Raw genomic sequence first — 57,671 nt, forward strand, 5'->3', positions numbered from 1 at the left:
TGACCGCCCGCACCGTGCCGCGCAAGCCGCCATAGCGGGCAAAGGGCCAGGCATCGAGCTTGATATCGACGGGCTGGCCGACCTTGATGAAGCCCTGGTCCTGGGTGGAAATTTCAGTTTCCACTTCAAGCCGCGATGCCTTCGGCACCAGCACGAACATTTTCTGGGCCGTCTGCGCTACAGAACCGATCGAGATATCGCCGATCTGCAGCACGGTCGCATCTTCGGGCGCCTTCAGCTCGATCAGGTCAGAGCGCTTGTCGGCCTTATTCAGTTCCTCGATGGCGGAGTTCAGCGCCACCTGCTGCTTGACCAGCTGGCCCATGGCATCTGAGCGCCACTGCTGCGCCTGATCTTCCATCTGCGATTTTACCGACTGGATATCGTGAGCGCCGCTTTCCAGCTTGCCTTCCAGTTCGCGGATCGTGCCGGTCACCTCAAGCACCCAGTCCCGCGCCTTCAGGCCATCGGCCTTGGATGCATATTTCTTCTCGACCAGCGCATTCTTCATCGCCTCGCTCTCTTGGCTGAGCGAAAGGCGCTGGCGATTGACGGTCAGTTCCTGCTGCAACTGCGCCTGCGTCGTCTCAAGCGAAGAAATCTTCGCCTTGTAGGTCGCCATGGAGGCTTCGTATTGCGACCGGCGCGCCTCGAAGAAGCGCCGTTGCAATTTGCCGAAACTGTCGCCGTCGCGCGGCTGGAAGTCACGCCCGTCGATTTCGGCCTTCAACCGATCGACTTCGGCCAAAAGGCTCGCCATCTGGCGGCTGGCCGAGGTCTGGTCGGCCTTGGAAAAGGTCGGATCCAGCGTTGCAAGCACTTGCCCCGCCTTCACGTCCTGCCCCTCGCGCACCTTGATTTCGCGCACGATCGAGGTTTCCAGCGGCTGCACCACGGTATTGGGCGCTTCGGATGCGATTCGGCCACGGGCGCTCACCACTCGCTCGATCGGCATGACGATCGACAACAGGATGGCGCTCGAAATCAGCGCGGCCACGGTCGCAATCGTCAGCCGTGCCGAGCGCGGCGGGGTCCGATGCAGGATGCTGGCGCTTTCCGACAGAAATTCCGCCGTCGTGCGAACCGCATAGCGATGCTCGTCAGGCGACAGCGTTAAGGTTTTCGTCATTATCTCTTCCCGTCGTCAGGTGGCGGTTCTGCTGGTTCCAGAGGTGGCGATAGTCGCCGGAGCGGCGCAGCAGGTCGTGATGGGTGCCGCTGTCCTTCAGCTGGCCGCGATCGAGCACCAGGATCTGGTCGCAATCAACGAGCGAGGACAGGCGGTGCGAAATCATCAGCACGGTGCGGCCTGACGCGATGCGCTTCAGATTGCGCAGGATGATCGCTTCGCTTTCAGGATCGAGCGCGCTTGTGGCCTCGTCGAAGATCAGGATCGGCGGATTGACGATCAGCGCGCGGGCAATCGCCAACCGCTGTTTCTGGCCGCCAGACAGGTTGCTGGCATGTTCCTCCAGCATCGTGTCATAGCCGCGCGGCAGCCGCTCGATGAATTCATCGGCGCCGGCCAATTGCGCGGCCTCGATCATTTCCTCGGGCGAAGCATCCGGCTTGGCGATCAGGATATTGTCGCGGATCGTGCCACGAAACAGGAAGCTTTCCTGCAGCACGACACCGATATTGGTGCGCAGATGGTAGAGGTCGACTTCCTTGAGCTCGACGCCGTCGAGACGGATCAGCCCGGAATAATTCTGGTGCAGGCCCTGCAAAAGCCGCGTCACGGTCGTCTTGCCCGAACCGCTGCGGCCCATCAGCCCGACGATAGACCCCGGCTTCACATGGAAATTGATGGCGTTGAGCGCCGGAACCGAGGTGCCGGAATAGGCAAAGCGCACATCCTCGAAGCCGATCCGGCCGGAGAATTCCGGGCGCACCCCATGCTCGCGCCGCACTTCCGGCTCCGCGTTGATGACCGAAGCGACCTGACGCAGCGCACCGCGCGCCTCTTCCATCTGCTGCATCATGCCGGCCATCTGCACCAGCGGCTGGGTGGCGCGCATGGCGATCATGGTGAAGGCGACGAGCGTGCCGGTCATGACCGTATGCTCGTTGACGATGACGAGATAGGCGCCGATCAGCAACGAACCGGCATAGATCAGCTTTTCCAGCGGAGCGAGCAACGTCTGCGGCTGGTTGGCGAGAAACAGGAGATTGGTCTGGTTGTTGACGGCCTCGGCGACCTTCTGGTCCCATTCGCGCCGCTTGCGGCCCTCCAGTGCCAGCGACTTGACCGTGCGGATGCCGTTGATCATCTCGATCAGCATCGCGGTGCGCCGATGCTCGCTGCCCATGACCTGGGCATAGGCCCGCCGGATCGGCTTCATATAGACATAGAGGATCAGGCCCATGACGCCGGCCAGGCCAAGCACCCAGAAGGTCAGGCCGGGGCTGAGCATGAACATGACGGGCACGAGCACGAACAGCGTCATCATATCCAGCACCGAGCCGAAAAGCTGGCCGGTGACGAAGGCACGCAGCCGGCGCGCTTCGCCAAGCCGATGGACGATGCCGCCAGTGGCGTTCTGCTCGAAGAATTCGATGGGTAGACGCGACAGCCGGTCGAAGATCATCAGATTGAGCCGGACGTCTATCTTGGCGGTGACGATGGCCGTGACGGTGCGGCGCATATAGCCGAGCATCATGTCGAACAGCAGCACGACCAGGATCGCAGCCGCCATCAGCGTCAGCGTCGACAGCCGGTGATGCACCATGACCTTGTCGATGACGACCATATAGAACAGTGAAGGCACGAGCGCGAGGACGGCGAGCGAAATTGCGGCAACGAACACGTCGCGCACCATCCGCTTGTCCTGCATCACTTGGGCGAGTAGCCAATGGAAACCGAATTCCTCGCGGGCGGTCTCCTCGACGACATCCCGCTTCATCAGGAGAACATGGCCGTTCCAGTTTTCCGTGAGGCGCAATTCATCGACCACCAGCCGCGCCGCCTTGGGATCGCCAGGGTCGCGAAACACCATGCGTGGGGTCTGGGGATCGTCGACAAAGTTTTCAAAGACCAGCAGCGAGCCATCGTTGAGTTCGACGAGCGCACCGACCGCACCTTCCAGCTGGCTGAGCAGCTTCCAGGTCATCCGGATCGGCTTGGCTTTTATGCCATGGCCCCGCAGGATTTCTGCAAGCTGGGCCAAGGAAAACGCGTCCTCGTCACCATAGTCGCGGCACAACTGCTCGACTGATAGGGAAAGTCCCAGTTTTTGCGCGGCAAGAGCCAATGCAGCAAGAGCGGATCTGACTCGGCTATCATCCGCCAGATCTCTGTCTTCTACATTCATCGACACACCTCATATCCAACGCCGAAGCACACATGGCGGGTTTCGCAAGGATCCGGCCGCATCCCACACGCGGTTGACGAACCCATTCCAGCCGACCGTAGAAGCCGAAGCTTTCGCCATGCTGGATTTCCATCGACACAGGTCGAATTGCATGGCCGCAAAACAGGCAGCGCGATGCGGCGGTTGATAACCGGTCGTCGGCCGTTCCGACCCCGGAAAAAGCGGGCTAAGTTCGACTATCAAAAGACCGAATCGCCCCGATCAGCGCATAGCCCGAGAAGATCCGCCATGACCCAGACGCCCCGCCGGCCCGTGATCATCCATTGGGGGATTTCCAGCTTCTTCGGCTGGGGCATCTACGGCCTCAATCTGGCGCTCAACTGGTCGGCCGATCCGCTGCTCGAACCGGTCACGTCCTTTCCGCTGCAATCCGACCAGATCGTCGTCGATCCGCTGCGCCAGCGTGCGCTGTCGGGCTTTTTCCGTGCCAGCGCCGATCTTTCCGGGCGCATCGCAGCCCAGAGCGAAAAATCCGTGACGGTCAACACGCCGCTTCTGGCCGGGCTCGGCAATGATTTTTCGATGTCGCCGGGGCCGAATGGCGTGGCGCTCTCGGGCACGCCTACGCTCGGCGTCGTGTTCTTCGAGCTGCCGCAACTGTCGGATACAGCCAAGGCGCGGGCGAAATCCCTGCCGCTGGTGATTGCCGGATCGACCTGGAACGAAGAGATCATGCGCGCTCATGGTCTCAACAATGTCACGACGGTTATCCAGGGCATCGACCAGACTCTGTTTCATCCCGGCCCGCGCCAGGGCGTGCTTGCCGACCGTTTCATGGTGTTTTCAGGCGGCAAGCTGGAGCTGCGCAAGGGCCAGGATCTGGTCGTTGCCGCCTTTGCCCGCTTTGCCAAGCGCCATCCGGAGGCGTTGCTGGTTTCGGCCTGGCACAGTCCCTGGCCGCAATTTGCCCTGACACTCAACCGTTCCGGCAAGGCCGCTGACATCGGCACCAATGACAAGGGCGCCATCGACCAGGCCGCCTGGCGTGCCGCCAACGGCATCGCCGCTCACCAAAGCCTCGATCTAGGCGCAGTGCCGAATGCGCTGATGGCACCGATTCTGCGCGAAATGGACGTTGCCGTCTTCCCGAACCGCGCCGAGGGCGGCACCAATCTGGTAGCGATGGAATGCATGGCCTGCGGCGTGCCGACGATTCTGTCCGCCAACACCGGCCATCTCGACCTGATCGACGGCAGCAATTGCTACGCGCTCGAACAGCAGTCCCCAGTTGCCGGCGAAGGCGCCGGTGTTGGTTCCGTCGCAGGCTGGGGCGAAAGCAGTGTCGACGAGATCGAAGACGCGCTGGAGCGGGTCTGGCGCGACCGCAACGAGGCTCGCCGACGCGGCGAGCGTGGGGCAGCCAAGCTGGCGGGCTATACCTGGTCGCGCACCGCCGACCAGATGAAATCGATCATCAAGACTTATTTGTAATTGCCTCAGCGAGCGACACTGCCTCGGTGATCGGTCCCGAAAAATCGCCGGCTTCCCGCTGGCGGCAAAGCCGCATGGAGGGATACCAGGGCGAGGTGGCGCCTTGCAGGCCCCAGCGCCAGTCCGGCACTTTCTTCAGAAGGCCGATGGTGGGCACACCGAGCGCGCCTGCCAGATGTAGCGGCGCGGTGCAGACCGAGACGAAGGCAGAAAGCTGAACCAGTACCGCCGCCGTATCCAGAAAGGCATCGGCTCCGGCATCGAAATCCGGACCCGGATGTTCCAGCGTAAAATCCAGCCCGGCGACCTTGTAGCCGGAGGGCGTATCGGCCTTTTCGAGCACGCTTTCATCCAGCTTCTGCAGAGCGATCAGCCGTGTTTGCGCCAACGCGGCAAAGGGCGCCAATTGCTCCGGCCCCGACAGGCTGCGGCCCCTTTCCGCCGGCGACAGCGGATTGCCGCGCCAGACGAAGCCGATGGCTTTTTCACCGTCGCGAAGCGCGAGCCGCTCCCTCCAATGCGCCACCAGCTCCGGCCGTGCTACAAGATAGGAGGTCTTCCTGGGCACGCTGCCCGGAGTAAGCAGCAGCCTATGCGGCAGGCCGAGCAAGGGCACCTGAAAATCCATGGTCCCCGGCGCCGGATCAGCCGCCTGCACGGCATCGGCGCCCGGCACATGCTGAAGCAGAGCCACCAGCTTATCAGGCACCTGCAAGATCACCTCGCCACCGAACGATTTGGCAAGCGATTTGGCAAGCGGCAGCAGCTTGACGAACTGGATCGTGTCGCCCAGCCCCTGCTCCGCATGAACAAGCAGCCGCTTGCCCTCGAAAGGGCGTCCGTCCCAATCGGCAATATCCGTGTGGCGCGCCTCTCCGGGAAAGCCATCGGCCTGCCAGCGCCATTCATATTGCGCAAAACCATTGGCATAGTCGCCGCATCTCAGCAGGTTGATGCCGAGATTGTAATGCGCCTCGGCCGAGCCTGGGTAGAGCGCCAAAGCCTTCGAGAGCAAGGCAAGCGCCTCGTCCATCTCGCCGAGTTCACCAAGCGCATTGCCGAGATTGTGCAGCGCGATACGGTTGTCGGGATCGAGTGACAGTGTGTGGCGATAGGCCAATATCGCGGCGGGAATATTATCCAGATCAGCCTCGGTGACACCAATATTGGCGTGGCAGGCGGCATTATCAGGCGCCAGTTGCGCAGCGCGCTTATAGGCCTCCAGCGCATCCGGCTTGCGGCCAGCGGCCCCAAGCGCATTGCCGAGATTATACCAGATATCGCTTTCCTCAGGCGCCAGCCGCAGCGCCCGAGCGTAAAGCGTCAGCGCTTGCGCGAGGTCCCCGCGCGAACGCTCGGCGGATGCCAGGAGCCGAAGCGCATCGACCTGATCCGGGTCCTCATCGAGAATGGCGCGGTACAAAACGGCGGCCTCATCCAGCCGGCCCGCCTTGTGCAGTTGGAACGCGTCGAGCAGCCGCTCGTCTGGCGCAGATACGTCAGTCATGACTTACCTTCCATCTTCGCCCTCAGAGCAACCCGCGCGGCAAGATCGTCCGCCACGGCCTGCGCGACGCTATTCCAATCGCCCGGTTGCGGCTGGCGGATCAGTCTTAGGCCCGGATACCAGGGACTGTCGTCGCGCCCGCTCATCCAGCGCCAATCGGCAGCGAATTTCAGCATCGCGATCGAGGGCACACCAAGCGAGGCGGCCAGATGCAGGGTTGAGGTGCAGGAGGACACGACCAGATCCAGCGCCGCAATCGCCGCCGCCGTCTCGGCAAAATCACCGAGATCCGTGCCGGGTACAGCCATAGACGCAGCAAAATCGAGCCCAGCCATCTGCTCCAGCCCATCCTTGAACTGCAAGCTGACGAAATGCACGCCATCCACGGCAAACAGCGGTTCAAGCACCCGCAACGGCGGCGAGCGACCCTTGTCGGCCCGCGCCACCGGATTGCCCTGCCAGATCAGCCCGACACGCAGTTTATCCCTGTTAGCAAAGCGCGCTTCCCAATCCGCCACCCGGCGCGGGTCGGGGCGGAAATTCGCCGGTGCGGGAAGCGTGTCGAGCACCGTGCCGAAAATCAGCGGCAGACTCATGATCGGCGCTTCGACATCGGCATCGTCGATGGCATCCACGCCCTGACGGCGGAGCGTGATATTGGCCCGCGGCGTTACCAGCGTTGCGAAGAGGCCGATCAGCGGCTCGCGCAATTCGAGGATGACATGGCCCACCCGCTGCGCCGCCTGGCTCACAAAGCGGCCGAACTGGATCTGATCGCCAAGCCCCTGTTCGCCGTGGATCAGCAGTACCTTGTCGGGCAGAACCTCACCGGTCCAGCGCGGCATGGGAAATGTGCGCGGCACCATTTCCGACCCCTGCCAACGCGCCTCGTAATCGGCAAAACCCTCCGGCAGATGGCCCGCGGCCAGATGCGCATGTGCCCGGTCAATAAGGGTCTCGGCGTCGCCGGGCTGCAATTCCAGCGCCCTATCCAGGCTCGCGACCGCCTCATCCACCAAGCCGATTTCGCGCAGCGCATTGCCAAGCCCGCGATGGGCCTTGGACAGATCGGGGCGCAATTCGAGCGAGGCGCGGTAGGCTGCGAGCGCTTCATCATAGCGGTCGGTGTCGCGCAAGAGATTGCCGAGGGTCATATAGGCTTCGGCACTGGGGCTTTTGGCCAGGCTCTGCCTGAGGCAGGCTTCTGCCTCCTCCTGCTTACCGACATGGCGTAGAGCAATTGCATAATTGGTCTGGAACGTCGGCGTCGCCAAGCCAAGTGCCGCTGCGGCCCGCAGAAGCACATAGCCGCGATGATACTGCAGCCGCTCCACGGCGAGACCACCCAGCATATGCAAGGCCTCGGCCTTCAAATCCTCATGCAGCAGCGCGGCATAGACAGGTTCTGCATGAGCGACATCCCCGGCCATATGGGTGCGGATCGCTGCCGCAAGCCGCTGCTGCGGGCTGGGCAAAGCAGGAACCGGAACCTCAGGCTCCGCCGTCTCGAACAGCTGCGCCCGGTCGCCTCCAACCAGCTTGGTAAGCGCGTCTGTAACGCGGTCGGCCACGCCGGCGAAGGGCGCGGCTTCCACCTCGTCCGCCACCCGGCGAAATACCCGCGTCCGTGGATACCAGGGGCTGTCGCTGCGCCCACGCAGCCAGCGCCATTCCGCATGGGATTTGAGAATGACCCAGGCAGGCCGTCCAAGCGCGGCGGCCAGATGCGCCACCGCCGTATCCGAGGTGATGACGAGATCGAGATTCATGATCATAGCTGCGGTATCGGCAAAGGCATCCGACCCCTCGTCAAACCCTTCAGGCGGCCGCTCGACGGCAAAATCCACCGTCTCCAGCTGCTCTTCGCCTGCGCCCTTCTGCAGCGCGATCAGCCGCACGCCGTCAATTTTGGAGAGCGGCGCCAGCACCTGCAGCGGAAAACTGCGGCCCTTGTCCACCTGCGGATCGGGATTGCCCTGCCAGACGAGGCCGACCCGGAAGCCGGGTTTTTCGCCGAGCCAGCCTGCCCAGTGCCGCACCTTGTCCGGATCGGCAAAGAGATAGGCAGGTGCGGCCGGAATGGTCTCGACGGTGGTGCCGCAAAGCAACGGCAGGCTCATCATGAACACGTGGTAGTCGAGCGCCGGCACCGGATCGCTTTCGCGCACGATGCCGTCGACACCAGGCACGGTCTCCAGCAAAGCCGCGATCTTGCGGCGGCAGCCGACCATGACCTTGGCAGCACCCCTGGCCTTCAACAGCGCCGCATAGCGCACGAACTGAAAGGCATCGCCAAATCCCTGCTCGGCCAGAACAAGGATCGATTTGCCCGTGAGATCTTCGCCCTGCCAGACCGGCAGCCGCACCCTCGTGCGGTCAATGCCAAGCGTTTCGACCTGGAAGCGGCGCTCGTAGAGCGGTAGGCCTTGTGCGTAATCGCCCTCGTTCATCAGCAGCATGCCCAACGCCATTTCCGCATCGGCATAGCCAGGACGCGCCTCGATGGCCTTCAGGAAGGCAAGTTTTGCTTCATCCTCGCGTCCGGCATCCATCAGGCTGATGCCGAGATTACTCCAGGATTCGGCATGATCCGGCCGCGCCAGCGCGCCTTGCTTCTGCATCCAGCAGGCGAGATCGGCGTAGCCGTGATTACGCTCGGCGACACCGAGATTGCTCCAGGCATCGGCATTCCCAGGGTCGAGCACCAGCGCCCGTTCCCAGGCGCGGGCCGCAGCCTGCGGCTTCTTGGCCTTCAGCAGCACAGCACCGAGCTGCACCTGATGCGAGGACAGTTCCGGCTCCAACCTGCAGGCGCGCGTCAGCGCTTCTTCGGCCACATCAAAACGCTTCAGCGCCAAAGCCGCCGCTGCATAAACCGATAGGGCATGGCCCGAGCGCGGGTTTGCCTTGAGCACCTGCCCCGCCCGGGCCAGCGCTGCCTCTCCGTCGCCTGCCGCCGTCTCGCGCCGGGCCAGCGCTAGTTGCGACGGAATGTGACCGGGATTGTAAATCAGGCCGTGGCGCAGCGCCCGCAGAGCGTCTCCGGCATAACCAGCCGCATCGAGCGCGATGGCGAAATTGCTCCAGTGATCACCAATCGACGGGCGGAGCGCCACCGAGCGGGCGCAAAACGGCAGCGCCTGGCGACCAGCAGCCGCCGAGCGAGACCCCGCTTCCAGGCAAGCCATGCCAAGCAGGTTCAGCACCCGTTCCGGCTGGTAATCTTCTGTCAGCACATGCCGGTAAAGCTGCACGGCGCGGCCATAGTCGCGGGCCTGGTGGCAGCGGATCGCTTCACCCAGCGCAACCTCCGCCGGCTGCGGCGCATCCTCGCTCAAACGCCCAGCAAGCAGCAGCACTTTCAACTCATGGGCGATCTCGTCGATCACAGGATGCCAGGCTCCCGCCTCGCTTTGCCGAAACAGCCGCATCGACGGATACCAGCCCGTGAGTAGCCCTTCCATGCCCCAACGCCAGTCCGGCGCCTTCTTCAGCAGCAGCCAGACGGGACGGCCAAGCGCGCCCGCCAGATGCGCAATGGCGGTATCCGAGGTGATGACGAGGTCGAGCGAGGCCATCAAAGACGCCGTGTCGACAAAAGCGTCAGTGTCCTCGTCGAGACCGGGCACAACCCGCAACGGCAGGCCCTCCGGCACCGGTTGCGCATCCCCCTCGCCTTTTTGCAGCGAGATCAGGTCGATATCGTCGGCAAAGGCGGCTAGCGGCTGGAAGGCGGCAAGCGGCAGCGAGCGGCCCGGCTCCCCATAGGCCTTAGGATTGCCCTGCCAGGATAGGCCGACCCGAAGACGCTTACGCGTCTTTACATCCGGTTCGCCTTCGCCCGCTTCATCGGCGTGAAGCCCATTCAGCCAGTCGCGCCACTGCTCGAACCGGGGCTTTTCCAGAGACAGATAAGGCGTGCGGGCACCGGTCTTCTCTGGCGTCAGGCCAATCAGGCCGGGCAGCGACAGCAGCAGGGTCCAGGCGTCATACCGAGGCAGATCTTCAGTTTCGGCCTGCAGCGTGATCTTCTCGCCCTGAAAAATCTCCGAAAGCTGCAACAGCCGATAAAGCTGCGGCTGGCAGAGAAAGACGATGCGACCCACCCGCTCGGCAATGTGAGGTAGGAACCGGATGAACTGGATCGTATCGCCCAGCCCCTGCTCATGCATGACAAGCAAGGTCTTGCCTTCAAGAACCTCACCCTGCCAGCGCGCTTCCGGCGTCAACAATTCAGACCGGCCACTTGCCGCGACTTCGTCGCGCAATTCGTAGTCAGCCCAGGCATCGCGCCAATGACCCGCCAGCAATTGCAGGCAGGCGCGGTTAAAGCGATGCACCGGCGCAGCACTTTCATCGATCAACTGCCGCAGCAGCCGGTCGGCATGCCTGAGATCCCCGAGAATTCGCAGGCTTGCAGCAAAATTGTTGGCGGCACGGCGATGGGATGGATCAAGCGCCAGCGCCAGCTCATATTGCTCGCAGGCTTCGCGGTCACGCTCCAAACCATGCAGGAGAACGCCCAGATTATAAAAAGCTTCAGCATCGGGCCGCAGCGCCAGCGACTGACGCAAATAGGCTTCCGACGCAGCCTTATCACCGAGTTCGAGCAGGATGACGCCCATTTGGGCCATCAGCGCCGGCGCCTGGGGCTCGACCGAAAGCCCCTTTTCCGCCGCCGCATGCGCCTCGCTCCAGCGCCCGGCAGAGGTCAGTGCCAGTACGAGATTGGACCAAGCGCCGGCCGAGGCGTCGTCGAGCGCCACTGCACGCGCAGCTGTCACGATGGCACGCTCGTTATCGCCAAGCGCCACAAGCGGCAGCACCATATTCTGCAAGATGGCCGGCTGGTCCGGCTGAAGCTCCAGAGCACGCTCGAAGCCAGCAACGGCCTCTTCAGAACGGCCGGAAAGATGCAGCGCCAAAGCGTAATAGTGCTGGATATGACCATCATCGGGATGCTTTGCCGCCAAATCACTCAGCGCCTGCAAGGCCTCAGCCACTTGCCCCCGCGCCAAGAGCGAACGGCAATGCGAAACCTCTTGCGTCGTCATAACGCGCTCTTCCCTTCAACTCAGGCCATAGACATCGGCCAAAAACAGAGGCGGCAGGCACAAATACGCCTGCCGTGCCCATCCTTTATCAGCAGGCCCCCACCCCTTATCAGCAGGCCAATGACAAACAATCGCCCAACCGGAAAAATAGTCAGGCGACCGCACTTGCGGACAAATCAGGCAGCATAGGGCTTGTAGGATTTTTCTTCGATGATCGCCGAGCCGAGCTCGACATTGATCTGCCGCTTCAGCTCTGCGCGACGATCGTTGGTGACATAGACCGAACGGGCAAGGGAAACGAAGCGCGGACCGAAATCACCATCGCGCTCGCAATCGCGGATATCGTCCTCGATCTCCCACAAAGCAGTGTTGACGGCGCGAAGGTCACGGGTGATGGCGATGACACCCTGATGGTCAGCCACCGGCGCCAACCGTTCGTTGAGCAGGGAGAGTTCGCGCTCGACATTAGCGCGCTTGGTCTCGTCCGTAATCCGCTCTGCCTTGATCTGGAGGATGGTGATCTTGTCGATCAACTCGCCCCAGGACACCGGAACTTCAATCATTGCAGGTCTCCGATTCGTCGAAGCCTAACGATACAGCATGCAACCAAGGTCTGGGAATCGGTTTTGCAGTCAGAATTATAGCCGTACACAGGCCGTTTGACGGCCGCATCCAGAGATGCGGCCGTCCACTGATTGTCCTTAGCTCCAGCGGAAGTCGCTGGCCGACATATTGTCGGCGGTCTTGCCCGACAGCGTCATCTGCATGTCGACCGTTCCATCCCCATTGGCGTCGACATAGAGCGTCGACGTGTCGTTGACGAAATAGGCTTCCGAATTGCCATTCGCCGACAGGCTCGTCGAGGTGCCGAGATAGGAGAAGGTGCCACTCAGCAAGCCGCTGAACACCAGCTTGTCCTCACCATTGACAAAATCGGTGATCTTGTCCGGGCTCGACGTGCTCGATGCCGATGTCGAGGTGAAGGTGAAGAGGTCGGAGCCCGCACCGCCGGTGACCGTGTCGGAACCCGCTCCCATGATGATCGTATCGTTGCCGGAGCCGAGATTGACGGTTGTATTGGTACTGCCGGACAGGACGATGTAGTCCGCGCCGGAACTGCCGTTGATATTTTCGATATTCACGGCAGTCAGCGTCGAAGCCGAGCCGATCGTCAGCGTATCCTGCCCTGTGCCGAGATCGATCGCCACGCCGGTATACTGGCCGGAAATGGTGATATTGTCGTCATAGGCAGAACCAACAAGCGTTTCGACGCTGGAGACGGTTGCCGTCGCGGCCTTTTCGAAATTCAGATAGTCCATACCCGTGCCCAGGAAATACTGGCCGCCGGAGATTTCCGTATCCTTGACATAGACCACGTCGGAATTGTTACCGCCGGTAACCGATTCGACATTGTAGAGGCTGACGGTATTGGTGAAGTTTCCGAGCGCCACAGTATCATTGCCGTCGGCAAGGTCGATGGCGATGCCCGTGGCCTGGTCACCAAGCGTGACCTTGTCGTCACCGGAACCGCCCATCACCGTCTCGACACCAAGCAATGTCACCGTGCTAGAGGAAGCCGCGAGGTGGACTTCGTCGAAGCCGGCGCCCATAGCCAGATATCCGGCATAGGTATCGCTATTGATGGCGATGTAATCGTCAAAGGACTGACCGATGATGGTTTCGGCATTGGCGACGGTAACCGTGTTGGCGGCATTGGCAAGAATCAGCTTGTCGGAGCCGCCGCCCAGATCGATATAGCCGCTGACCCATTGCGTGCCGAGCGTAATGATGTCGGCCGCAGAGCCGCCGTTGATCGTCTCTACATTGGAAACCGTTGCCGTCAGCCCGGCGCTCCAGTTCAGCGTATCCTGACCGTCGCCGAGATTGATCGACGCACCGCCGATGGAACCGCTGATCGTCAGAACGTCGTCACCAACCGAGCCTATAACCGTTTCGATATTGGCGACCGTGACCGTGCCGGCGCTGTCGCCGAAAGTCAGCCGGTCAGTGCCGCTGCCCAGATCGATGAAGCCGCCGGTATAGGCGCCAGACAGAGTGACATCGTCCGTCAGCGAGCCGCCGGTGACGGTCTCGATATTTTCCACCGTCACGGTATTGTTGGCCGAAGACAGGATCAGGCGGTCAGTGCCGGCATTGAGGTTGATATAGCCGCCAGTCAACTGCTCACCGATGGTGATCACGTCGGTGCCGACATCGCCAAGGATCGATTCGGCACCCGTTACGGTCACGGTGCCACCGAGTTCCGACATCTGCAGCACGTCATCCCCACCACCGAGCTTGACGGTGGTGGCGGTGACCGCGTCGGCCAATTCGACCCAGTCGTCACCCGCGCCGCCGGTGACCGTTTCGACACCTGACAGCGTCACGGTATTACCGGTTGCCGACAAGATGACGCCATCCTGGCCGGCGCCGAGATTGATGTAGCCGGTTTCGTCGGCAGCCAGCGTGATCAGGTCGGCTGCTGCGCCGCCGATGACCGACTCGACACCTGAAACCGTTGCCGTACCGCCAAAATCACCAATGATGAACTGGTCGTTGCCACCGCCGAGCGAAATCACACCGCCTGTCATATAGGCGGAAAGGGTCACGATATCGTCCAGGTCGGAGCCGTTGATCGTCTCGATGCTGGACACGGTTACCGTGCCGCCCTCGCTGGATAAATTCAGGCTGTCGAGCCCGTTACCGAGGTTGATGGTCATGCCCGTCGTGCCGGCGCCCAGCGTGATGACGTCGCTGCCGGTACCGCCGGTCACCAGTTCCGCGTTGGAAATCGTCGCGGTATTGGCGTAGTTGGCGAAAGCAACCGTATCGCTGCCGTCTCCGAGATCGATATTGACGCCAGTGACTGCCGCATTGAAGCGGATGAATTCATTGCCAGTGCCACCGAGGATGTTCTCGACATTGGCAACCGTTACCGAACCGCCGTTGTCCAGGAATTTCAGGGTGTCGTTGCCGGCACCGAGGTCGATCATCGTCGGGCCGCCGACCGTGCCGATCACGACCGTATCGGAACCGGTCCCACCGGTGATGGTTTCCGTGTTGGAAACAGTGATGAGATTTTGAACGCCATCCGCGACATTGGCCATGATCAACGTGTCGGCGCCGTCACCAAGATCGATGCTGCCGGTATAGGCGCTGGTCAGGATGACCTTCTGCGTGCCTGCACCGCCGACCAGCGTTTCGACGTTCTGGACGGTCAACGTGGCATTGCCGCCAATCGTCAGAGTATCGTCTCCGGCGCCAAGGTCGATAAAGCCAGATGTGACCGTGCCCGAGACCGTGACACTGTCGTCGGCCGCACCGCCGATGATCGTCTCAATATTGGCCGCCGTCAGCGTGCCGCCATCGTCGCTGAGCGTCAGCTGGTCGAGGCCCTTGCCAAGGTCGATCGTGCCGCCGGTCATTTCCGAGCCGAGCGTGATGACGTCGCTCGATGTGCCGGCATTGATGATCTCGACGTTGAGGATCGTCGCCGTGTTGTTGAAATTGCCAAAGGTGACACTGTCGTTGCCGGCGCCGAGGTCGATATAGACCCCTTGGGCCGCGCGGTCGAACCTGATGACATCGGTGCCGTCATCGCCGATGATGTTTTCGATATTGCGCGCCGTGATCGTACCGCCATTCATGATGGTCAGCGTATCGTTGCCGGCGCCGAGATCGATCAGCGAGCCGGCAATGGCAGTGGTGACGAAGACCGAATCGGCGCCAGTACCACCGACCACAGTTTCGATACCCGAGATCGAGACGGTATTGTCGAAATTGCCCATGGTCAGCTTGTCGCTGCCCGAACCGAGTGAAATCAGGTTGCCGGTCAGCTGTGTCTGATAGAGGATCTGCTCGCTGGAAGAGCCACCGATAATGGTCTCGACATTGAGAACGGTCAGGGTCCGGCCAGCGCCGCTGAGCTTCAGCGTATCGTCACCATCGCCCAGGTCGATATAACCGCCCGTGGTCGATATTGCGAAGGTGATCGTATCGTCGCCGCTACCGCCGATCAGGGTTTCGACACCCGACACGTTGATGGTGTTGGAGCCATCGGCAAGCGTCAGCTTGTCCATACCCGATCCAAGATTGATCGTCCCCTGGGTAAGTTCGGTCGTCAGCGTAACGATATCGCTGGAACTGTTGCCGGTGATGGTCTCGACATTAGCGAAGGAAACGGTGTTGTTGAACTTGCCAAGCGTCACACGGTCGCCGTCGTCGCCCAGGTCGATCAGGCCACCGGTGACCTGCGTGTTGTAGATGATATAGTCTTTGGTCGAGCTACCGACGACGTTCTCGACATTCTTCAGGGTCACAGTGCCGCCGGTATCGTCGAGCACGAGCGTATCGGTGCCGGCGCCAAGATCGATCAGACCGCCGGACTTTGCTTCCTGCATGTAGATGACGTCGTTGCCGGTGCCGCCATAGATGGTTTCGACGCCGTAGACACTGACGGTATTGGCGTAATTGCCAAGCACCAGCGTATCGTTGCCAGCGCCCATCGACACATAACCGTTGAAGGCCGTGGCCAGGGTCACGTAATCGCTGCTGGACGAGCCGACGATGCTTTCGGCATTGGCGATGGTAAGCTTGTTGACGAAATTGCCCAGCACCACCGTGTCGTCGCCGTCGCCGGCATCAATATAGGTATTGGAGGCCTTGGTGTTGAGCACGATGCGATCGTCGCCTTCGCCGGCGACAATAGTCTCGGTATTGGAGACATAGACCGTGCCGCCGCCATCACCAAGATTGACGTAATCGTTGCCAGAGCCGAGGTCCACGCGACGCACACTGGTCACATCGCTGTTCTGCATATAGACGATGTCGCTCTTGGTGCCGCCGGTCACCGTCTCGACGTTAACCATAGTAACGTTGTTGTCGTACTTGCCGAGGACCACCCGGTCACTGCCGTCGCCGAGATCGATATAGGTCCCGAGCGCCTGCGCATTGAACGTCAGATAATCGCTACCCTGTCCGCCCTTGATGCTTTCGACATTGGAGATCGTCGCCGTGGCCCCGAGATCCGAAAAGGTCACCGTATCGGTTCCGGCACCGAGGTCGATGACGCCCGCTGTGAGCCTGGTGTCGTAGAAGATCGAATCGTCATCCGAACCGCCTGTGACGGTCTCGACATTCGACAACGTGACGTTGTTCACATAGTTGGCGAGAACCAGCTTGTCGTTGCCATCGCCGAGATTGAGGGCCACCCCTGAAGCTTGTCCGGTCAGGATGATAACGTCTGATGCACTCGTTCCGGTTACACCATCAAGACTGCTTACAGTTGTCGTAGAAGACGTTGCCACGGTGAATCCCCATTGTGGTAATTGCCGCAAAACATCGGCAACAAGGCGTTTGGTCGATGCGCACTCGACCGGCGATCATGGGGGAAGATAGGAAGCGAAGCTGTCGCGAAACTTGTCGTTTCGTCGATTGACAACCTGAACCAGCAAATCAAAAGATGCGCAGCCTTAAGGTGGTACCTGTATTGACCTTCAGAGCCAGGCGCTGAACAACAGAAGAGCAGCTTTGACGAGGCCAAACACCACACCGCCAACCAGAGCGATGGACAGAACAAAGATGACGCTGCCGAACAGCGCGTAGAGTCCGTCCCTTTCGAGAAGCGCAAAGGCAAACAGCGACAGGGCAATGGCCGGCAGGATATTGCCGAGCGGTATCGGCAGCGCCAGGATCACGGCAAGGATGAAGGCCATGATCCCGAGCAGATGTTCCATGGGACCACTGACCAGAAAGCCGAGGCGCGGTTTCAGCAGGCGCTCGCCGCGCGCCAGCCAAGGAGCGATGCGCGAAACGATAGCGGCAAAATCGGTCCGGGCCAGCGAACGCTCGGTAATCCAGCCCGGCAGCCAGGGCTTCAGACCAAGCATCAGCTGCGCCGACAGAAACACCAGCGGCGCGCCTGTTACAGCCGATGTGCCAGGAGGAGTCGGCACGATATTGGGCAGGGCGAAGATCAGGATCAGCGCGCCAAAGGCGCGGTCACCCATGGCATGAAAGAGGTCGCCAACAGAGATCCGCGCCCTGCTCTCATCCTCGGCCATGGCGATGAGGATTCGCGACAGCGACAGAGGTTCACCTTCATTGGGATCGGGCTGCTCGCCAGCTTTGTGTTCCTGACGATTATCCCGCGAAAAGCCCGACCGATCCATAATCACTCCCCACGCCTCCGGACCAAAATACGATCCGCCAAGAGCGGCATATGGAGATTGGCGGGCATCGCCACAAGGCACGCGCGTCGCCGGGGTGCGTCCGCTATCTCAGGCTGCCGCTTCCTGCACGAGATGGCCAGGCGACACTTCACGGTAATGGCGCGGTACCGGCTGATAACCGAGCGGCCGCACCGGGCTCTTGATTTCGTCGGTGGACACCGGCCGGATCATCGAGCGACGGGCAGGATCCGGCACCGGCACTGCAGCAATCAATTTCTTGGTATAGGGATGCTGCGGATTATCGAACACGGCCTGGCGCGGGCCGATCTCGACGATTTCACCGAGATACATTACCGCCACCCGGTGGCTGACACGTTCCACCACGGCCATATCGTGGGAAATGAAGAGATAGGCGAGGTTGAAGCTCTCCTGCAGGTCGAGCAGGAGATTGCAGACCTGCGCCTTGATAGAGACATCGAGCGCCGACACCGCTTCGTCGGCAACGATCACCTTAGGATCGAGCATCAGCGAACGGGCAATCGCCACACGCTGGCGCTGGCCACCAGAGAACTCATGCGGATAGCGGCGCATCATATCGGCACCGAGACCCACGCGTTGCAGGAGATCGGCGGCTTTTTCCCGCGCCTGCGCTTTCGTGCCGAGGTTATGCTCCAGAAACGGCTCCATCACTGCCGTACCAACCGACATGCGCGGATCTAGGCTGGCGAAGGGGTCCTGGAATACCATCTGGATGCTGCGGCGCATCTTGCGCAGCGTGCCGCCATCAAGCGCCATGACATTATATCCGTCGACCGCGATGGTGCCGCTTGTCGGCTCGACCAGCCTCGTGATCGAGCGGCCTGTGGTCGACTTGCCGCAGCCGGATTCACCCACCAGAGACAGGGTCTCGCCGGGCCGCAGATCGAAGCTGACATTTTCCACCGCATGCACGGCGCCCGACTTGCGCCCAAGCAGGCCAGAGCGGATGTCGAAGCGGGTCGTCAGGTTCTTCACCTCCAGGATCGGGCGCGGCACCAGATCGAGGGCTGCCACTTCCTGTTCCTCGACAAGCGTATCGCCGGTCTTGATATCGATGACAGGAAAGCGCATCGGCAGGGCATGCCCCTGCATCGAGCCGAGCTTCGGCACGGCCGAGAGCAGCGCTCGCGTATAGGGGTGCTGGCCGCGATTGAAAATATCGTCGGTCGTCCCACCCTCGACCATTTCGCCGCGGAACATCACGATGGTACGGTCGGAAACCTCGGCCACCACGCCCATGTCATGGGTGATGAACAGGACGGACATGCCCTCCTCTTCCTGCAGGACCTTGATCAGGTCGAGGATCTGGCCCTGAATGGTAACGTCAAGCGCAGTGGTCGGCTCATCAGCGATCAGCAGTTTTGGGCGGGTTGCGAGCGCCATGGCAATCATCACCCGCTGGCGCATGCCGCCGGAGAACTGGTGCGGGAACTCGTCAAACCGGCTCTTGGCATTGGGAATGCGCACCTTTTCCAGAAGCCGGATCACTTCCGCCTTTGCCTCGGCCCGCGAGATATCGCGGTGGCACAGGATCGCCTCGGCGATCTGCTTGCCGATCGGGAAGATCGGGTTGAGGCTGGTCATCGGCTCCTGGAAGATCATCGATATGTCGTTGCCGCGCACACGGCGCATCTCTTCCGGCGATAGCGTCAGCAATTCGCGGCCGTTGAGCTTGATGCTGCCTTCGATGCGGCTGAAGTTCTTTTGCAGCAATTGCATGATGGAGAGGGAGGTAACGCTCTTACCCGATCCGGATTCACCAACAATCGCCACCGTCTCGCGCGGGGCAACATCGAAACTCATGTTGCGCACGACAGAGGTCCAGCTATCTCCCATCCGAAACGAGGTGGTCAGATTGCGCACCGACAGGACCGGTGGCACCTGTCCGTTCTGCTGGGTGAGATCTTCGGCCATGGCTCTGCTTTCCCCTTGTTGTTCAGCCCCGGCTGCAGAACCGGGGCCTTTATCGTTAAGCGGCGACGTCCTCAGGCAAGACCAGTTTCGGCCAGTTCCACCCAATAGCTGATGCCGTAGGGAATGGCCTCGTCGTTGAAGTCATAGGCTGGGTGGTGAAGATTGGCGGTGTTGCCGACACCGAGGAAGATGAAGGCGCCCGGCCGGCTTTCCAGCATATAGGAGAAGTCTTCTGCCCCCATCTTCGGCGCCATGTCGGTCTTCACCCTGTTGTCGCCGGAGATCTTCGCGGCAACGGCGGCGGCGAAATCCGTTTCGTCGGCATGGTTGAAGGTGACGGGATAACCGCGGTGGTAGTTGACTTCGGCCACTGCGCCATGGGCCATGGCCGTAGCAGTCGCTACTTCCTGCAGACGCTTTTCGGCGTAGTCGCGAATATTGGGCAACAGCGTGCGCACCGTGCCTGTCAGTTTCACATCCATCGGGATGACGTTATAGGCGTCGCCGCCATGGGTCGTGGTGACGCTGATGACCAGCGATTCCAGCGGATCGACGCCGCGCGACACGATCGATTGCAGCGCGATGATGACATGCGCCGACACAAGTACCGGATCGACCGAGAAATGCGGTTGGGCGGCATGGCTGCCTTTACCCTTGATGGTGATATCGAACGTATCCGACGCCGCCATCAGCGAGCCCTTGCGGATGGCGAAATCGCCAAGCGGAACGCCCGGCGCATTGTGCATGCCGAACACTTGGGAAATGCCGAATTTCTCCATCATGCCGTCCTGCACCATGGCAAGACCACCGCCGCCGCCTTCCTCAGCCGGCTGGAAGATCACCGCGACCGATCCCTTGAAGTTGCGGGTCTCGGCCAGATGTTTGGCAGCCCCAAGCAGCATGGCGGTATGACCGTCATGGCCGCAGGCATGCATCTTGCCGGGCACGGTGGAGGCCCAGGGCACGCCTGTCGTCTCCGTGATCGGCAGCGCATCCATGTCGGCACGCAGCCCGATGGTTGGTCCCTCGCCGCGATTGCCCCTGATGATCCCGACGACTCCGGTCCGGCCAATGCCGGTCTCGATTACGTCGCAACCGAATTCCTTCAGCTTCTCCGCCACGAAGCCGGCCGTCTGATGCACATCAAACAGAAGTTCCGGTGTCTGGTGCAGATGGCGGCGCCAGCCAGCGACTTCGTCCTGCAAGGCGCTGGCGCGGTTCAAAATGGGCATGAAAGACCTCTTTTTGCTGTTCCCATCGGTTTTTCGGTGCCATACTGTTCATCAACTCAGGCATTTGCAAGCCACAATTGCGAACATTGAACAAAAAATAGCCTAGCCTCCGCAAAGCTTAAACATTAAGCAAACTTCGGCATGCATACCCCGAAGCTGAGCCGCGGCTATAATCCATTCGCCTAATAGGCTAAACCTCCGCGTGCTTGACACGAGGCGTCTTCGCATCGCCCATTGTCATAAATTTTCGGAAATTTGGCATAGTTTGAATAGGGCAATCCATCATGAGACAGAACAATTCGATCCGGGTGATGGCGGCGGCATCGCTTCTTGCGGCCGGATTGGCCACACACCCAGCGCTCGCTGCGCGGGGCGCGGATGGCGACGTAAGGATCTTGTTCTGGCAGGCCGTATCCAACCTCAACCCCTATCTCTCAGGCGGCAGCAAGGATGTCTATGCCGCGTCGATCGTCCTTGAGCCGTTGGCCGGGTTCAACGAGCAGGGCAAAGTGTTCCCTCGGCTTGCCGCAGAGGTTCCGACCGTCCAAAACGGCGGCATCGCCCGCGATATGACGTCCATCACCTGGAAATTAAAGCCCGGCTTGACCTGGTCCGATGGCGGCGACGTCACCGCCGATGACGTGGTCTTCACCTGGAAATATTGCATGGCGCCCGGCGGCGGCTGCGCCCAGGCTGCAAAATTCGACGGCGTGAAATCGGTCGAGGCCATCGACCGGCTAACGGTCAAGGTCAGCTTCGCCGCGCCGAAGCCTTACCCCTACAGCGCCTTTGTCGGCCAGCTGTCGCCGATCATCCAGCAGTCGCAGTTCAAGGATTGCCTTGGGGAAAAGGCGCCGCAATGCACCGAAGCGAATTTCAAGCCGCACGGCACCGGCCCCTTCATGGTCCGCGATTTCAAGGCCAATGACGCGGTGCTGTTCGACGCCAACCCGCGCTACCGCGACCCCGATAAACCAAACTTCGCCTCCGTGACACTCAAGGGCGGCGGCGATGCCATGTCGGCGGCCCGCGCCGTGCTTGAGACCGGCGAATACGACTTTGCCTGGAACACGGTGGTCGAGCCCGAGATATCGGACGCCATGCTAAAGGCTGGCAAAGGCACACTCACCTCTGCCTTCAGCTCGACGGTCGAGCGCATTCATCTCAACCCCTATGCTGTCGATGCCGCGCTGGGACCAAAGCGCTCAACCAAAGAAGCCGGCCCGCATCCGATCCTGTCGGACCCCAAAGTGCGCCGGGCGCTGGCGCTCGCTATCGACCGTGACACGATCGTGCAGGCCGGCTACGGCACGGCGGGCCAGCCCACCTGCAACATCGTTCCGGCGCCAGATATCTTTGCCTCCGACGCCAAGATCTGGTGCGGCAACCAGGACCTCGCGAGCGCCAATGCGCTTCTGGACGAAGCGGGCTGGAAGCAAGGCTCCGACGGTGTGCGCGAGAAGGATGGTCGCAAGCTGTCCCTGCTGTTCCTGACAACGACCAATTCCGTGCGCCAGGGCACCCAGGTGCTGGTCAAGGACATGTGGTCGCAGATTGGCGTGCAGACGGAGTTGCGCAATGTCTCGGCCTCGGTATTTTTCGGCGGCGATCCCGCCAGCCCCGATACCTATCAAAAATTCTACGCAGACGCGGAAATGTATGCGAGCGGCTTTGAAAGCACCGATCCGGAAAAGTTCATGGCCGGCTTTACCTGCGACAAGATTCCGAACCCTGCCAACAACTGGCAGGGAGAAAACATCAGCCGCTACTGCAATCCAGCCTATGACAAAATGCTGACCGAGCTGCGCCAGACACCAGGCATCGACAGGCGCGCCGCCCTTGTCCGCACGCTGAACGACATGATCGTCAACGACGGACTGGTCATTCCGCTGGTTAACCGCGGCGAACCCTCCGCCATCTCCAACCAGCTCAAAGGCGCAAAACTCAATCCATGGGATTCACAGTTGTGGAATATTGCAGACTGGAGCCGCAGCAAGTAGGCTCCCCCTCGACAACTCTGAGTAGGAAGGCAGGGCGCAGGCTTGGCGCCCCTTCCGATGACAAGCAGGCTCCCGACAAAGTGTCGGTGAGCAACCAGTCAGCCGCTGAAAACAGCTATTGAGCTTGATGTCTGCCAGAACCGCCTGATCCGGCGCATAGCGCCAACACTCTTCCACAACCTGTTCACACACTGATATTTTACGGCTTGATTGAAAAATAAGCTTGTGGTTCTATAGCTCAAAATTTGGGCAAACCAGATCGAAAAACAAAATCTGGACAGGCAATCTGCGACGTCCGGCGGGGATCATAAAACGGGGACAAGGGGAGACAATTCAATCATTTCAGAGCCATGCAGAGCTCTATGGGGATAATGGCAACGTCTTTGCATGCGTCGCCAAAAAATAAAACTCTCGTTCAAGAGATCAAGAAGGGAACAGTCAATCATGCGTAAACTCGGGATCATCCTGGCCGCCTCAGCGGCGTCGCTGATAATGGCGGTTGCACCCGTCAATGCGGCGCGCGGCACGGATGGGGATCTGAAAATCCTTTTCTGGCAGGCCGTGTCCACCATGAACATCTATCTGTCAGGCGGCACCAAGGAGCAGTATGCCTCGGCTATGGTACTGGAGCCATTGGCCGGCTTTGATCCGCAGGGTAATGTCTTCCCGCGCCTCGTGGTCGACATTCCTACGGTCGAAAACGGCGGTGTCTCTGCCGATTTGACCACCATCACCTGGAAGATCAAGCCCGGCATCAAATGGTCGGATGGTTCCGCCTTCACCGCTGACGACGTGGTCTTCACCTGGAAATACTGCACGGCAGATGGCGGCGGCTGCGCCCAGAAATCCAAATTCGAAGGTGTCAAGACCGTAGAAGCTGTCGACCCGCAGACCGTCAAAGTCACCTTCGCAGCGCCCAAGCCCTATCCCTACACCGCCTTTGTCGGCTCGCTGTCGCCGATCATCCAGAAGGCGCAGTTTGCCAATTGCCTCGGTCCCAAGGCGCCGGAATGCACCAGCGCCAACTTCGCTCCAATCGGCACCGGCCCCTTCAAGGTCAAGGAGTTCAAGCCGAACGACGTCATCAGCTTCGTCGCCAATGAAAACTACCGCGATCCGGCCAAGCCCGCTTTCGCCACCGCGACCCTGAAGGGCGGCGGCGATGCGCTGTCGGCGGCCCGCGCCGTGCTTGAAACCGGCGAATATGATTATGCTTGGAATATGCAGGTCGAGCCGGAAGTGCTGGAGACCATGCTCGCCAGCGGCAAGGGCACCATCCAGACTGCATTCGGCAGCCAGGTCGAGCGCATCAACATCAACCTGACCAACCCCGATCCGGCGCTTGGCGACAAGCGCTCGACCAAGGAAGGCGGCCCGCATCCGGCCTTCTCCGATCCGGCCGTGCGCAAGGCGCTGGCGCTGGCCATCGACCGCGACGTCATCGTCGAAGCCGGCTATGGCGCGGCCGGCAAGCCGACCTGCAACATCGTTCCGGGCCCGGACGCCTATGTCTCCACGAAGAACGACAGCTGGTGCCTGAAGCAGGATGTCGATGGCGCCAACAAGCTGCTCGACGATGCCGGCTGGAAGAAAGGTCCTGACGGCATCCGCGCCAAGGGCGGCGTCAAGCTTTCCTTCCTCTACCAGACTTCAACCAATTCCGTGCGCCAGGCCACCCAGGCACTGGTAAAGGACATGTGGTCGCAGATCGGCGTCAACGTCGAACTACGCAATGTTTCGGCCTCGGTCTTCTTCGGCGGCGACCCCTCAAGCCCGGATACCTTCCAGAAGTTCTATGCCGACCTCGAAATGTACACCAACAATTTCGACGGCACGGACCCCGAGCCCTACATGGTTCAGTGGATGTGCGATAAGGCACCGTCGCCCAAGAACGGCTGGCAGGGCGAAAACATGCCGCGTTACTGCAACCCGGAATATGACAAGCTGGCCACCGAACTGACGAAGACCGTCAAGCTCGAAGACCGCGCTGCCCTCGTCAAGAAGCTCAACGACATGCTGACCGAGGACTTCGTGCATATCCCGCTCGTCTATCGCGGTCAGCCCTCGGCCTATTCGGCCAAGTTGCAGAATATCAAAGCGACCGGCTGGGATGCGGAAACCTGGAACATCCAGGACTGGACGCGCAGCAAATAATGTTTGAAGGCCGGGTCCGGCAAACGGACCCGGCCCCTTTTCGTCGCGCCCCGGAAAGGCTCAATTGATGTTTACTTATACGATCCGGCGATTGTTGTTTGCGATCCCGACTTTGCTGGCCATCAGCTTCATTATCTTCGCGCTTCTGGCCATGGCTCCGAACAATCCGCTCGGCGAATTGCCGCTGACGATCCCGCCTGAAGTGCGCGAGGAAATGCGCGCGGCGCTTGGCATCGACCAGCCGCTGTATATCCAGTTCGTCAAATGGCTCTACCAGTTCTTCGTCAACGAGCCGCTCAACATCCTGCAACAGGTCACCGGCATTGCAATCGGCGACCCGCACCGGCTGCGCATTCTCTCCTGGACAACCCGCAGCCCCGTTGTCGATCTGATCGTCCAACGCATGCCGCAGACGCTTTGGGTGGTGGGTCTTGCCTATCTCTTCGGCGTGCTGCTGGCGATCCCGATCGGGGTGATATCCGCCTATAAGCAGTATTCGCTCTTCGACCAGATCGGCACCTTCATCGCCATGGTCGGCTATTCCGTGCCCACCTTCTTCACCGGCGTATTGCTGATCGTGATCTTCTCCTCGACCCTGCACTGGTTTCCATCGGTCTACGACACCAATCTCAAGGTCGTGGACTGGGCGAGTTTCGTTGCCCAGGTCAAGCAGATGGTGCTGCCGGTCACGGTGCTGACGCTCTACAATACCTCGCAGATCAGCCGTTTCGTGCGCGCCTCGATGCTTGACAATCTGCATCAGGACTATGTGCGCACCGCTCGCGCCAAGGGTGTCAAGGAAAAGACCGTGCTGCTCGTGCATGTGCTGCGCAACAGCCTCATCCCTGTCGTGACAGTCATTGCGCTCGGCGTGCCCACCATCTTCTCCGGCGCGATCATCACCGAGCAGATTTTTCGGGTGAACGGTCTCGGCCAATTGCTGATCACCGCCATCCAGGCCGGCGACCTGCCACTGGTGCAGACCCTGACCTTCATCTTCGCCGTGCTGATCGTGCTGTTCAACCTGATTGCCGACGTGCTTTACGGCATTCTCGATCCGAGGATCCGCTATGACTGATGCGCCAACCCTTGCCGCAGCTGCTGCCCCTGCCCGCTCGCAATCTTTCGGTGCCCAGCTCTGGGGCCAGTTCCGCCGTCATACCGGCGGGCTCGTCGGACTTGTCGTGTTCGTGTTCATCGTGCTCGCCGTCTACATCGGGCCGCTGATCCACACGGTCGATCCCAACAAGCTGAACATCCGCGACAAGAACCAGGGGCCGTCCTGGGTGCATCCCTTCGGCACCGACAATCTCGGCCACGACTTTTTTGCCCAGGTTCTCGCCGGCGGAAAAGTATCACTGGCCGTCGGCATGACCGCGATGCTGCTGTCTTTGTTCGTCGGCACGCTATTCGGCGTTCTCGCAGGCTATTTCAAGCGGATCGATGGGCCGTTGATGCGCATCACCGACCTGTTCCTCGCCCTACCGATCCTACCGCTTCTAATGGTCATAACCATGCTATTTCGGGACCCGCTGCGTGCGGCTTTGGGCACGGTCTTCGGTCCACAGGGCGGAATCTTCATCCTGATCGTCTTTGTCATCGGCATCACCAGCTGGATGCACACCGCCCGGATCGTCCGCAGCGATGTCCTCTCGGTCAAGAACCAGGAGTTCGTGTTGGCCGCCAAGTCGAGCGGCATGCGCGAATACCGGGTGATCCTCAAGCATATCCTGCCGAACGTGCTGAGTTCCGTCATGGTCTCGGCCACGCTCGGCATCGCCTCGGCCATCATCACCGAGTCGGCGCTGAGCTTCCTCGGCCTCGGCTTTCCCTCGGACTTTCCCACATGGGGCCGGTTGCTTTATGACGGCGTCAACTTCCTGCAGATCACCCCGGCTCGGGCGATCTGGCCGGGTTTGGCGATTTCGCTGACCGTGCTCAGCGTCAACTATATTGGTGACGGTATCCGCGACGCGCTCGATCCGCGCTCGATGAAGCGATGATAATCCAGGTTCCGGAGCTTCATCACTGCTGTGCAGCAATGAAGCTCCGGAACCGGCTGAGGCTGTAGAGGAAGCACAGCAGGCCAATGCCCGCCGTTGCCAGGAACTGCGGCCAGACCATATCGAAACCGGCACCGCGATAGAGGATCGCTTGCGAAAATGCGACGAAATGGGTCGAGGGGGAAACCTGCATCACATTCTGCAACCATTCCGGCTGGCTTTCCAGCGGCGTAAAGCCGCCCGACAGGATATTCATCGGCAGGGCAACGAGGATGAACAGCAGCGCCAGTTGCGGCATGCTGCGGGCTAGGGTGCCGAGGAACAGACCGAGCGACGTCGCGAAAAACAGGTAGAGTGCCACGCCGGCCATATAGAGCGACAGCGACCCGGTGATGCGCATGCCGAGCACCTTGACCAGCACGGTCAGGATCGCCACCAGCGTCATGACAAGAATGACCAGCCCATTGGCGGCCAGCTTGCCGACCATGATTTCCAGCGGCCGCACCGGCATGACCAGCAGATGTTCCAGCGTGCCGTGCTCGCGCTCGCGCACCAGCGCCGCACCGGCCAGCAGGATGGCCAGCATGGTGATATTGTTGATCAGTGCCATCGTGCCGGAAAACCAGTCGGAATTCAGCGATTGGTTGAAGGCAAGCCGCGTCTCCACCGTCACCGGCTGACTGGAGGAAACACCGAGACGCCGGGCATAAAGCTGGACCTGCTGGCTGACGATCTGCTGGATCGTGCCGGAGCCGACGCCCGCCTGCATCAGCGCCGTCGCATCGATCAGCAATTGCACCGAGGGACTGCGGCCGGCGAGCACGTCAGCTTCGAACCGTTCGGGAATATCGAGCACGAAAGTATAGCGCCCTTCGTCCATGCCCCTTTCGACATCCCCGGGCGCGACGGCGACAGGCTTTTGGAACCGGGGCGGCATCAGCCCGTCGAGAATGGAAGAGGACAGCTGCGACATGTCGCGGTCGACCACGGCCAGCGTCGCATTGCGCAGATCGTGCGACAGGCCGGTAGCCTGGGTATAGATTGCCAAAGTGAAAGCATAGACCAGCATGGCCAGCAGCACCTTGTCGCGCATGAGGCCAATCAGTTCCTTGCGAAACAGCGCCATTGTCGTGCGGATATCCATATCGTCTACCTTTCCTGCTTGCGCAACAGCAACCAGCCGAGACCGATGGCACTGAGCCAGAACAGCACCAGCGGCCAGAGAAAACCCATCAGCTCGATAAAGCCCAGGCCTTTGGTGAAGGCCCCGACGCTGGCGCGCATAAAATAGGTGGTCGGAAAGATCAGGCCGATGACATGGCCCGCGCCTTGCAACGAGGAGACCGGCTGCAGCAGGCCGGAAAACTGCGTACCCGGCATCATCGTGCCAATGGCGGTAACGAAGACCGCCGCCACCTGCGTTGACGTGAAGGTCGAACTCAAAATGCCGATCGAGGTGGTCGCGAGAACATAGATCAGCGCCGCCACCGACAGACCGGCAAGCGAGCCTTTCAGCGGTACGCCGAAGACCCAGACGGCCAGCAGGAACATGATGAGATAGTTGATGAAGCCGATCGCCACATAGGGCAATTGCTTGCCGAGCAGGAATTCCAGCTTGGTCACCGGCGTCACGTAGAGATTGCTGATCGACCCCAATTCCTTTTCCGAGACAACACCGAGCGCCGTCAGGATCGCGGGGATGAACACCAAGAGCAGTGCAATCACCGCCGGCACCATGGCATTGAGGCTGAGGAAGGCCTGGTTATACCGGTAGCGCATTTCAACACCGGCGACCGTGCGGGTTTCGACCCCCGCCTCGCGCGCGATCTCTTGCAGGAAGCGCTGGTGGGTACCGGAGACATAGCCCAGCGCGGTTTCGGCGCGAAACGGCATGGCGCCGTCAAGCATGGCCAGCACATTGGGCTTGCGCCCCGCCCTGAGATCGGCGCCGAATTTCTCGGGGATGTCGAGCGCAAGCATGATGTCGTTTGCCTTCAGCCGATCCAGCATTTGTGCCTGATCGGTAATCGCCGGCTGCAGGGTAAAGGCGGTGGAGGCCGCATAGGCATCGATATAGGCCCGACTCTCGGCGCTCTGGTCGCGGTCGAGCACGGCAAGCTTGAGATGATCGACATCGAGCGTCAGGCCAAAGCCGAAGATCAGCATCAACAGTGCCGTGCCAACGAGCGCAAAGCCCAGCCGGATCTTGTCGCGCATCAGTTCCATGGTTTCACGCTGGGCATAGGCCATCAGCCGGCCCAGGGAGAAGGCCTTGCGCTTGGCCCTTTCGGCTGCCTCCGCTCCGGCAGGGGTTTCCGCGTTTCCTTGCGCTTCAGCCTGCGCTTCGGGTGCTGCCGTCAGCTTCTCCTCCCGCCCACCGGCTTTCATGAAAGCGATGAAGGCGTCGTCGAGACTGGCGCTGCCGGTCTGCTGCTTCAGGTCTTGCGGGCTGCCGCAGGCGATCACCTTGCCGGCATGCATGAAGGCGATGCGGTCGCAGCGCTCTGCCTCGCCCATGAAATGGGTGGAGACAAAGATGGTCACGCCGTTCTGGCGAGCCTGTTCGATCAGATCGTTCCAGAAACCGTCGCGGGCGACAGGATCGACTCCTGATGTCGGCTCGTCCAGGATAAGGATATCGGGCGCATGGAGCAGCGCCACGGCCAATTGCAGCCGCTGGCGCACGCCGAGTAGCAAGTCGCTCGCCAGAAATTGCAGATAGGGTTCCAGCCCGAACTGGCGCGTCACCGCCTCGACCCGCTGTTTGCCGGCCTCGCCCACGAGATCGAAGACATCGGCATGCAGATCGAGGTTCTGCTGCACGGACAGCTCACTATAAAGCGAAAAGCCTTGCGACATGTAGCCGACGCGCCGGCGCGCCGTGATATCGCCGGCATTCATCGGCTGGCCGAACAGAAGCGCCTCGCCGCTGGAAGCCGGCAGAAGCCCGGTCAGCATTTTCATCGTCGTCGATTTGCCACAGCCGTTCGAGCCGAGAAAGCCGAAGATCTCGCCTTTCGGGATGCGGAAACTGACATGGTCGACGGCGGTGAAAGCTCCGAATGTGCGCGTCAATTCATGCGCCTCGATGGCGACCTCGCCGCAGTCGACAAAGTTGAGCTTTGCCGGTGTCGTGCCGTAGCCCTGCTTTGCCTCATCCGGCAGCAGCGCAATGAAAGCCTGTTCCAGTGTGGTCCGGCCGGTCTGTTGCAGCAGCGCCTCGCAGCTGCCATCGGCAAGAATGCGACCCTCATTCAACAGCACGACCCGCTGGAACCGGCCCGCTTCTTCCATATCAGATGTCGCCGTAACGATGGTCAGGCCCGGCCGCGACCCTTGAATGCTTTCGACCAGCTCCCAGAACTGCCGGCGCGACAGGGGATCGACACCAGTGGTCGGCTCGTCCAGCAGCAGCAGATCGGGATCATGCACCAGCGCGCAGCAGAGGCCGAGCTTCTGCTTCATGCCGCCCGACAACTTGCCCATCAGCCTGTCGCCGAACGGATCGAGCCCGGTCGATTTCAGCAGGCGCTCGATGCGCCCGGCTCGTTCCGTGGCATCCTGGCCGAACAGGCGACCAAAGAAATCGATATTCTCGCAAACGGTGAGATTGGGGTAGAGATTGCGCCCCAACCCCTGCGGCATATAGGCAATGCGCGGCTGCACGACGGTGCGGGCACCGGCCTTGGCCATGTCGGCCCCAAGCGCCGTGACCCTGCCCTGCTGTACTTGTTTTGCACCTGACAGCAGCGCCAGCAGCGTCGATTTTCCAACGCCATCAGGCCCGACGATAGCAATGCGGGAGCCTGCGGTAATCGCAAGGTCGATATCGCTCAGCGCCCAGCGCTTGCCATAGACATGCGAGAGGCCGGCGAGTTCGACGGCATTTTCCATGGCATTGTCCATGATTGGCCCCGCTTACGGCTTGCCGTTCGTCGATGGGTCGGTCGCGGCTGCAGGTGCAGGTCCGGGTGCCGTGGTCAACTCGGATTGCAGCCGGTCCGGCCAGACCGCATTGGCATCGGTCTTGACGTAGCCGACCCCGGTAATGCCCGTCTTGACCAACGGCAGATAGCGCTTCACCAGCTCCTTCGGCGCACTGATCTTGACGCGGAACATCAGCCGGTCACGCTCGCTGCGGATCTCCACCTGCTTGGGCGTATACTGCGCCTGCGGAGATACAAAAGAGACCGTGCCGGGGATGGCCTTGTCCGGGAGGATGTCGAGGAGGATGCGGCCTTCGCTGCCAATAGCAGTCCGAGCTGCATCGGCGGAAGGCAGATAGACGGTCATATAGACATCGGAGAGATCGAGCACCGTCAGCACCTTGCCGCCGGCGGCCAGCACTTCGCCCGGCTCCGCCAGCCGGTAGAGCACCCGGCCGTCCTTCGGCGCGGTCAGCGTCGCATCGGCAATGTTCTGGGCGATGCGGTCAGCTTCGGCCTTGGCGTTATCGATGGTGGCCTGCACGCTGTTCAACGTGCTCTCGGCCGCAGAGACCGAGGCCTTGGCACTGTCGCGGGTCAACCGCTGACTGTCGACCGCCTGATCGGAAACGAAGCCCTTGCCGAGCAGAACCAGCTTGCGCTCCAGATCCTTGTCGGCAAGATCGAACTGGCTTTGCGCCTGCGACAGCTTGAAGGCCGAGGCATTGCGGCTTTGCTCGGCTTCGGCAATCTTGGCCTTGGCGGCGCGCAACTGGCTTTCGAGCTCCACCGTATCCATCCGCGCCAGGGTCTGGCCCTTGGTGACCAGATCGCCCTCGCCGACCTCGACCGACACCAGACGGCCGGCGGTCTTGCTGGCAATATCCACCTCGGTCGCCTCGATCCGGCCATTGCCGGTGACAATGCCGGCGGGAAGCGCATCGGCCTTACCAAACTTGAGATAGGCATAGGTGCCACCGGATGCGGCGACCAAGAGAAGAACGAAGGCAAGGGCGACTGTCTGGGGCTTCTGCATGGATCGCTCACATCTCGAAAAATGCGCCTGCTTTGGCAAAATTGCCTATCGTGCAAGCGCTAAATGACCATAATATCTGCATAATCTTGAGACTCCCGGATCGGGGAGATAAAGCTTATGCCTAAAACCTATCCGTCTTTTCCTCGGCGTCCTTGATTGAAATCAAGTCGCCACGGTCAGCCAAAGGAGCATGCCGTGACACCAGGCCCCCTCAACCTATTGACGGACATCAAGGGTCTTACGGTCGGCCAGGCCACCGATCTCTCGCTCGGATCAGGCGTCACGGTTATCGTCTTCGATCAGCCGGCAACCGCGTCAGGCACGGTTTTGGGCGGGGCGCCGGGCGGCCGCGAGACCGGGCTACTCGATCCAGCCCTGTCGCTGGTCAGCCAGGTCAATGCGGTCGTTCTCTCCGGCGGCTCGGCTTTCGGGCTCGATGCGGCCGGCGGCGTGCAGGCGGGTCTACGCCAAATCGGCCAGGGCTTTGCCGTCGGCGATCAGCGTGTGCCGATCGTGCCGCAAGCCATCCTGATGGATCTGCTGAACGGTGGAAACAAGGACTGGGGCTTGCACTCCCCCTACCGCGACATGGGCTATGAAGCTTTCGAGGCGCGAGCCGCCGGCCCCTTCGCGCTCGGCACCGTCGGGGCGGGAACCGGGGCAACGACAGCAACCGTCAAAGGCGGCCTCGGCTCGGCCAGCACGATCTCCTCCAGCGGTCACACGGTTGCCGCCCTCGTCGCCGTCAACGCGCTGGGCAGTGCCACCGTCGGCCGCTCCAGACATTTCTGGGCGGCCCCTTTCGAGCAAGGCGGAGAATTCGGCGGGCTTGGCCTGCCATCGACATTCAGCGCCGACGATAGCGCGCTCCGGCTGAAGGGCCGCGATCCGATTGCCACCACCATCGGCATTGTCGTGACCGATGCCGTTCTGACCAAGGCGGAATGTCATCGCCTGTCGATCATGGCCCATGACGGCTTCGCCCGCGCACTGCTGCCCGCCCATCTGCCGGCCGATGGCGATACGGTCTTTGCGGCGGCGACGGGCGAAAAGCCGCTCTCTGGCCTTGCCGATTTCATGGAGCTTTGCCATCTCGCCACGCTCACCATGGCGCGTGCCATCGCCCGCGGTGTCTATGAGGCGCAGGCCCTGCCTCACCAGGGTGCGCAGCCGGCCTGGCGCGATTTGGCATAAAGCAAAACTGACATAGAACGGTCATGGCCCGGGATTATGACCGCGCCTGTTGCAAGGGCAGCCCGAATCGGCCGACGGTACGGCCGAGGGAACTGGCAAAGCGGAGAGAGCGGCATGGACATGAGCGGCAAGACATCGACGGAACGCCTGATCCTGACCAATGCCACGCTCGTTCTGGCGGACCGGATGCAGGAAGGCACGGTCGAGATTGAAAATGGCCGGATTGTCGGACTGGGCCCAGTCACCCGCGCCAGCGACGCCATCGACATGGGCGGTGACCTGCTGATCCCCGGTCTGGTCGACATCCATACCGACCATTTCGAAAAGCACGTCTTTCCCCGCCACCACGTCCGCTGGAATTACATGACGGCAGCGCTTGCCCATGACGCCCAGATTATTGGCGCCGGCATCACCACCGTCTTCGACAGTCTCTGCGTCGGCGCTGCCGAAGACGGCAGCGAACGGGCGGAAATTCTGGCCCCGATGATCGAAGCACTGGAAAAGGCGCAAGCGGCCGGCATGCTGCGGGCTGAACATCTCGTGCATCTGCGCTGCGAGGTCATCGATCCGCAGACGCCTGCCCTGATGGAAGCCAATATTGGCCATGACCTCGTACGGGTCATCTCGGTCATGGAACATCTGCCCGGCATCCGCCAGACCCGCGATCTCGATACCTATCTGGCCAAAGTCGCCAAGCTGCGTGGCGAGGCGCTGTCGGTGACGACAGCACGGGTCAACGACATGATCGTTGCCAAGCGGGAGATCGGCCAAAAGATCCGCCCGCAGGTGGTCGACATCGCCAAGCGTCACAATATGCCGCTGCTCAGTCATGACGATACCGATATCGAACATGTCGATCTCGCCGCCGATGAAGGCGTGGCGATTTCCGAATTTCCCTGCACGCTGGAAGCGGCCCGCGAGGCCCGCCGGCGCGGCATGCAAATCGTCGGCGGCGCACCGAATATCGTGCGCGGCGGCTCGCAATCGGGCAATCTCGCCGTGCGCGACCTGCTGCTCGAAGGCCTCTGTGACATCCTCGCATCGGATTATGTCCCGCGCGCACTGCTCGACGCACCCTTCGTCATCGCTGCAGATGCCGACCTTGCCTATGACCTGCCCGCGGCCATCCGCATGGTCACGAAAACTCCGGCTGAGGCTGCCGGCCTGATGGATCGTGGCGAAATCGCACCCGGCAAACGCGCCGACCTCCTGCAAGTCAGCCGCCACGACGGCCACCCCTTCATCAAGCGCATCTGGCGCGAAGGGGTACGGGTGGCGTGAACGATGTGACGATCCGGGAGGCACGAAAGCATGAAGCAGGCGCCATTGCCGCCGTGTTTACCCGGTCGCGATCGCTGCTCTCCTTCCTGCCGAAGCTGCACAGTGCCGAGGAAGATCGAAATTTCATCGAACAGGTCGTGATGGTGGAGAAGACAGTGCTGGTCGCCGACGAAGGCGGTCGGCTATACGGCTTAATTGCCTTCAATAGCGAATGGATCGATCATCTCTATGTCGATCCCGATCATATCGGTCAGGGGATCGGAAGCGCTCTTCTTCAGGCAGCCAAACCAACATCACCTCGGTTCCAGCTTTGGACTTTCCAGAGAAATGACGGAGCAAGACGCTTCTACGAGCGTCACGGCTTTGCCATCGAGACCATGACGGATGGCCGCGATAACGAGGAAAAAGAACCTGATATCCTATATGTCTGGCCGGGTACTAAAGCGGCCTGAGCCTTACCCCCTGCGCCGAAATCCTTCGCTGGCCAGCATCAGATCCCGCGTATAATCCGCCTGCACCTCGCGCCGGCGTAGCGCCTCGACGCCGAGGGTTTCAACCACTTTGCCGGAGCGCATCACCGCCAGCCGGTCGCACATATGGCTAATGACGGCCAGATCATGGCTGACCATCAGGAAGGTCAAGCCGCGGTCCTTGCGGGCCTGCTCCAGCAGGTTGAGGATTTCTGCCTGGATAGAGGCGTCGAGCGCCGAGGTCGGTTCGTCCAAGAGCAGGATTTTCGGCTCGACGATCAGCGCGCGGGCAATGGCGATGCGCTGGCGCTGTCCGCCGGAGAGCTGATGGGAAAAGCGGAAGCGGAAGCCGGAGCCGAGTCCCACTTCGTCCAGCGCCCGGGCGATGCGGGTATCGACATCGGTAAATCCATGCACGACGAGCGGTTCCAGCAGCAGCCGGTCGACGGTCTGGCGCGGATGCAGCGAGCCATAAGGGTCCTGGAACACCATCTGCACGGTGCGATAAAACGGCTTGTCACGGTGGCGGGCCTCGTAGCTTTTGCCGTCGACTGTCAGCGAACCAGCCTCGAAACCATTCAACCCCGCAATCGCCCGCAGCAGCGTCGATTTGCCAGAGCCGGATTCGCCGACCAGACCAAAGCTCTCGCCCTGATCGACGGCAATGCTGACATCGTCGAGCGCCAGGAACTCGTAAAAGCGGACGGACATGCCATTAACGGTCAATGCCTTGGTCATTGCGCCCACTCCTTCTGGCGCGCCAGCACCGGCAGCGGGTGCCGGTCATTTTCCAGACGCGGCAGGCAGTTCAAAAGGCCTTGCGTATAGGGATGCTTCGCCTGCGCCAGATTTGAGGCGTCCAGTTCCTCCACCACCTTGCCGGCATACATGACCAGTACCCGGTCGCAGAAGGAGGAAACCAGCCGCAGATCATGAGAGACGAAGATCAGCCCCATGCCGCGCTCGCGCACCAGCATGTCGAGGATATCGAGCACCTCGAGCTGCACCGTCACGTCAAGCGCCGAGGTCGGCTCATCGGCAATCAGCAGTTCGGGACCGCAAACCAGCATCATCGCGATCATAACCCGCTGGCCCATGCCGCCGGACACTTCATGCGGATAGAGCTTGAACACCCGTTCGGGATCGCGGATCTGCACCGCTTCCAGCATGGCAAGCGCTCGGCTGCGGGCATCGCTGCCGCTCAAGCGCTCATGGGTCAGCAAGGTCTCGACGATCTGCTTACCGATGGTCATGACCGGGTTCAGCGAATATTTCGGATCCTGCAGGATCATCGCCATCCGCTTGCCGCGCAGGGCTCGCCGTTTGGCGGGTGACAGGGAGAGAAGATCGGTCTCGCCAAACTTAAGCGTATCGGCGGTGATCCGCGCATGCGGCGGTGTCAGGCCCATAATCGCCCGCCCCGTCTGCGACTTGCCGGAGCCGGATTCACCGACAATCCCGAGCCGCTCCTTGCCGAGCGTGAACGACACACCGCGTACGGCTTCAATGAGGCCGGTGCGGGTCGGGAAACTGACCTTAAGATTGTCGACCGTCAGAAGTGCGCTCATTGGCCCGCCTCCTTTGGATCGAGCGCATCGCGCAGGCCGTCGCCCAAGAGATTGAAGCCGAGGCTGACGATCAGGATCGCGAAGCCGGGCATGGCCGCCACCCACCATTGATCGAGAATGAAACGGCGGCCGTCGGCGATCATCGAACCCCATTCCGGCATCGGCGGTTGCGCGCCGAGGCCAAGAAAGCCGAGACCCGCAGCCGTCAAGATGATTCCGGCCATGTCGAGCGTCACACGCACGATCAGCGAGGACAGACAGAGCGGCATGATATGGCGGGTGACGATGCGAAACGGCGATGCGCCCATCAGCTTGACCGCGGCGATATAGTCGGAATTGCGGAAAGTCAGCGTTTCGGCGCGGGCAATACGCGCATAAGGCGGCCAGGAGGTGACGGCAATTGCCAGAATGGCATTTTCGATTCCAGGCCCAAGGGCCGCGACCAGCGCCAGCGCCAGAACCAGCTTCGGAAAGGCGAGGAAAATATCCGTCAGCCGCATCAGTACGGCATCGATCCAGCCGCCAGCATAACCGGCGACCGTGCCGACCAGAAGCCCGATGGGGGCCGCGATGATCGCCACCAGCACCACGACCATCAGGGTCAGCCGCGAACCATAGACCAGCCGCGAATAGATATCGCGGCCCTGGTCGTCGCTGCCAAGCCAGAAGCCGCCGGTGCCGGGTGCCATCAGCCGCGCGTTGGCGAGATCGCCCTGCACCGGATTGTGCGTGGCGAGCAAGTTGGCAAAAGCCGCGACCAGGATAAGAGCGACGATGATACCAAGCCCGACAAGCGCCAGCCGATTGGCGGAAAACTGCCGCCAGATCACATAGGCGCGTCCCAGCCGCGCCTGCCGACGCGATTGCGGCCGGTCGGACAGCAGCCAGTCTCGAAGGGTGAGTTCTGTGGAGGGCGTCGTCGTCATCGGCTGCGCGTCCTCGGGTCGAGTGTCCGGTAGAGAAGATCGGACAGGAGATTGATGGCAATGAAGACGGAACCGATGATGATGGTGCCGCCGAGAACCGCATTCATATCGGCGTTTTGCAGCGAGTTGGTGATGTAGAGGCCGATACCCGGCCAGGAGAAGATCGCCTCGGTCAGAACAGAGCCTTCCAGCAGGCTTGCATAGGACAGCGCGATAACCGTGATCAGCGGCACGGCGGCATTGCGCAGGGCATGGCGCCAGATGATCCGGCTTTCGGACAGGCCCTTGGCGCGGGCGGCAACAATATATTCCTGCGCCAACTCGTTCAGCATGAACGAGCGCGTCATCCGGCTGATATAGGCCAGCGAGAAATAGCCGAGCAGCGCACCGGGCAGGATGATATGCCGGAACAGATCCCAGAGGATGTCCCATTGACCGGCCATGGCCGCATCCAAGAGGTAAAAGCCAGTGACCGGCGTGAGGTCATATTCGTAGACCACATCCAGCCGGCCGGGATAGGCCACCCATTGCAGCTTGGCGTAAAACACCAGCAGCGCCAGAAGCCCCAGCCAAAAGATCGGCACGGAATAACCGATCAGGCCGATGACCCGGACGATCTGGTCGGCAAGGCTACCGCGCTTGACGGCAGCCAGCACGCCGAGCGGCACACCGATGAGGGCGCCCAGCAGCGTACCGACAGTGGCAAGCTCGATGGTTGCCGGAAACACGCGGGCGATGTCGGTCATCACGGGATTGGTGGTCAGCACCGACGTGCCGAAATCGCCGGACAGAACCTGCCTAATGTAGACGTAGAACTGATAGTAAAGCGGTTGGTCCAGCCCCATGGCGCGACGTGTCTGCTCGACCACCGCCTGCGGCGCACGGTCCCCTAAAATGGCCAGGACTGGATCGATGGGAATGACGCGGCCGATGAAGAAGGTCACGGCAAGCAGGCCGAGATAGGTCGTGAGCACGGTGATCAGGAACCCGATCACCGCCTTGAACCGTTTCACTTGGCGGCCGCGCCTGCGACCGCCCGAAGTTGTTGTTGTGGTAAGAGCCAAGAGCCCTGCTCCTGCTCAATCCTTGGAAATCATGTTCTTGAAGTTGGTGTCGAAGGTCGGACCGAGCTTGTAGTTCTTGAGATCGGCGCGATATCCGGCAATCTCGGTCTTCTGGTAGATGACCACGAAAGGCCCTTCGGCCAGCACCTTGCGCTGCAGGTCTTCATACATCGCCTTACGCTTGGGTGTGTCACGCTCCAGCAGGGCTTCTGCAGTTTCCTTGGTCAGTTCAGGCACTTCCCAGGCATTGCGCCAGGCGAGCGTCTTCGACTTCGGTGTGTCGGAATTATCAGGGTTGCTGGTAAAGGTCTCGGCATTGGAATTCGGGTCCCAATAATCCGCGCCCCAGTCGCCGATATAGATGTCGTGATTGCGCGCCCGGTATTTTGTCAGCGTTTGCTTACCATCACCGGGGATCAGTTCCAGCGTGATACCCGCCTGGGCGAAGGTCTGCTGCATCGACTGGGCAATGCTGCTGATCGGCTCCAGCGAGCGCACGTCCATGGTGACCTTGAACCCATCCTTCAGTCCGGCCTTTTCCAACAGGGATTTGGCCTTGGCGACGTCGAGCTTGTAGGGCTGATCGTCGATCGAGCCGAGAATGCCCTTGGGCAGGAAGGACTGATGAATGGTGCCGACGCCCTTGATCAAGGTCGCACCAATCGCGTCGTAATCGACGAGATACTTGATCGCCTCGCGCACTTCGGGCTTCGAGAGATACTGGTTCTTCTGGTTGAGGCCGAGATAATAGACGGTGCCCTTCTCGCGGGCGTCCGTCTTGATGTTCTTGGCATTGAGAATGGCGGCGTAATCGTTCGGCGACAGATTACGGGCTACGTCAACGTCACCGGCCTCCAGCGCCAGCCGCTGGCCGGAGCTTTCCTTGAGGAAGCGGTAGATCACCCGCTTCAGCTTGGCCTTCTCGCCATAGTAATTGTCGTTGCGCTCCATCACGACGAGTTCGTTGGCGCGCCATTCGCGCAGCTTGAACGGGCCGGAACCGGCATAATTTGTCTTCAGCCAGGCATTGCCGAAGTCATTGTCATAGGGATAGTCCTTGGAGGGCGTGGTCTTCGCCGCGTGGCTTGCCACCAGCTTCTTGTCGACGATGGCGCCAACGGTAGCCGTCAGGCAATTCAGCACAAAGCTTGTCGCATAGGGCTTGTCGACCTTGAACTGGAAGGTCGAGGCATCCACGGCCTTTGTGTTCTCAGCAACGTTGTCGCCGGTCAAACCGAACTGCTGCAGGATGAAGGCCGGGTTCTTGTTGAGCTTGACGGCACGCTCAAAGGAATAGGCGACATCCTCTGCGGTGATCGGATTGCCGGACGCGAACTTGATGCCCTGCTTGATCTTGAACGTATAGGTGAGACCGTCTTCCGAGGCGCTCCAGCTTTCGGCAATGCCCGGTGCGACCGTCGAGGTATCGGCAATGTTGAGTTTGACCAGCGTATCATAGGTATTGCCGGTCACTTCGGCGGTGGAGATTTCGAAGGCCTCGCCCGGATCCATGGTGATGATATCGTCGAAGGCCCAGGCTTCGACCAACGTATCCTTGGGCGTGGCGGCAAAGGCGCGCGGCGCGCCAACCACGCCAAGGGCGACAGCTGCGCTTGCCGTCGTCATCAGTCTGCGACGTGTCAATGTGATGGTCATGATAGCCAGTCCCCTTTTTTGATAGTCTTCATTTTCGTCCGGTGTCGACCGGCTCATTCGCCCCAGGCAGTCCCCAGAACCCGCAGCCAGTTTTCCCGGGCGAGTTTAGCAATATCTGCATCACTGTAACCAGCCGTTTGCAACGCTTCAATCAACCTCTGGTTCCCGCTGGCGTCCGCGATGTCACCGGGCACCGTGCAGCCGTCGAAGTCGGAGCCGAGGCCGACGCAGTCGATCCCCATCCGCTCGACCATGTAATCGATATGGCGCACCATGTCCGAGAGCGGCGTTTCGGGAAAATCGCGAGCATCGGCGCGCAGCATGGTCACCGCATAGTTCAGCCCTGCGATACCCTTGCGCTCGCGGATCGCGTCCATCTGCCGGTCGGTCAGATTGCGGGCGACCGGCGTTAGCGCATGCGCATTGGAATGACTGGCGATCAGCGGCTTATCTGACGTCTTCGCCACATCCCAAAAGCCCTTTTCTGTTATATGGGCGAGATCGACGGCGATCCCCAACCGGTCGCAGGCCTTGACCAGCTCGAAACCAAGCGGCGTCAGGCCGGGTCCGCTGTCGGGCGACATCGGAAAGGCGAAGGGAACGCCATGGCCGAAGATATTCGGCCTGCTCCAGACAGGCCCAAGCGTGCGCAGGCCGGCCTTGTAAAACACCTCGAGAGCGGAAAGATCAGCATCGATCGCCTCGCAGCCTTCCATGTGCAGCACGGCGGCAAACACGCCGTCGGCCATTGCTGCGCGAATATCAGCGGTGGAGCGGCAAAGCCGCCAGCCGCCGGCCCGCTCCAGACGAAAGGCAATCGCAGCCATCTGCAAGGCGATGTCGAGCGAGGTCGCGCGCGCCAGCGCCTTGTCGACAGGCGTGTTGTAATGGCCCTTTTCATCCGGCTCGGTCAGCACGAAATCGCCATCGGAGGGAATGTAGATTGCGCACAGACCACCGCCGAGCCCGCCGCGACGCGCACGCGGAGCATCGATATGCCCTTCCCTTGTGCCGTCGATGAACTGACGCACCGGATCGACCCCTGCGGCATGAGCCCTCCAAAGACGCAGGAGGACATCATTGTGCCCGTCGAAAACCAATTGCATGAACGCTCACCTTCTGCAGACCTTCAACCCGGACACCTTCCCCGATCAAAGCTATAAGCCTTTGACTTCTAAGGAAAATATGACTGGTCGCTCTTTTAAGGTAACAGTAGAATCAAAAGCGGCCACGGTTCAAGGGGAAATGAATCGCCCTTCAACGTAAACGGACGATAATTTTCTCACATTATAGTGTTGGGCGGGAAAGCATTTCGTTAGCGTTGCTTACCGCTCAGGCAGCTAAAGCCGCGATATCCACCAGTGCCCCGCGCTTGCCGATAACCTGGGCAGAGACAGCCGCACCGCGTGCCAACGCTTGTGCCATGGACATACCCTCCAGCCGGGCGACAAGAAAGCCGGCATTGAAACTGTCACCGGCTGCGGTCGTGTCGACGAGATCGGTGACCGGCACCGGATCGAACTGGACCATGCCATCCTTGTTATCGAAAGCATGGATGCGCCCGGCACCGTTCTTGACCACAACGGTTGTCGCGCCGGCTGCGCGATACCTGGCGATGGTTGCCTCGGGATCGGCATCGGAAAAACTCGGCCCGTCCTCGTCGAAAGACGGCAGCACGATATCGGCAACACCGGCTGCAGCCGTAACGGCAGCACACATGGTATCGCGGTCCGGCCAGAGCCGTGCGCGCATGTTCGGGTCGAAGGCGATCTTGCTGCCAGCCGCCCTTGCCCCGTCAAGCACCTCCAGCAACGTCCGGCGCGCTTCAGGGGAAAGGATGGCAAGCGTAATGCCGGAAAACAGGATGAGATCCCTTCCGGCAACCGCGCGCTCCAGAAAACTGCGATCCTCGGCCAGCCGCTTGGCAGCCGACTGGCCGCGCCAATAGCTGAAGCTGCGCTCGCCATTCGCGAGCTCGATCATGTAGAGTCCAACCGTAGCATCGCCAAGCCGACGCAGATGGTCGGTGCCGATGCCGGCATCACGGATGAAGGCGAACATGGCGTCGGAAATCCCGTCGCTGCCGATCGCCGAGCAATAATCGACGCTGTCACCTGCGGCCAGCATCCGGCGCAGATACCAGGCAGTGTTGAAGGTGTCGCCAGCGAAATTACGCATGTAAGCGCCGTCTTCGCGCGGCGCCATTTCCACCATGCATTCGCCGATGGTCAAAACCGTCCTGCTCATCGTCACGTCCTTATTATTCCGTCGCAAAATGTTGGCCGTGCGTCTCGCGGATCCGGCTGATGATCTGCAGGATGCGTGACAGATGCACCCGCATACCCGCGGCCGCCCGGTCGCCATCGCGGGCCTTGATAGCAGCCATGATGTCGAGATGGTCGTTGACGGCGCTTTGCGCCCCAAAGGACAGACTGAGATAGCGAACGCGGTCCATATGCGCCTTGCTTTCGCGGATTAGTGCCCAGGCGAATTCATGGCCGGACATCCGGCAGATCTGCAAATGAAACTCGTCGTCGAGTTCGTGGAACAGCATCTTGTCCCCGGCCTCCATCGCCTTGACCTGCCGGGCGACGAGCGCGTCGAGGGTTCCGATCTGGTCGTCGCTCAGCCGCTCGGTTGCGGCCCGAACGGTCTCCATTTCCAGCGCCGTACGGATGAACCGCGCCTGCAGCACGCCACGCTCGGAGATATGGGTAACGACCGTTGCCCGCTGCGGACGGATCATCAGGAAGCCCTGCTGGGACAGGCGATAGAAAGCGTCACGCACCGGCTGGCGCGATACGCCCATCTGCTTTGCCACATCCACTTCAGATAATTTCGCGCCCGGCGGCAGCTCCAGTTCCACGACCTGACGGTAGAGCAGCTCGAAGACCTGCTCGGTCACCGAAGGCTGGCGCTGCACATCCAAACTGCGCACATTGATCGTCTCAATCATTCCACCGCCCCGTCACTGCTGCGCACCGCGTATCCTTTCCCTGCAGTCCGAACCCGGCTCCCCACATCCCAAAACCGAGGTTGCGAACTGCATTGACACAATTTGCATACTAACATATTAGATTGGCGGCGGAATGCAATCGCGTTTCGACGCCGCCGGAACCGGCATCCGTGCCACCGTGAAACCACAGGCGTATACGGCTGCGGATCAGTTCCCGCAGCTTTGTTTAAGGCATAATTGGCGCGACCGAAATGGCTTGCGGATTTATGCAACAATTTCGACATGCGCGGCGAGGAGGCCACGGCATTGCTTCATCCAGACAGGCTTTTTCCCCTTGATCCCTCGGCGCGCGCGCTGTCGCGTCAGCTTTACGACACGGTCCGGTCGCTGCCGATCGTCAGCCCGCACGGTCACACCGACCCGCGCTGGTATGCGGAAAATCAGCCCTTTCCCGATCCGGCCCAGCTCTTTGTCGTGCCCGACCATTATGTCTTCCGCATGCTCTATTCGCAGGGAATCGACCTGACCGCCCTTGGCGTACCGCGCGTCGATGGCGGCATGACCGAAACCGATGCGCGCAAGATCTGGCGCCTGTTTGCGGAAAACTTCCACCTGTTTCGGGCCACCCCGAGCCGGATGTGGCTGGAGCACGCTTTCGAAGACGTGTTCGGCCTGACCACCCGCCTGTCGGCTGAGACTGCCGATGCCGCTTACGACCATATTGCCGATTGCCTGCAGAAGCCGGAATTTCGTCCTCGCGCCCTGTTCGAACGCTTCAATATCGAAGTGATCGCCACAACGGAAAGCCCGCTGGACGAGCTGAAATGGCACCAGCAGATCCGCGCCTCCGGCTGGAATGGCCGCGTTGTCACAGCCTATCGACCCGACCCGGTCGTTGACCCCGAATTCGAGGGCTTTGTCGGCAATGTGGAGCGTTTCGGTGAATTGGCCGGCGTCGATGCGACGACCTGGAGCGGCTATCTCGACGCCCATCGCAACAGGCGCGCTTTCTTCAAATCCTACGGCGGCACCAGTTCCGACCATGGCCACGCCACGGCGCGCACCGAAAACCTGCCGCAGGATCAGGCAAAAGCGCTGTTCGACAAGGCACTGACGGGCCGGATCAGCGCAGACGAAGCCGATGCCTTCCGCGGTCATATGTTGACCGAGATGGCGAAGATGAGCCTGGAAGACGGCCTGGTGCTGCAGATCCATCCCGGCTCCTTCCGCAACCATTCCTCCGGCATCATGGCCCGCCACGGTCGCGACAAGGGTTTCGATATCCCGACCCGCACGGATTACGTGCGGGCACTGAAGCCGCTGCTCGACGCTGTCGGCATGGAAAAAGACCTGACGGTCATTCTCTTCACGCTCGACGAAACCAGCTACTCGCGCGAACTGGCCCCCTTGGCCGGTGCCTATCCGGCACTGAAGCTCGGCCCGGCCTGGTGGTTCTTCGACAGCCCTGACGGTATGCGGCGCTTCCGCGAAACCACGACCGAAACCGCCGGCTTCTACAATACGGTCGGCTTCAACGACGACACCCGCGCCTTCTGCTCGATCCCTGCACGTCATGACGTGGCGCGGCGCGTAGATTGCGCATATCTGGCCGAACTGGTGCTGACCGGTCGGCTGGAGGAAGACGAGGCCCATGAGCTGGCGGGGGAGCTGGCTTATGGGTTGGCCAAGAGGGCCTACCGGCTCTGAGCTAGTGGAATGAATTTGACATTTGATAGCCATTTGCGGCGATCTCGCGGATCAAATGTCAAATTCAAAAATTCCACTAGAATCACATAGTTGCTAGTGGTTTTCATGATTGTGACATTTGCTCTCGAGGGTGCTGAACGCGGTAGCAAATGTCACAATCAAACCACTAGAGCCAATTTCAAATGGGGAGGATATGAAATGAGCATTCTGAAAAGCATGAAAAGAAGACATGCGACTCTAGCACTCGTGGCATCGGTGGCACTGCTAGCAGGCATGACTGGCGCGAGCGCAGCCGACATCGTTCTGCGCTCGTCGGATACGCATCCGGATGGTTATCCGACTGTGGAAGCCGTCAAGGCAATGGGCAAGATCCTGGGCGAAAAGACCAATGGACGCGTCTCCGTTCAGGTATTTCCGTCCTCGCAGCTTGGCGAGGAAAAGGACACGATCGAGCAGACGCAATATGGCGTCATCGATCTCAACCGCGTCTCTCTCGGGCCATTCAACAATATCGTCGAGGAAACCCAGGTCCCATCGCTGCCATACATCTTCCGCTCGGTCGATCACATGCACAAGGTGATGGATGGACCGGTTGGCCAGCAGATCCTGGACGCGTTCAAGTCGCATGATCTGATCGGTCTTGCCTTCTACGACAGCGGGTCGCGCAGCTTCTACAACACCAAGAAGCCGATCAAATCCATGGCGGACCTGAAGGGCATGAAATTCCGCGTCATCCAGTCCGACATGTTTGTCGACATGGTTGCGGCGCTTGGAGCAAATGCCACGCCGATGCCCTATGGGGAGGTGTATTCTGCCTTGCAGACAGGCGTCATCGACGGGGCGGAAAACAATTGGCCATCCTATGACAGCTCAGGCCATTATGAAGTGGCCAAATACTTCACGCTGGACCAGCATCTGATCGTTCCGGAAGTGTTGGTGATGTCGAAGAAATCCTGGGACAAACTGTCGCCCGAGGATCAGGCAACCGTTCAGGCCGCCGCCAAGCAATCGGTCACGATCATGCGCGATCTCTGGCAGAAGCAGGAAAAGGCATCCGAGGACAAGGTCCGGGCGGCTGGCGTCAATGTCATCACCGATATCGACAAGGCACCCTTCATCAAGGCGATGGAACCGGTCTACGCCAAATATGTCAAATCCGACAAGCTGAAGGACATGGTCGCCCGCATTCAGGCAACGGAGTAAACAGCCCCGGGGCTTTGGCCTGCTCCAGTCCTGTGGGCCTGGAGCAGGCAATCGTGCCGGGACACTTTCAATCATCAGGCCCAGCTGTGTCTGCGCCCGCCATGAAGCGGTCGATGATTGCGGACCATCATGATCGGTCCCGGTGAATGCTGAATGGGGTTGGGGGAGGCTTTCGCGTGAAGAATTCAATGAGACGAGTGGCGATCATCACGGATGCGCTTGCGCGGGGAGCCCTATGGGTGGCCGGCATCGGGCTGGTTCTGATGACCGTTTTCATCGCAGCCCAGGTGTTCTGGCGGTATTTGCTGGGCAGTAGCCTGATGTGGAGCGAGCCGGTGTCCGTGATGATCATGGGCTGGTTCATCTTCCTCGGCGCTGCCGTCGGTATCAAGGAAGGCTATCATCTTTCCTTCGACGTGCTGCTTTACGTCATCCCCGAGCGCGGCAAGAAGCTGTTCTATTCGCTTTCCGATTTGGCGGTGACCGCCTTCGGCGCCGGGATGATGTGGTACGGCACATCGCTGGCCATCAACGCATCCCGCAACATCATCCCCAGCATCGGGATTTCGGGCGCGTTCGACTTCCTTCCCGTTGCGATTGGCGGCCTCTTGGTGGTGCTGTTTTCCATCGAGCGGATTGCCCGCCGCTTAGCCGACCTGCCGACCGCCCGGTTCGGCGACGCTGCCCTGGAGGAATGAGCATGGAACTTTGGATCCTCTTCGGCAGCTTCGTGTTTCTGCTCGCTATCGGCACGCCGGTCGCCTTTTGTCTTGGCATTTCGAGCTTTGCAACGGTCGCCTATCTCGGCCTGCCGCCAGTCGTCGTGTTTCAACGACTGAATTCGGGTGTCTCGGTCTTTGCACTGATGGCCATTCCGTTTTTCATCTACGCCGGCGACCTGATGGTACGCGGCGATATTGCCCGGCGGCTGGTCGCTTTGGCCGGCGCACTGGTCGGGCATCTGCGCGGCGGACTTGGCCAGGTCAATGTCCTGGCCTCGGTCATGTTTGGCGGCGTTTCCGGCTCCGCTGCCGCCGATGCCTCGGCGGTTGGCGGCCTGATGGTGCCGCAGATGAAAGCGCGCGGCTATGATGTCGATTATGCCGTTAATATCACGGTCGTCGGCTCGATCATCGCGCTGATGATCCCGCCTTCACACAACATGATCATCTATTCCATTTCGGCAGGCGGCCGCATTTCCATCGCCGACCTGTTTACAGCCGGCATCGTTCCCGGCCTGATCCTGGCGCTGTCGCTGATGGTGGCGGCATGGTTCGTCGCCAAGCGCCGCGGCTATCCGACGGAGCCGTTTCCCGGCGTCAAGGCGCTATGGTCGCTGTTCGTCTCCGCCGTGCCCGGCCTCATCCTGGTCGCAATCATTTTCGGCGGGGTGCGTTCAGGCATTTTCACGGCCTCGGAATCCTCCAATATTGCCGTCGTCTATGCCTTGCTCATCACCGTCTTTGTCTACCGCACGATGAGCTGGCACGACTTCGTCGAGGCGACCTCGGGTGCTGTGCGCACCACGGCGATGGTGCTGATGGTGATCGGCTGCGCGTCGTCCTTCGGCTGGCTGCTTGCCTATACAAGAGTGCCGGCATCGATGGTGGCCCTGCTGAAAAGCGTTTCCGACAATCCGCTGGTCATCCTGTTTCTGCTGAACATCATCCTGCTGATTCTCGGCACGTTCATGGACATGTCTCCGCTGATCGTCATCACCACCCCGATATTCCTACCCGTTGCCACGGCGTTCGGTGTCGATCCGGTGCATTTCGGCGTCATTCTGATTCTCAATTTGGGTATTGGCCTGTGCACGCCGCCAGTCGGGGCGGTGCTGTTCGTCGGTTGTGCCGTCGGCAAAATTCCTATTTCTCAGGCCATGCGTACCATCTGGCCGTTTTATGGGGCCGCCTTTGCAGCTTTGATGCTGGTGACCTATATTCCGGCACTGTCGCTCTGGCTGCCGTCCGCGTTCAAATGAGGAGCAACGTTTAATGACGACATCCTACGTCAAGACATTTCCACCCGTCGATGCGGGCAATGGCGTGACCCGTCAAATATTGTCGGAAAACGCCGATCTGATGGTGGTCAAGTTCACCTTTGGTGACGGTGCGCAGGGTCTTCGCCACAATCATCCCCATGTTCAATCCACATATGTTGAATCCGGCCGTTTCGAATTCTTCATTGGTGAGGAGACATTCACTGTTGGGCCGGGTGACAGTTTCGTCGTTCCCACCCTTGCCTTTCACGGCTGCCGGGCCATCGAGCCCGGCGTGCTGATCGATACGTTCACGCCGCGCCGTGACGATTTTCTTTGATATTTGAGGAGTTATGCCATGTTATCAGTTGAAACACGCCACGCCATCGATCCTGAAACCGCAAAGGGTTTCGACACCACGGCACTGCGCAAGCACTTCCATGTCGGTGGTATCTTCACCGATGGTGAAATCCGGCTGATCTATACCCATTACGACCGGATGATCGTCGGCGGCGCCGTACCTGGTGGCTCACCACTGGTGCTGGACCATGTCAAGGAATGCGGCACAGCCTCCATTCTCGATCGGCGCGAACTCGTCGTCGTCAATATCGGCGGCACCGGCACGGTCGAGGCCGATGCGACCTATGAGATGGGCAAGGGCGACATGCTCTATCTCGGCATGGGCGCGGGCAAGATCACCTTTTCCGGCGCCGGCCGGTTCTACATCCTCTCGGCCCCGGCGCATCACACCTATCCGTCGCGCCTGATCAAGATCGAGGAAGCTGCAAACGTCACTCTTGGTTCGCAGGCGACGTCAAACGAACGCACCATCTATCAGTTCGTCCATCCTGACGTGATGAAGGCCTGCCAGCTGGTGGTCGGCATGACCAAGCTTGCGCCCGGCTCCGTCTGGAACACCATGCCCGCCCATGTCCATGACCGTCGCATGGAAGCCTATCTCTATTTCGACCTGCCCGAGGGTCAGCGCGCCTTCCACATGATGGGCGAGCCCGATGAAACCCGGCATATGGTCTTGAAGAACGAAGAAGGCGCGATTTCGCCGCCTTGGTCGATCCATTCCGGCGCCGGCACCGCCAATTACACCTTCATCTGGGCCATGGCCGGCGACAACGTCGATTACAAGGATGTCGAAGTGGTCTCGATGGAGACGCTGAAGTGAGCGATCTGTTTTCGCTTAGCCGAAAGACTGCGCTGGTGACCGGTGCCAATACCGGCATCGGCCAGGCCATCGCGGTCTCCATGGCCAAGGCCGGCGCTACTGTGATCTGCGCCGGTCGCTCTCCAGTCGATGAAACCGTCGGCATGATCGTCAAGGCCGGCGGCCAGGCTTCCGGCCTTAGCCTCGACCTGTCAGATCCCATGGCCGGCAGCGGGTTGTTCGACGGTCTTGGCCCGGTCGATATCCTCGTCAACAATGCCGGCATCATCCGCCGTGCAGATGCCGTTGACTTCACCGAGGCCGACTGGGACGCCGTCATGGACGTCAACCTGAAGGCCGTGTTCTTCCTCTGCCAAGCCTTTGCCAAGTCGGTTTTCGCCCGGCAAGGAAACGGCGAAGTGGATGGAAAGATCGTCAACATCGCCTCGATGCTGTCCTTCCAGGGCGGCATTCGCGTGCCCTCCTATACGGCCTCGAAAAGCGGGGTTGCCGGGCTGACGAAGCTGCTCGCCAACGAATGGGCGGCCAAGGGCATCAATGTCAACGCCATCGCTCCCGGCTATATCGAGACCAACAATACCGAGGCGCTGCGCAACGATGCCGCCCGCAACAAGGCGATCCTCGAGCGTATTCCCGCCGGTCGCTGGGGTGACGCCGAGGATATCGGCGGTGCCGCCGTATTTCTTGCATCCCGAGCCGCCAAATATATCCATGGCGCAATTCTCAATGTCGATGGAGGCTGGCTTGCCCGCTGATCATTCCGCCAATCCCCAGCGCCTGCGTCGTCCCGATGGCTTGGCCCGTCCGAAGACTGGCATCGTCCATCTCGGGCTCGGCGCCTTCTACCGCGCCCATGGAGCGATCTATATCGAACAGGCCATGCAAAAGTCTGGCGGAGATTGGGGCATTGTCGGCGTCAGCCTGATGCGCCCCGATCAGCGCGATGCGCTAGAGCCGCAGGACTTTGCCTATACCGCCGTCGAGCTTGGTCCGGAAGGCGAAACGCCGCGCATGATTACCGTGCTGAACGGTGTGCTGGTCGCGCGCGAAAATCCTGAGGCCGTGCTGAAGGCCCTCTCCGATCCTGACGTGAAGATCGTCAGCCTCACCGTGACGGAAAAGGGCTATTGCCACGAACCGTCGACCGGCAAGCTGAACAGCGGGCATCCTGACATTCGCCATGATCTCGCCCATCCCGGCGGCCCGGTTTCGGCCATCGGCATGCTGGTCTGGGCGCTGGAGCGCCGCCGTGCCGCGGGCAGCAGGCCCTTTACCGTGCTGTGCTGCGACAACCTGCCTGACAATGGCAAGGTGGTGCGCCAGGTCGTGCTGGAATTTGCCGGCATGGTCTCGCCCGAGCTTGCCCGCTGGATCGAGACGGAAGGCGCCTTCCCCTCGACCATGGTCGACCGCATCGTGCCGGCCACCAAGCCCGAGGATATCGAGCGCGTCGTCGAACTGACCGGCAAGCTCGACCTGTCGCCCGTGATGCACGAGCCCTTCCGGCAATGGGTGGTCGAGGATCATTTCGTTGACGGACTAAGGCCCGATTTCGGCGCTGTCGGCGTCGAGCTGGTCGAAAACGTCACGCCTTACGAGCATATGAAGCTGCGCTGCCTGAACGGCACCCATTCCTCGCTCGCCTATCTCGGCTATCTCGCCGGCCATGAGACCATAGCCGCCACGGTGGCCGATCCGGTCTTTGCAAGATTCTGCAAACATCTCTGGAATGCCGAAATCACCCCCGGCCTCAAAGCTCCGCCCGGTGTCAGCCTTGGCGATTATACGGCGGCGCTCTTTACCCGCTATGCCAACCCGGCCATTCGCCATCGCACCTGGCAGATCGCCATGGACGGGTCGCAGAAGCTGCCGCAGCGCATTTTGGGCACGATCGCGGAAAACCTGGCCGGTGGCCGGCCCATAACAGGCCTGTCGCTCGCCGTTGCCGCGTGGATGCGCTACGTCGGCGGCGTGGACGAGAAGGCCGAAGCCATTGACGTGCGCGACCCCCTCAGCGCCCGGCTTAAAGCCCTCAGCGACGGTGCATCCCTGCCAGCAGACAAGGTGTCCGCCCTGCTTTCGGTGCGCGAGATCTTCCCCGAAGCGCTTGCCGAAAACCAAAGCTTCCGCACGGCCCTCGTATCGGCCTATGAAAGCCTCAGCGCCAAGGGCGCAAGACATACGATAGAGGACATGACAGCATGAAAGAGAGCTGGCGCTGGTACGGCCCCTTCGACCGCATCACCCTTGCGGAAGTCGCCCAGACGGGCGCTTCCGGCATCGTCAATGCGCTGCATGAAGTGCCCTATGGCGAGGTCTGGACATCTGAGGCGATCGTCAACAGGCGCGACGAGATCGCAGGCGCCGGCCTCGGCCTCTCCTGGGACGTGGTAGAAAGCCTGCCGATCCACGAGAATATCAAGCGCGGCGAAGGCGATCTCGACCGGCTGTTTGGCAACTATCGCCAGTCGATGAAGAACCTCGCCGATGCCGGCATCTTCACGATCTGCTATAATTTTATGCCGCTTCTGGACTGGACCCGCACCCAGCTCGACGCTCCGGTCAAGCGCGGTGGCACGTCCTTGCGCTTTTCACAGCCGCATATGGCAGCTTTCGAGATCCACATGCTGGAGCGCGAAGGTGCTGAAAGCGATTATTCACCTGAGGTCCGCGAAGCCGCTAAGGCCTGGTTCGACGCGTCAAGCGAAGGCTTGCGCCAGAACCTGCTAAACAGCATCATGTCCGGCCTGCCCGGCGCCTTCGACCGCTATGACATCAACGGGTTGCGCGAGGCGCTGAAGCGCTACCAAGGTATCGGCCGCGACGAGATCCGCGCCAACTACGCCCGGTTCCTGGCCGAAGTGATCCCGACAGCGCAGGAGCTTGGCATGCGCTTCTGCGTTCACCCGGACGATCCGCCGCGCGATATTCTCGGCCTGCCACGCATCGTCTCCAGCGAAGAGGACATCGCCTGGATCATGGACCAGCAGCCGGAACTGGCCAATGGCCTGACGCTCTGCTCCGGCTCGCTCGGCGCCAACCCTGCCAATAACGTGCCGGCCATTGCCAAGCGTTTTGCCGAGCGCGTTCACTTCGCGCATCTGCGCAATGTCGCCAAGGAAAAGGACGGTTCCTTCGAGGAGGCCGCTCATCTCGATGGCGATACCGATATGGTGGCGCTGATCGCCGTGCTGATCGGCGAAGAAAAGCGCCGCCGCGAAACGGGCCGCGCCGATTCCGACATCCCGTTCCGACCAGACCACGGCCACGAACTGCTCGATGACGACAAGCGCGGTACCCATCCCGGCTATCCCCTGGTCGGCCGGCTGCGGGGCCTTGCGGAGCTGCGCGGCGTTATCCGCGCTGTGGAGCGACTTTCGGTCTGACGGTGGACGGTCAAGGACGATAAAGGTTCCGGTGTCCGGGGCTTCGCCACCCCCTCATCTGCCTGCCGGGATCTTCTCCCCGCCGGGGAGAAGGTGGCGGCAGCCGGATGAGGGGGGCGGCAACGCCGCACCACGGGTTGCTTGAAACATGTGAAACAAATCAGGACGTAACCTATGCCCGACACCGCCAAGACCGTGCGCCTGCACCCGGACGATACCGTCGCCATCCTGACCGAGCCGGTGCAGGCGGGCAGCCAGCCGCTCGGTTTTGGTGTGCCGCTCGATCATCCCGTGGCACGCGGCCACAAGATCGCACTGGCCGACTGTCCCGAAGGCGGGGAAATCGTCAAATTCGGCCAGGTGATCGGCTATGCCAGCCGCGCCATTGCCGCCGGCGAGCATGTGCATGTCGACAACTGTTCCTTCGGCGCCCATGACCAGAATTACGATGTTGGCGCCGATTATGCGAAGGCGCTGGCCACCATTCCCAAACTCGAACCGGCAAGTTTCATGGGCTACCGCCGCGCCAATGGCCAGGCAGGCACCCGCAACTTCATCGCCATCTGCGCCACGGTCAACTGTTCCGCCACGGTCATCCGTCGCGCAGCCGATGAGATCAACCGCTCTGGTATCCTTGCGGATTACCCCAATATCGATGGCGTCGCCGCCTTTGCCCATGGCACCGGCTGCGGCATGGATGCGGGCGGCGAAGGGGCGGACCTGCTGCAGCGGGTGCTCTGGGGTTATGCCACCCATCCCAATGTCGGCGCTGCCGTCTTCGTCGGCCTCGGCTGCGAGGTCATGCAGCTTGCCCGCATGAAAATGCTCTATGGCGGCAATGACGACAGCCGCTTCTTCGGCCTGACCATCCAGGAAAGTGGCGGCACCGCCGCGACCATCCGTCAGCTCGTCGAGCATATCAAAGCCATTCTGCCTGAGGTCAACGCGGTCGAACGGCAGCCGATCCCGGCTTCGGAGCTGAAGCTTGCCCTGCAATGCGGTGGCTCGGACGGATTTTCCGGCATCACCGCCAATCCGGCGCTGGGCATCGCCTCCGATCTGCTGGTCGGCATGGGCGGCACGGTTATCCTCTCGGAAACACCTGAAATATACGGCGCCGAGCAATTGCTGCTGCGCCGCGCAGCCTCCAATGAGATCGGCGACAAGCTGATCGCCCGCATCCGCTGGTGGGAAGATTATACCAGGATGAACAAGGGCTCGATGGACAACAATCCGAGCCCCGGCAACAAGCTCGGCGGCCTCACCACCATCCTCGAAAAATCGCTCGGCGCCGCAGCCAAGGCCGGAAGCACGCCTCTGACAGACGTGCTGGCCTATGGCGAGCGCATCGAAACCCCCGGCTTCGTCTTCATGGACACACCCGGCTACGACCCGGTTTCCGCCACAGGCCAGATCGCCGGCGGCGCGCAAATGCTGGTCTTCACCACCGGCCGCGGCTCCGCCTTCGGCTCAAAACCGACGCCTACCATCAAGCTCGCCACCAACAGCCGCCTCTTCGCCGACATGCCTGACGACATGGACCTCAACTGCGGCGACATCATCAGCGGCGGGATCTCGGTGGAAGACAAGGGCCGGGAAATCCTCGATCTTGTGCTGGCATCTGCGTCAGGGCAGAAGACCAAATCGGAGATTCTGGGGCTTGGGGATAACGAGTTTGTGCCTTGGCAGGTTGGGGCGGTGATGTAGCCGCCTGCAACAACAATCCACTCATTCATGCAGATGAGACATCAGGAAATCCGCTGCACTCTTGCGTGCCGCGATTGCATTTCTCGTTCCTGATTTCAGGAAGAAATCATGCTCGCCGCCAGCATACACGTCCAGCGCTGCCGTGCCTCCAGCCTTCACGGTTCTTTGTTGCAAATCCCTGGCGATTACCAAGGGAAAGGTCTTGTCGGCACTCCCCCAGATGAGAAGAAGAGGGGGAAACGGTCCAGAACCTGTGCGATCCTTTTCAGGAGAACTGCCATCGACCAAAACCAATGCGGCGGAAGAATAGCGATCGGCTGCGACCCGCGAGGCGACCTCCGCCCCTAGGGAAATGCCGAGAAGCCCAACTTTGCCGTGATCCGGACCTTGGCGCTCCAGAAATTCAGCGGCGCCCTGGACTGCGGCGATCCAGCTTTGCAGACGCCTGGCATAGAAAGCTTTGCGGGCCTGCGCACTGCCCGCTTTCGCTATCGCGTCTAAATCGTCGGCCGAGAGATAGTGCACGAGATAAGCTTGAAGCCCAACTGCTGCAAAGCTTCGGCCAATATCGTCATAGGTCGGGGCTGCAACACCCTTGCTTCCACTTAAGATCAGAACGCTTCGACAGGCCTTTTGCTTGCAAGGGCTAAGGCGCTCCACCAAAACATCCGCACCAGCAATGGAGATGTGGATGGGTCGCCGCAATGGTTCAGCCGACCGACCGGAATCTGCCGGCAACAGCCAGAAGGCGACAAGGAGTGCCGGGATCAAGCGCTTGAGCATTGGTATCGCCCCTTGGAAATGAGCCCGCGTTCGATGCGTCATGCGTCGGAGCTAGACAAATAAAGTAGCATCATCCGCACCAGTTCATGGCGAATGGCAGCGGATTGTAGGTTACCGCGACGGGCGGCATTGTGCACGACGCCGTCCACCGCATCGGACATGATTACACCGATGGTACGGCTGGAAACATGCTCGTCGCCTTTGCGATGTTTGCCAACCAAGGCGGTGAAATAGCCGAGATATTCCTTCTCGAAATCGCTTTCGGGGTCCCGAAATGCTTCCACATTCGGTATCTCATCCAGCAGCACCCGATGCAGACCTGAATGAATGCTGTGAATGGCTATGATGTCATCCACTAGCTCACCAATCAGCCGGGATAAGGGACCATCGCTTTCGGCAGCGCGCTTCAGGACGGCCCGGCAATCATCGAGATGCCGCTCGCGTATGGCTGACACCAGGGAATGCTTGTCAGGAAAATACTGATAGTAGGAACCAACGCTGACGCCGGCTGCCTCGGCAACCTTGTTGGTGGTGAAACCGGTCCAGCCTTCCCGGCTTAAAATGCGAGCAGCGGCCTCGACGATGGCGTCAACCGTAACCTTGGAGCGAGCCTGCACCGGCTGTTTGCGCATCGTTGGTTTGGACTTCGCCATGCGAGTAGACAAGAATGGTCCTCCCTCTGAAAATGTGAAGACGTTACTCGCATTTATCGCTATCGCAAGGGAGGCAAGACATGACCCATCCGCTCAGCCGCTTTTTCAGCTATCAGGCCTGGGCCAACCAGGCGTTTGCCGACAGTTTGGAGCGCGTCGATCGGACCAAGCACCCCAATGAATATCACCACGCGATCCGCTTGCTCAATCATATCCACGTGGTCGGGCAGATCTTTGCGGGTCACCTGACAGGTCACCCGCATGGCTACCTCGCCGACAATACCGAGGAGACGCCTGAACTGGCAGACCTGCGCCACGCGATGGCATTTCGCGACCAATGGTATTGCGATTACCTGAGTACCGTTACCAGCGATGCCCTTGCCGAAACCGTCGCCTTCACCTTCACCGACGGCGACAGGGGAGCGATGACGCGAGAGGAAATGCTCAGCCATGTCGTAACCCATGGTTGCTATCACCGTGGCGAAATCGGCCGCATTCTCGGATCGACGGACGTCTCATTACCATGGGACACCTTTGCAGTCTTCCTGCACCAGACGCAGCCGGATCGGCGACGGCACGACGCTCTGCAACCCGCACATTGATATCCCCAACAAAAAAGCCGGGCGTCTCCACCCGGCTTTTTAAATTTCAAACTGCTAAATCCTACTTGATCATCGGCAGAAGTTCGCTCACCGACTTCTTCGCGTCGCCATAGAACATCCGCGTATTCTCCTTGTAGAACAACGGGTTCTCGATGCCGGAATAGCCGGTGCCCTGGCCGCGCTTGGAGACGAAGACCTGCTTGGCCTTCCAGACCTGCAGCACCGGCATGCCGGCGATTGGGCTGTTGGGGTCTTCTTCAGCGGCCGGGTTGACGATGTCGTTGGAGCCGATGACGATGACGACGTCGGTTTCCGGGAAATCGTCGTTGATCTCGTCCATTTCCATGACGATGTCGTAGGGTACCTTGGCTTCGGCGAGCAGCACGTTCATGTGCCCCGGCAGGCGGCCGGCCACCGGATGGATGGCGAAGCGGACATTCTTGCCAGCGGCGCGCAGCTTACGGGTCAGTTCCGACACAGCCTGCTGGGCCTGGGCCACCGCCATGCCGTAGCCGGGCACGATGATGACGCTATCTGCTTCGTTCAGGGCATTGGCCACGCCTTCGGCATCGATCGCCACCTGTTCGCCGGTGATTTCCATGGCGGGACCGGTGGTCGTGCCGAAGCCGCCGAGGATGACCGAGACGAAGGACCGGTTCATCGCCTTGCACATGATGTAGGAAAGGATGGCGCCCGAAGAGCCGACCAGCGCGCCCGTCACGATCAACAGATCGTTGCCGAGCGTGAAGCCGATAGCCGCCGCTGCCCAGCCGGAATAGCTGTTGAGCATCGAGACGACGACAGGCATGTCGGCGCCGCCGATGCCCATGATCAGGTGATAGCCGATGAAGAAGGCCAAGAGCGTCATCAGGATCAGCGCCCAGGCGCCGGCACCGTTGAAATAGGCGATCAGCAGGATCAGCGACAGAGCCGCCGCACCGGCGTTGAGCATATGGCCGCCCGGCAGCTTCTTGGCCTTGCCATCCACCTTGCCGGCCAGTTTGCCGAAGGCGATGACCGAGCCGGTGAAGGTCACGGCACCGATGAACACGCCGAGGAACACTTCGACCTTCATGATCGACAGTTCCACCGAGTCCTTATGCGCCAGGATCTGGGCAAAGCCGGTCAGGGCAGCACGGGCCGTCTCGTCGAGGCTCGCAACATGGGCCGCTTCGATATGGGCGTTATAGCCGATGAACACGGCAGCGAGACCGACGAAGCTGTGCAGCGCAGCGACAAGCTGCGGCATTTCCGTCATCTGCACGCGGGCAGCGACGTAATAGCCCATGACCGAACCGCCGGCGATCATCAGCACGATGATGAACCAGTTACCGACCCCAGGGCCGAACACCGTGGCAATGACGGCCAGCGCCATGCCTGTTATGCCGTACCAGACGGCGCGCTTGGCGCTTTCCTGGCCCGAGAGCCCGCCGAGCGAGAGAATGAACAATACAGCCGCAGCAATATAGGCTGCGGACACCACACCAATTGTCATAATAAACCCCTCCCCCTCAGGACTT

At 60.8% G+C, this 57,671-nt stretch carries 43 protein-coding genes (2 of these 43 only partly in view); 19 read left to right on the top strand and 24 right to left on the bottom strand.

What is annotated here, in order from left to right:
* On the bottom strand, window positions 1-1,129 hold the 5' portion of the coding sequence (locus BJF91_RS16370; RefSeq protein ID WP_075615490.1) for an HlyD family type I secretion periplasmic adaptor subunit. It extends 242 nt beyond the left edge of the window; the window shows 1,129 of its 1,371 coding nt (coding positions 1-1,129); its start codon is at window positions 1,127-1,129; its stop codon lies off the left edge, out of view.
* Window positions 1,101-3,311, bottom strand: coding sequence for a peptidase domain-containing ABC transporter (locus tag BJF91_RS16375; RefSeq protein WP_075615491.1), 2,211 nt, complete (start codon window positions 3,309-3,311; stop codon window positions 1,101-1,103). Before BJF91_RS16375 ends, BJF91_RS16370 begins: the two co-directional genes overlap by 29 nt.
* A gap of 288 nt (window positions 3,312-3,599) precedes the next feature.
* Here BJF91_RS16375 and BJF91_RS16380 point away from each other — a divergent pair, with 288 nt between their 5' ends.
* Complete coding sequence (locus tag BJF91_RS16380) at window positions 3,600-4,802, top strand: glycosyltransferase family 4 protein (RefSeq protein WP_075615492.1); 1,203 nt, start codon at window positions 3,600-3,602, stop codon at window positions 4,800-4,802.
* Here BJF91_RS16380 and BJF91_RS16385 read toward each other — a convergent pair.
* The 7 genes from BJF91_RS16385 to BJF91_RS16415 all read right to left on the bottom strand — a co-directional run bounded on the left by BJF91_RS16385 (window position 4,786) and on the right by BJF91_RS16415 (window position 20,718).
* Window positions 4,786-6,309 (bottom strand): tetratricopeptide repeat protein, encoded by a 1,524-nt coding sequence (locus BJF91_RS16385; protein ID WP_075615493.1) that lies wholly within the window; start codon window positions 6,307-6,309, stop codon window positions 4,786-4,788. The two genes, BJF91_RS16380 and BJF91_RS16385, sit on opposite strands and share 17 nt — an antisense overlap.
* Window positions 6,306-11,363, bottom strand: a complete 5,058-nt coding sequence (locus tag BJF91_RS16390; protein ID WP_075615494.1) for a tetratricopeptide repeat protein — start codon at window positions 11,361-11,363, stop codon at window positions 6,306-6,308. The genes BJF91_RS16385 and BJF91_RS16390 overlap by 4 nt, the downstream gene beginning before the upstream one ends.
* A gap of 176 nt (window positions 11,364-11,539) precedes the next feature.
* Window positions 11,540-11,926: a DUF6165 family protein gene (locus BJF91_RS16395; RefSeq protein WP_075615495.1), complete on the bottom strand. Its 387-nt coding sequence runs from the start codon at window positions 11,924-11,926 to the stop codon at window positions 11,540-11,542.
* Window positions 11,927-12,064: 138 nt separating this feature from the next.
* Window positions 12,065-16,669 carry a beta strand repeat-containing protein gene (locus tag BJF91_RS16400; RefSeq protein WP_139310718.1) on the bottom strand — a complete coding sequence of 1,535 codons (4,605 nt, stop codon included), beginning with the start codon at window positions 16,667-16,669 and terminating at the stop codon, window positions 12,065-12,067.
* Window positions 16,670-16,858: 189 nt separating this feature from the next.
* Entirely contained in the window at window positions 16,859-17,533 is a 675-nt protein-coding gene (locus tag BJF91_RS16405) for an exopolysaccharide biosynthesis protein (RefSeq protein WP_083943331.1), read from the bottom strand.
* Between the two features lie 108 nt (window positions 17,534-17,641).
* Complete coding sequence (locus BJF91_RS16410; RefSeq protein ID WP_075615497.1) at window positions 17,642-19,486, bottom strand: ABC transporter ATP-binding protein; 1,845 nt, start codon at window positions 19,484-19,486, stop codon at window positions 17,642-17,644.
* A 71-nt stretch (window positions 19,487-19,557) separates the two neighbouring features.
* Window positions 19,558-20,718, bottom strand: a complete 1,161-nt coding sequence (locus BJF91_RS16415) for a M20 aminoacylase family protein (protein WP_075615498.1) — start codon at window positions 20,716-20,718, stop codon at window positions 19,558-19,560.
* Between the two features lie 284 nt (window positions 20,719-21,002).
* On the opposite strand from BJF91_RS16415, the gene BJF91_RS16420 reads away from it, so the two are divergent.
* From BJF91_RS16420 to BJF91_RS16435, 4 genes are all read left to right on the top strand, one after another.
* On the top strand, window positions 21,003-22,718 hold the full coding sequence (locus tag BJF91_RS16420; RefSeq protein WP_075615499.1) for a peptide ABC transporter substrate-binding protein: 1,716 nt from the start codon (window positions 21,003-21,005) through the stop codon (window positions 22,716-22,718).
* A gap of 492 nt (window positions 22,719-23,210) precedes the next feature.
* Entirely contained in the window at window positions 23,211-24,872 is a 1,662-nt protein-coding gene (locus tag BJF91_RS16425; RefSeq protein WP_407639894.1) for a peptide ABC transporter substrate-binding protein, read from the top strand.
* Between the two features lie 67 nt (window positions 24,873-24,939).
* Complete coding sequence (locus BJF91_RS16430) at window positions 24,940-25,950, top strand: ABC transporter permease (RefSeq protein WP_075615501.1); 1,011 nt, start codon at window positions 24,940-24,942, stop codon at window positions 25,948-25,950.
* Window positions 25,943-26,875: an ABC transporter permease gene (locus tag BJF91_RS16435; RefSeq protein WP_075615502.1), complete on the top strand. Its 933-nt coding sequence runs from the start codon at window positions 25,943-25,945 to the stop codon at window positions 26,873-26,875. Before BJF91_RS16430 ends, BJF91_RS16435 begins: the two co-directional genes overlap by 8 nt.
* Window positions 26,876-26,897: 22 nt before the next feature.
* Here BJF91_RS16435 and BJF91_RS16440 read toward each other — a convergent pair whose 3' ends face one another.
* The 3 genes from BJF91_RS16440 to BJF91_RS16450 are packed head-to-tail and all read right to left on the bottom strand — an operon-like array spanning window position 26,898 to window position 31,837.
* On the bottom strand, window positions 26,898-28,019 hold the full coding sequence (locus BJF91_RS16440) for an ABC transporter permease (RefSeq protein ID WP_075615503.1): 1,122 nt from the start codon (window positions 28,017-28,019) through the stop codon (window positions 26,898-26,900).
* 5 nt (window positions 28,020-28,024) lie between these two features.
* The gene (gene rbbA / locus BJF91_RS16445; RefSeq protein ID WP_234801636.1) at window positions 28,025-30,781 is read right to left on the bottom strand and encodes a ribosome-associated ATPase/putative transporter RbbA; all 2,757 of its coding nucleotides are present in this window, start codon (window positions 30,779-30,781) and stop codon (window positions 28,025-28,027) included.
* Window positions 30,782-30,793: 12 nt separating this feature from the next.
* Complete coding sequence (locus tag BJF91_RS16450) at window positions 30,794-31,837, bottom strand: HlyD family secretion protein (protein WP_075615504.1); 1,044 nt, start codon at window positions 31,835-31,837, stop codon at window positions 30,794-30,796.
* Between the two features lie 195 nt (window positions 31,838-32,032).
* Here BJF91_RS16450 and BJF91_RS16455 point away from each other — a divergent pair, with 195 nt between their 5' ends.
* From BJF91_RS16455 to BJF91_RS16465, 3 genes are all read left to right on the top strand, one after another.
* Window positions 32,033-33,031, top strand: coding sequence for a P1 family peptidase (locus BJF91_RS16455; RefSeq protein ID WP_075615505.1), 999 nt, complete (start codon window positions 32,033-32,035; stop codon window positions 33,029-33,031).
* Between the two features lie 114 nt (window positions 33,032-33,145).
* Window positions 33,146-34,312: an alpha-D-ribose 1-methylphosphonate 5-triphosphate diphosphatase gene (locus BJF91_RS16460; RefSeq protein ID WP_083943332.1), complete on the top strand. Its 1,167-nt coding sequence runs from the start codon at window positions 33,146-33,148 to the stop codon at window positions 34,310-34,312.
* Window positions 34,309-34,764 carry a GNAT family N-acetyltransferase gene (locus tag BJF91_RS16465; protein ID WP_075615506.1) on the top strand — a complete coding sequence of 152 codons (456 nt, stop codon included), beginning with the start codon at window positions 34,309-34,311 and terminating at the stop codon, window positions 34,762-34,764. The genes BJF91_RS16460 and BJF91_RS16465 overlap by 4 nt, the downstream gene beginning before the upstream one ends.
* A gap of 3 nt (window positions 34,765-34,767) precedes the next feature.
* Here BJF91_RS16465 and BJF91_RS16470 read toward each other — a convergent pair whose 3' ends face one another.
* The 8 genes from BJF91_RS16470 to BJF91_RS16505 all read right to left on the bottom strand — a co-directional run bounded on the left by BJF91_RS16470 (window position 34,768) and on the right by BJF91_RS16505 (window position 42,952).
* Window positions 34,768-35,520: an ABC transporter ATP-binding protein gene (locus BJF91_RS16470; RefSeq protein WP_075615507.1), complete on the bottom strand. Its 753-nt coding sequence runs from the start codon at window positions 35,518-35,520 to the stop codon at window positions 34,768-34,770.
* Window positions 35,517-36,350, bottom strand: a complete 834-nt coding sequence (locus tag BJF91_RS16475; protein ID WP_075615508.1) for an ABC transporter ATP-binding protein — start codon at window positions 36,348-36,350, stop codon at window positions 35,517-35,519. Before BJF91_RS16475 ends, BJF91_RS16470 begins: the two co-directional genes overlap by 4 nt.
* Window positions 36,347-37,276: an ABC transporter permease gene (locus BJF91_RS16480; protein WP_075615509.1), complete on the bottom strand. Its 930-nt coding sequence runs from the start codon at window positions 37,274-37,276 to the stop codon at window positions 36,347-36,349. The genes BJF91_RS16475 and BJF91_RS16480 overlap by 4 nt, the downstream gene beginning before the upstream one ends.
* Window positions 37,273-38,340 (bottom strand): ABC transporter permease, encoded by a 1,068-nt coding sequence (locus BJF91_RS16485; protein ID WP_075615510.1) that lies wholly within the window; start codon window positions 38,338-38,340, stop codon window positions 37,273-37,275. The genes BJF91_RS16480 and BJF91_RS16485 overlap by 4 nt, the downstream gene beginning before the upstream one ends.
* A gap of 15 nt (window positions 38,341-38,355) precedes the next feature.
* A complete protein-coding gene (locus BJF91_RS16490) occupies window positions 38,356-39,996 on the bottom strand; it encodes an ABC transporter substrate-binding protein (protein ID WP_075615711.1) in 1,641 nt (546 codons plus the stop codon).
* Between the two features lie 53 nt (window positions 39,997-40,049).
* The gene (locus BJF91_RS16495; RefSeq protein WP_075615511.1) at window positions 40,050-41,102 is read right to left on the bottom strand and encodes a dipeptidase; all 1,053 of its coding nucleotides are present in this window, start codon (window positions 41,100-41,102) and stop codon (window positions 40,050-40,052) included.
* A 226-nt stretch (window positions 41,103-41,328) separates the two neighbouring features.
* Entirely contained in the window at window positions 41,329-42,243 is a 915-nt protein-coding gene (locus tag BJF91_RS16500; protein ID WP_075615512.1) for a sugar kinase, read from the bottom strand.
* A 13-nt stretch (window positions 42,244-42,256) separates the two neighbouring features.
* On the bottom strand, window positions 42,257-42,952 hold the full coding sequence (locus BJF91_RS16505; protein WP_075615513.1) for a GntR family transcriptional regulator: 696 nt from the start codon (window positions 42,950-42,952) through the stop codon (window positions 42,257-42,259).
* A 282-nt stretch (window positions 42,953-43,234) separates the two neighbouring features.
* Between BJF91_RS16505 and uxaC the strand changes: the two genes are divergently transcribed.
* The 10 genes from uxaC to BJF91_RS16555 all read left to right on the top strand — a co-directional run bounded on the left by uxaC (window position 43,235) and on the right by BJF91_RS16555 (window position 54,113).
* The gene (gene uxaC, locus BJF91_RS16510) at window positions 43,235-44,659 is read left to right on the top strand and encodes a glucuronate isomerase (protein ID WP_075615514.1); all 1,425 of its coding nucleotides are present in this window, start codon (window positions 43,235-43,237) and stop codon (window positions 44,657-44,659) included.
* A gap of 198 nt (window positions 44,660-44,857) precedes the next feature.
* Window positions 44,858-45,862, top strand: a complete 1,005-nt coding sequence (locus BJF91_RS16515) for a TRAP transporter substrate-binding protein (RefSeq protein WP_083943333.1) — start codon at window positions 44,858-44,860, stop codon at window positions 45,860-45,862.
* 176 nt (window positions 45,863-46,038) lie between these two features.
* On the top strand, window positions 46,039-46,560 hold the full coding sequence (locus BJF91_RS16520; protein ID WP_075615515.1) for a TRAP transporter small permease: 522 nt from the start codon (window positions 46,039-46,041) through the stop codon (window positions 46,558-46,560).
* Between the two features lie 2 nt (window positions 46,561-46,562).
* Complete coding sequence (locus BJF91_RS16525) at window positions 46,563-47,843, top strand: TRAP transporter large permease (RefSeq protein ID WP_075615516.1); 1,281 nt, start codon at window positions 46,563-46,565, stop codon at window positions 47,841-47,843.
* A 13-nt stretch (window positions 47,844-47,856) separates the two neighbouring features.
* Window positions 47,857-48,180 (top strand): cupin domain-containing protein, encoded by a 324-nt coding sequence (locus BJF91_RS16530; protein WP_075615517.1) that lies wholly within the window; start codon window positions 47,857-47,859, stop codon window positions 48,178-48,180.
* Window positions 48,181-48,198: 18 nt separating this feature from the next.
* Window positions 48,199-49,020 (top strand): 5-dehydro-4-deoxy-D-glucuronate isomerase, encoded by an 822-nt coding sequence (kduI, locus tag BJF91_RS16535; protein ID WP_075615518.1) that lies wholly within the window; start codon window positions 48,199-48,201, stop codon window positions 49,018-49,020.
* Window positions 49,017-49,775, top strand: a complete 759-nt coding sequence (gene kduD / locus BJF91_RS16540; RefSeq protein WP_075615519.1) for a 2-dehydro-3-deoxy-D-gluconate 5-dehydrogenase KduD — start codon at window positions 49,017-49,019, stop codon at window positions 49,773-49,775. Before kduI ends, kduD begins: the two co-directional genes overlap by 4 nt.
* Window positions 49,765-51,225 (top strand): mannitol dehydrogenase family protein, encoded by a 1,461-nt coding sequence (locus BJF91_RS16545; RefSeq protein ID WP_324615719.1) that lies wholly within the window; start codon window positions 49,765-49,767, stop codon window positions 51,223-51,225. The genes kduD and BJF91_RS16545 overlap by 11 nt, the downstream gene beginning before the upstream one ends.
* Window positions 51,222-52,406 (top strand): mannonate dehydratase, encoded by a 1,185-nt coding sequence (gene uxuA / locus BJF91_RS16550; protein ID WP_075615520.1) that lies wholly within the window; start codon window positions 51,222-51,224, stop codon window positions 52,404-52,406. Before BJF91_RS16545 ends, uxuA begins: the two co-directional genes overlap by 4 nt.
* Before the next feature lie 174 nt (window positions 52,407-52,580).
* Complete coding sequence (locus BJF91_RS16555; protein WP_075615521.1) at window positions 52,581-54,113, top strand: UxaA family hydrolase; 1,533 nt, start codon at window positions 52,581-52,583, stop codon at window positions 54,111-54,113.
* Window positions 54,114-54,134: 21 nt separating this feature from the next.
* On the opposite strand, the gene BJF91_RS16560 is transcribed toward BJF91_RS16555, so the two are convergent.
* A complete protein-coding gene (locus BJF91_RS16560) occupies window positions 54,135-54,896 on the bottom strand; it encodes a dienelactone hydrolase family protein (protein WP_075615522.1) in 762 nt (253 codons plus the stop codon).
* Window positions 54,897-54,934: 38 nt separating this feature from the next.
* Window positions 54,935-55,561, bottom strand: coding sequence for a TetR/AcrR family transcriptional regulator (locus BJF91_RS16565; RefSeq protein WP_324615720.1), 627 nt, complete (start codon window positions 55,559-55,561; stop codon window positions 54,935-54,937).
* A gap of 68 nt (window positions 55,562-55,629) precedes the next feature.
* Between BJF91_RS16565 and BJF91_RS16570 the strand changes: the two genes are divergently transcribed.
* Entirely contained in the window at window positions 55,630-56,151 is a 522-nt protein-coding gene (locus BJF91_RS16570; RefSeq protein ID WP_075615523.1) for a DinB family protein, read from the top strand.
* Window positions 56,152-56,212: 61 nt separating this feature from the next.
* On the opposite strand, the gene BJF91_RS16575 is transcribed toward BJF91_RS16570, so the two are convergent.
* On the bottom strand, window positions 56,213-57,646 hold the full coding sequence (locus tag BJF91_RS16575) for an NAD(P)(+) transhydrogenase (Re/Si-specific) subunit beta (RefSeq protein WP_075615524.1): 1,434 nt from the start codon (window positions 57,644-57,646) through the stop codon (window positions 56,213-56,215).
* A 16-nt stretch (window positions 57,647-57,662) separates the two neighbouring features.
* On the bottom strand, window positions 57,663-57,671 hold the 3' portion of the coding sequence (locus tag BJF91_RS16580) for a Re/Si-specific NAD(P)(+) transhydrogenase subunit alpha (RefSeq protein ID WP_075615715.1). 1,566 nt of this gene lie beyond the right edge of the window; only the last 9 of its 1,575 coding nucleotides appear in the window; its start codon lies beyond the right edge, outside the window; it ends in the stop codon at window positions 57,663-57,665.

It is taken from the genome of Gillisella taibaishanensis (assembly GCF_001938985.1).
Taxonomy (GTDB): domain Bacteria; phylum Pseudomonadota; class Alphaproteobacteria; order Rhizobiales; family Rhizobiaceae; genus Allorhizobium; species Allorhizobium taibaishanense.

Coding starts and splice junctions, on each gene's coding strand:
- BJF91_RS16555 (WP_075615521.1), top strand. CDS start 52,581: ATGCCCGACACCGCCAAGACCGTGCGCCTGCACCCGGACGATACCGTC.
- BJF91_RS16495 (WP_075615511.1), bottom strand. CDS start 41,102: ATGCAATTGGTTTTCGACGGGCACAATGATGTCCTCCTGCGTCTTTGG.
- BJF91_RS16480 (WP_075615509.1), bottom strand. CDS start 37,276: ATGACGACGACGCCCTCCACAGAACTCACCCTTCGAGACTGGCTGCTG.
- BJF91_RS16515 (WP_083943333.1), top strand. CDS start 44,858: ATGAGCATTCTGAAAAGCATGAAAAGAAGACATGCGACTCTAGCACTC.
- BJF91_RS16460 (WP_083943332.1), top strand. CDS start 33,146: ATGGACATGAGCGGCAAGACATCGACGGAACGCCTGATCCTGACCAAT.
- BJF91_RS16505 (WP_075615513.1), bottom strand. CDS start 42,952: ATGATTGAGACGATCAATGTGCGCAGTTTGGATGTGCAGCGCCAGCCT.
- uxaC (WP_075615514.1), top strand. CDS start 43,235: ATGCGCGGCGAGGAGGCCACGGCATTGCTTCATCCAGACAGGCTTTTT.
- BJF91_RS16410 (WP_075615497.1), bottom strand. CDS start 19,486: ATGGCCGAAGATCTCACCCAGCAGAACGGACAGGTGCCACCGGTCCTG.
- BJF91_RS16375 (WP_075615491.1), bottom strand. CDS start 3,311: ATGAATGTAGAAGACAGAGATCTGGCGGATGATAGCCGAGTCAGATCC.
- BJF91_RS16440 (WP_075615503.1), bottom strand. CDS start 28,019: ATGGATATCCGCACGACAATGGCGCTGTTTCGCAAGGAACTGATTGGC.
- BJF91_RS16425 (WP_407639894.1), top strand. CDS start 23,211: ATGGCGGTTGCACCCGTCAATGCGGCGCGCGGCACGGATGGGGATCTG.
- BJF91_RS16385 (WP_075615493.1), bottom strand. CDS start 6,309: ATGACTGACGTATCTGCGCCAGACGAGCGGCTGCTCGACGCGTTCCAA.
- BJF91_RS16570 (WP_075615523.1), top strand. CDS start 55,630: ATGACCCATCCGCTCAGCCGCTTTTTCAGCTATCAGGCCTGGGCCAAC.
- BJF91_RS16530 (WP_075615517.1), top strand. CDS start 47,857: ATGACGACATCCTACGTCAAGACATTTCCACCCGTCGATGCGGGCAAT.
- BJF91_RS16500 (WP_075615512.1), bottom strand. CDS start 42,243: ATGAGCAGGACGGTTTTGACCATCGGCGAATGCATGGTGGAAATGGCG.
- BJF91_RS16380 (WP_075615492.1), top strand. CDS start 3,600: ATGACCCAGACGCCCCGCCGGCCCGTGATCATCCATTGGGGGATTTCC.
- BJF91_RS16405 (WP_083943331.1), bottom strand. CDS start 17,533: ATGGATCGGTCGGGCTTTTCGCGGGATAATCGTCAGGAACACAAAGCT.
- BJF91_RS16390 (WP_075615494.1), bottom strand. CDS start 11,363: ATGACGACGCAAGAGGTTTCGCATTGCCGTTCGCTCTTGGCGCGGGGG.
- kduI (WP_075615518.1), top strand. CDS start 48,199: ATGTTATCAGTTGAAACACGCCACGCCATCGATCCTGAAACCGCAAAG.
- BJF91_RS16430 (WP_075615501.1), top strand. CDS start 24,940: ATGTTTACTTATACGATCCGGCGATTGTTGTTTGCGATCCCGACTTTG.
- BJF91_RS16525 (WP_075615516.1), top strand. CDS start 46,563: ATGGAACTTTGGATCCTCTTCGGCAGCTTCGTGTTTCTGCTCGCTATC.
- BJF91_RS16490 (WP_075615711.1), bottom strand. CDS start 39,996: ATGACCATCACATTGACACGTCGCAGACTGATGACGACGGCAAGCGCA.
- BJF91_RS16560 (WP_075615522.1), bottom strand. CDS start 54,896: ATGCTCAAGCGCTTGATCCCGGCACTCCTTGTCGCCTTCTGGCTGTTG.
- BJF91_RS16435 (WP_075615502.1), top strand. CDS start 25,943: ATGACTGATGCGCCAACCCTTGCCGCAGCTGCTGCCCCTGCCCGCTCG.
- BJF91_RS16415 (WP_075615498.1), bottom strand. CDS start 20,718: ATGCCCATTTTGAACCGCGCCAGCGCCTTGCAGGACGAAGTCGCTGGC.
- BJF91_RS16575 (WP_075615524.1), bottom strand. CDS start 57,646: ATGACAATTGGTGTGGTGTCCGCAGCCTATATTGCTGCGGCTGTATTG.
- uxuA (WP_075615520.1), top strand. CDS start 51,222: ATGAAAGAGAGCTGGCGCTGGTACGGCCCCTTCGACCGCATCACCCTT.
- BJF91_RS16475 (WP_075615508.1), bottom strand. CDS start 36,350: ATGAGCGCACTTCTGACGGTCGACAATCTTAAGGTCAGTTTCCCGACC.
- BJF91_RS16450 (WP_075615504.1), bottom strand. CDS start 31,837: ATGCAGAAGCCCCAGACAGTCGCCCTTGCCTTCGTTCTTCTCTTGGTC.
- BJF91_RS16420 (WP_075615499.1), top strand. CDS start 21,003: ATGAGACAGAACAATTCGATCCGGGTGATGGCGGCGGCATCGCTTCTT.
- rbbA (WP_234801636.1), bottom strand. CDS start 30,781: ATGGACAATGCCATGGAAAATGCCGTCGAACTCGCCGGCCTCTCGCAT.
- BJF91_RS16470 (WP_075615507.1), bottom strand. CDS start 35,520: ATGACCAAGGCATTGACCGTTAATGGCATGTCCGTCCGCTTTTACGAG.
- BJF91_RS16395 (WP_075615495.1), bottom strand. CDS start 11,926: ATGATTGAAGTTCCGGTGTCCTGGGGCGAGTTGATCGACAAGATCACC.